Annotated in this window: 52 protein-coding genes and 1 tRNA gene (1 of these 53 only partly in view); 45 read left to right on the forward strand and 8 right to left on the reverse strand. The window is 34.3% G+C overall.

What is annotated here, in order from left to right:
• Nucleotides 1-107 precede the first annotated feature (107 nt).
• The gene (locus RZ74_RS01830; protein WP_053949750.1) at nt 108-1,205 is read left to right on the forward strand and encodes a glycosyltransferase family 4 protein; all 1,098 of its coding nucleotides are present in this window, start codon (nt 108-110) and stop codon (nt 1,203-1,205) included.
• A 19-nt stretch (nt 1,206-1,224) separates the two neighbouring features.
• Here the strand turns inward: RZ74_RS01830 and RZ74_RS01835 are convergent, their stop codons facing one another.
• Nucleotides 1,225-1,875, reverse strand: a complete 651-nt coding sequence (locus RZ74_RS01835; RefSeq protein WP_053949751.1) for a YigZ family protein — start codon at nt 1,873-1,875, stop codon at nt 1,225-1,227.
• A gap of 44 nt (nt 1,876-1,919) precedes the next feature.
• Here RZ74_RS01835 and RZ74_RS01840 point away from each other — a divergent pair, with 44 nt between their 5' ends.
• The 16 genes from RZ74_RS01840 (at nt 1,920) to whiA (ending at nt 21,285) form a co-directional block, all read left to right on the forward strand.
• On the forward strand, nt 1,920-3,251 hold the full coding sequence (locus RZ74_RS01840) for an ATP-dependent helicase ComFA (RefSeq protein ID WP_053949752.1): 1,332 nt from the start codon (nt 1,920-1,922) through the stop codon (nt 3,249-3,251).
• Nucleotides 3,244-3,921 (forward strand): ComF family protein, encoded by a 678-nt coding sequence (locus RZ74_RS01845; RefSeq protein WP_053949753.1) that lies wholly within the window; start codon nt 3,244-3,246, stop codon nt 3,919-3,921. Before RZ74_RS01840 ends, RZ74_RS01845 begins: the two co-directional genes overlap by 8 nt.
• 150 nt (nt 3,922-4,071) lie before the next feature.
• Nucleotides 4,072-6,435: a preprotein translocase subunit SecA gene (secA, locus tag RZ74_RS01850; protein WP_053949754.1), complete on the forward strand. Its 2,364-nt coding sequence runs from the start codon at nt 4,072-4,074 to the stop codon at nt 6,433-6,435.
• Between the two features lie 56 nt (nt 6,436-6,491).
• Nucleotides 6,492-7,608, forward strand: a protein-coding gene (prfB, locus tag RZ74_RS01855; RefSeq protein WP_148562063.1) for a peptide chain release factor 2 whose coding sequence is annotated in 2 segments (ribosomal slippage) — nt 6,492-6,563 and nt 6,565-7,608 — 1,116 coding nt in all. Because the reading frame shifts where the segments join, the coding sequence is not laid out codon by codon here.
• A 14-nt stretch (nt 7,609-7,622) separates the two neighbouring features.
• On the forward strand, nt 7,623-8,777 hold the full coding sequence (locus tag RZ74_RS01860; protein ID WP_053949756.1) for a PDZ domain-containing protein: 1,155 nt from the start codon (nt 7,623-7,625) through the stop codon (nt 8,775-8,777).
• A 64-nt stretch (nt 8,778-8,841) separates the two neighbouring features.
• A complete protein-coding gene (locus tag RZ74_RS01865) occupies nt 8,842-9,090 on the forward strand; it encodes a PspC domain-containing protein (protein WP_053949757.1) in 249 nt (82 codons plus the stop codon).
• Nucleotides 9,091-9,099: 9 nt separating this feature from the next.
• Nucleotides 9,100-9,435: a phage holin family protein gene (locus RZ74_RS01870; protein ID WP_053949758.1), complete on the forward strand. Its 336-nt coding sequence runs from the start codon at nt 9,100-9,102 to the stop codon at nt 9,433-9,435.
• 62 nt (nt 9,436-9,497) lie between these two features.
• Nucleotides 9,498-10,436, forward strand: a complete 939-nt coding sequence (hprK, locus tag RZ74_RS01875; RefSeq protein WP_053949759.1) for an HPr(Ser) kinase/phosphatase — start codon at nt 9,498-9,500, stop codon at nt 10,434-10,436.
• Nucleotides 10,437-10,462: 26 nt separating this feature from the next.
• A complete protein-coding gene (gene lgt / locus RZ74_RS01880; protein WP_053949760.1) occupies nt 10,463-11,287 on the forward strand; it encodes a prolipoprotein diacylglyceryl transferase in 825 nt (274 codons plus the stop codon).
• A gap of 19 nt (nt 11,288-11,306) precedes the next feature.
• Nucleotides 11,307-12,323 carry an NAD(P)H-dependent glycerol-3-phosphate dehydrogenase gene (locus RZ74_RS01885; protein WP_053949761.1) on the forward strand — a complete coding sequence of 339 codons (1,017 nt, stop codon included), beginning with the start codon at nt 11,307-11,309 and terminating at the stop codon, nt 12,321-12,323.
• A 21-nt stretch (nt 12,324-12,344) separates the two neighbouring features.
• Nucleotides 12,345-13,217, forward strand: coding sequence for a UTP--glucose-1-phosphate uridylyltransferase GalU (gene galU / locus RZ74_RS01890; RefSeq protein WP_053949762.1), 873 nt, complete (start codon nt 12,345-12,347; stop codon nt 13,215-13,217).
• A gap of 83 nt (nt 13,218-13,300) precedes the next feature.
• Nucleotides 13,301-14,221 (forward strand): thioredoxin-disulfide reductase, encoded by a 921-nt coding sequence (gene trxB / locus RZ74_RS01895; protein WP_053949763.1) that lies wholly within the window; start codon nt 13,301-13,303, stop codon nt 14,219-14,221.
• 160 nt (nt 14,222-14,381) lie between these two features.
• Nucleotides 14,382-16,385, forward strand: a complete 2,004-nt coding sequence (uvrB, locus tag RZ74_RS01900; RefSeq protein ID WP_083437146.1) for an excinuclease ABC subunit UvrB — start codon at nt 14,382-14,384, stop codon at nt 16,383-16,385.
• Between the two features lie 12 nt (nt 16,386-16,397).
• Nucleotides 16,398-19,259 carry an excinuclease ABC subunit UvrA gene (gene uvrA / locus RZ74_RS01905; RefSeq protein ID WP_053949765.1) on the forward strand — a complete coding sequence of 954 codons (2,862 nt, stop codon included), beginning with the start codon at nt 16,398-16,400 and terminating at the stop codon, nt 19,257-19,259.
• A 104-nt stretch (nt 19,260-19,363) separates the two neighbouring features.
• Nucleotides 19,364-20,338, forward strand: coding sequence for a gluconeogenesis factor YvcK family protein (locus RZ74_RS01910; RefSeq protein WP_053949766.1), 975 nt, complete (start codon nt 19,364-19,366; stop codon nt 20,336-20,338).
• 11 nt (nt 20,339-20,349) lie between these two features.
• Entirely contained in the window at nt 20,350-21,285 is a 936-nt protein-coding gene (gene whiA, locus RZ74_RS01915) for a DNA-binding protein WhiA (protein ID WP_053949767.1), read from the forward strand.
• 37 nt (nt 21,286-21,322) lie between these two features.
• On the opposite strand, the gene clpP is transcribed toward whiA, so the two are convergent.
• Together clpP and RZ74_RS01925 are read right to left on the reverse strand one after the other, a co-directional pair.
• The gene (gene clpP / locus RZ74_RS01920) at nt 21,323-21,916 is read right to left on the reverse strand and encodes an ATP-dependent Clp endopeptidase proteolytic subunit ClpP (protein ID WP_053949768.1); all 594 of its coding nucleotides are present in this window, start codon (nt 21,914-21,916) and stop codon (nt 21,323-21,325) included.
• A 98-nt stretch (nt 21,917-22,014) separates the two neighbouring features.
• Nucleotides 22,015-22,086, reverse strand: a tRNA-Arg gene (locus tag RZ74_RS01925).
• A 249-nt stretch (nt 22,087-22,335) separates the two neighbouring features.
• Here RZ74_RS01925 and gap point away from each other — a divergent pair.
• From gap to RZ74_RS01985, 12 genes are all read left to right on the forward strand, one after another.
• Entirely contained in the window at nt 22,336-23,349 is a 1,014-nt protein-coding gene (gap, locus tag RZ74_RS01930) for a type I glyceraldehyde-3-phosphate dehydrogenase (RefSeq protein WP_053949769.1), read from the forward strand.
• 159 nt (nt 23,350-23,508) lie between these two features.
• Entirely contained in the window at nt 23,509-24,723 is a 1,215-nt protein-coding gene (locus RZ74_RS01935) for a phosphoglycerate kinase (RefSeq protein WP_053949770.1), read from the forward strand.
• Between the two features lie 174 nt (nt 24,724-24,897).
• The gene (gene tpiA / locus RZ74_RS01940) at nt 24,898-25,659 is read left to right on the forward strand and encodes a triose-phosphate isomerase (protein WP_053949771.1); all 762 of its coding nucleotides are present in this window, start codon (nt 24,898-24,900) and stop codon (nt 25,657-25,659) included.
• Between the two features lie 98 nt (nt 25,660-25,757).
• Nucleotides 25,758-27,077 carry a phosphopyruvate hydratase gene (eno, locus tag RZ74_RS01945; protein ID WP_053949772.1) on the forward strand — a complete coding sequence of 440 codons (1,320 nt, stop codon included), beginning with the start codon at nt 25,758-25,760 and terminating at the stop codon, nt 27,075-27,077.
• Nucleotides 27,078-27,171: 94 nt separating this feature from the next.
• On the forward strand, nt 27,172-28,698 hold the full coding sequence (locus tag RZ74_RS01950) for a ClC family H(+)/Cl(-) exchange transporter (RefSeq protein ID WP_237756910.1): 1,527 nt from the start codon (nt 27,172-27,174) through the stop codon (nt 28,696-28,698).
• 102 nt (nt 28,699-28,800) lie between these two features.
• Nucleotides 28,801-29,040 carry a preprotein translocase subunit SecG gene (gene secG / locus RZ74_RS01955; protein WP_053949774.1) on the forward strand — a complete coding sequence of 80 codons (240 nt, stop codon included), beginning with the start codon at nt 28,801-28,803 and terminating at the stop codon, nt 29,038-29,040.
• Between the two features lie 153 nt (nt 29,041-29,193).
• The gene (rnr, locus tag RZ74_RS01960; RefSeq protein ID WP_053949775.1) at nt 29,194-31,542 is read left to right on the forward strand and encodes a ribonuclease R; all 2,349 of its coding nucleotides are present in this window, start codon (nt 29,194-29,196) and stop codon (nt 31,540-31,542) included.
• 21 nt (nt 31,543-31,563) lie between these two features.
• Nucleotides 31,564-32,037: an SsrA-binding protein SmpB gene (gene smpB / locus RZ74_RS01965; protein ID WP_053949776.1), complete on the forward strand. Its 474-nt coding sequence runs from the start codon at nt 31,564-31,566 to the stop codon at nt 32,035-32,037.
• Nucleotides 32,038-32,122: 85 nt separating this feature from the next.
• A complete protein-coding gene (locus tag RZ74_RS01970) occupies nt 32,123-32,812 on the forward strand; it encodes a uracil-DNA glycosylase (RefSeq protein WP_083437129.1) in 690 nt (229 codons plus the stop codon).
• An 11-nt stretch (nt 32,813-32,823) separates the two neighbouring features.
• Nucleotides 32,824-33,789 carry a phosphate acetyltransferase gene (pta, locus tag RZ74_RS01975; protein ID WP_053949778.1) on the forward strand — a complete coding sequence of 322 codons (966 nt, stop codon included), beginning with the start codon at nt 32,824-32,826 and terminating at the stop codon, nt 33,787-33,789.
• 15 nt (nt 33,790-33,804) lie between these two features.
• Complete coding sequence (gene tsaE, locus RZ74_RS01980) at nt 33,805-34,278, forward strand: tRNA (adenosine(37)-N6)-threonylcarbamoyltransferase complex ATPase subunit type 1 TsaE (protein ID WP_053949779.1); 474 nt, start codon at nt 33,805-33,807, stop codon at nt 34,276-34,278.
• A gap of 1 nt (nt 34,279) precedes the next feature.
• Nucleotides 34,280-34,780 (forward strand): GNAT family N-acetyltransferase, encoded by a 501-nt coding sequence (locus tag RZ74_RS01985; RefSeq protein ID WP_053949780.1) that lies wholly within the window; start codon nt 34,280-34,282, stop codon nt 34,778-34,780.
• 16 nt (nt 34,781-34,796) lie between these two features.
• Here RZ74_RS01985 and RZ74_RS01990 read toward each other — a convergent pair whose 3' ends face one another.
• Entirely contained in the window at nt 34,797-35,333 is a 537-nt protein-coding gene (locus RZ74_RS01990) for a 3'-5' exonuclease (RefSeq protein WP_053949781.1), read from the reverse strand.
• 101 nt (nt 35,334-35,434) lie between these two features.
• Between RZ74_RS01990 and murB the strand changes: the two genes are divergently transcribed.
• The gene (murB, locus tag RZ74_RS01995; RefSeq protein ID WP_053949782.1) at nt 35,435-36,319 is read left to right on the forward strand and encodes a UDP-N-acetylmuramate dehydrogenase; all 885 of its coding nucleotides are present in this window, start codon (nt 35,435-35,437) and stop codon (nt 36,317-36,319) included.
• A gap of 11 nt (nt 36,320-36,330) precedes the next feature.
• A complete protein-coding gene (locus RZ74_RS02000; protein ID WP_053949783.1) occupies nt 36,331-38,295 on the forward strand; it encodes a Na+/H+ antiporter in 1,965 nt (654 codons plus the stop codon).
• A 31-nt stretch (nt 38,296-38,326) separates the two neighbouring features.
• On the opposite strand, the gene RZ74_RS02005 is transcribed toward RZ74_RS02000, so the two are convergent.
• Nucleotides 38,327-38,989 carry a DUF1361 domain-containing protein gene (locus tag RZ74_RS02005; protein WP_053949784.1) on the reverse strand — a complete coding sequence of 221 codons (663 nt, stop codon included), beginning with the start codon at nt 38,987-38,989 and terminating at the stop codon, nt 38,327-38,329.
• A 156-nt stretch (nt 38,990-39,145) separates the two neighbouring features.
• Here RZ74_RS02005 and cdaA point away from each other — a divergent pair, with 156 nt between their 5' ends.
• The 10 genes from cdaA (at nt 39,146) to RZ74_RS02050 (ending at nt 49,710) form a co-directional block, all read left to right on the forward strand.
• Complete coding sequence (gene cdaA / locus RZ74_RS02010; protein WP_053949785.1) at nt 39,146-39,991, forward strand: diadenylate cyclase CdaA; 846 nt, start codon at nt 39,146-39,148, stop codon at nt 39,989-39,991.
• On the forward strand, nt 39,991-40,947 hold the full coding sequence (locus RZ74_RS02015) for a CdaR family protein (RefSeq protein ID WP_053949786.1): 957 nt from the start codon (nt 39,991-39,993) through the stop codon (nt 40,945-40,947). Before cdaA ends, RZ74_RS02015 begins: the two co-directional genes overlap by 1 nt.
• 36 nt (nt 40,948-40,983) lie before the next feature.
• The gene (gene glmM / locus RZ74_RS02020) at nt 40,984-42,333 is read left to right on the forward strand and encodes a phosphoglucosamine mutase (RefSeq protein ID WP_053949787.1); all 1,350 of its coding nucleotides are present in this window, start codon (nt 40,984-40,986) and stop codon (nt 42,331-42,333) included.
• A 269-nt stretch (nt 42,334-42,602) separates the two neighbouring features.
• Nucleotides 42,603-44,426, forward strand: coding sequence for a glutamine--fructose-6-phosphate transaminase (isomerizing) (gene glmS, locus RZ74_RS02025; RefSeq protein WP_053949788.1), 1,824 nt, complete (start codon nt 42,603-42,605; stop codon nt 44,424-44,426).
• A 91-nt stretch (nt 44,427-44,517) separates the two neighbouring features.
• Nucleotides 44,518-44,640, forward strand: coding sequence for a hypothetical protein (locus RZ74_RS07025; RefSeq protein ID WP_263505236.1), 123 nt, complete (start codon nt 44,518-44,520; stop codon nt 44,638-44,640).
• Between the two features lie 27 nt (nt 44,641-44,667).
• A complete protein-coding gene (locus RZ74_RS02030) occupies nt 44,668-46,326 on the forward strand; it encodes a glycoside hydrolase family 73 protein (protein WP_053949789.1) in 1,659 nt (552 codons plus the stop codon).
• Between the two features lie 67 nt (nt 46,327-46,393).
• Nucleotides 46,394-47,533, forward strand: coding sequence for an ABC transporter ATP-binding protein (locus RZ74_RS02035; protein WP_083437131.1), 1,140 nt, complete (start codon nt 46,394-46,396; stop codon nt 47,531-47,533).
• Between the two features lie 47 nt (nt 47,534-47,580).
• Nucleotides 47,581-47,901 carry a hypothetical protein gene (locus RZ74_RS02040; RefSeq protein ID WP_053949790.1) on the forward strand — a complete coding sequence of 107 codons (321 nt, stop codon included), beginning with the start codon at nt 47,581-47,583 and terminating at the stop codon, nt 47,899-47,901.
• Between the two features lie 271 nt (nt 47,902-48,172).
• Nucleotides 48,173-48,433: a hypothetical protein gene (locus tag RZ74_RS02045; RefSeq protein WP_053949791.1), complete on the forward strand. Its 261-nt coding sequence runs from the start codon at nt 48,173-48,175 to the stop codon at nt 48,431-48,433.
• A 92-nt stretch (nt 48,434-48,525) separates the two neighbouring features.
• Nucleotides 48,526-49,710 (forward strand): aminotransferase-like domain-containing protein, encoded by a 1,185-nt coding sequence (locus tag RZ74_RS02050; protein ID WP_053949792.1) that lies wholly within the window; start codon nt 48,526-48,528, stop codon nt 49,708-49,710.
• 38 nt (nt 49,711-49,748) lie between these two features.
• Here RZ74_RS02050 and RZ74_RS02055 read toward each other — a convergent pair whose 3' ends face one another.
• On the reverse strand, nt 49,749-51,785 hold the full coding sequence (locus tag RZ74_RS02055; RefSeq protein ID WP_053949793.1) for a KUP/HAK/KT family potassium transporter: 2,037 nt from the start codon (nt 51,783-51,785) through the stop codon (nt 49,749-49,751).
• A 158-nt stretch (nt 51,786-51,943) separates the two neighbouring features.
• Here RZ74_RS02055 and RZ74_RS02060 point away from each other — a divergent pair, with 158 nt between their 5' ends.
• Both RZ74_RS02060 and RZ74_RS02065 read left to right on the forward strand, forming a co-directional pair.
• Nucleotides 51,944-53,044 (forward strand): SLC13 family permease, encoded by a 1,101-nt coding sequence (locus RZ74_RS02060; protein WP_053949794.1) that lies wholly within the window; start codon nt 51,944-51,946, stop codon nt 53,042-53,044.
• A gap of 75 nt (nt 53,045-53,119) precedes the next feature.
• Nucleotides 53,120-53,905 carry a glucose-1-dehydrogenase gene (locus tag RZ74_RS02065; RefSeq protein WP_053949795.1) on the forward strand — a complete coding sequence of 262 codons (786 nt, stop codon included), beginning with the start codon at nt 53,120-53,122 and terminating at the stop codon, nt 53,903-53,905.
• A 42-nt stretch (nt 53,906-53,947) separates the two neighbouring features.
• On the opposite strand, the gene RZ74_RS02070 is transcribed toward RZ74_RS02065, so the two are convergent.
• Nucleotides 53,948-55,279: an MFS transporter gene (locus RZ74_RS02070; protein ID WP_237756911.1), complete on the reverse strand. Its 1,332-nt coding sequence runs from the start codon at nt 55,277-55,279 to the stop codon at nt 53,948-53,950.
• A gap of 147 nt (nt 55,280-55,426) precedes the next feature.
• On the opposite strand from RZ74_RS02070, the gene RZ74_RS02075 reads away from it, so the two are divergent.
• Together RZ74_RS02075 and RZ74_RS02080 are read left to right on the forward strand one after the other, a co-directional pair.
• Nucleotides 55,427-56,317, forward strand: a complete 891-nt coding sequence (locus tag RZ74_RS02075) for a magnesium transporter CorA family protein (RefSeq protein WP_053949797.1) — start codon at nt 55,427-55,429, stop codon at nt 56,315-56,317.
• A 206-nt stretch (nt 56,318-56,523) separates the two neighbouring features.
• Nucleotides 56,524-57,393, forward strand: a complete 870-nt coding sequence (locus RZ74_RS02080) for a GRP family sugar transporter (protein ID WP_053949798.1) — start codon at nt 56,524-56,526, stop codon at nt 57,391-57,393.
• Between the two features lie 41 nt (nt 57,394-57,434).
• On the opposite strand, the gene RZ74_RS02085 is transcribed toward RZ74_RS02080, so the two are convergent.
• Nucleotides 57,435-57,671 carry the end of an HdeD family acid-resistance protein gene (locus tag RZ74_RS02085; RefSeq protein ID WP_053949799.1) on the reverse strand. The gene runs 270 nt beyond the window's last position, so only the last 237 of its 507 coding nucleotides appear in the window; the start codon falls outside the window, past its right edge; its stop codon occupies nt 57,435-57,437.

The raw sequence follows: 57,671 nt of genomic DNA on the forward strand, positions 1-57,671 counted from the left end.
ATTCCGAATGGAATCCTTTTTTTGTATGATTTTTGGTTTTTCTTGTTTTTATTCTGTTACATTTGTATAATTTACTAATAGTAATAAGAAACGAAAGGAAAGCTATTATGCTAAAATTTGAAATCATCGTTTGTCTATTTGCGACAATGTTGATGTCAGCTGTGATTACACCTTTTATCAGAAAACTGGCATTTAGATGGGGCGCAATAGATAGTCCAAATAAGCGAAGAATGAATAAGATTCCGATGCCAACATTAGGAGGATTAGCAATCTTTGCTGCATATACAATTGCAACAATGTTCCTCTTGAGAAGACAGATGCCAACTCAGCAATTGTATGGGATGTTTGCAGGACAACTAATCATTATTATCACTGGTGTTATGGATGATATTATTGTCTTAAAGCCTAGACAAAAAGTGTTAGGAATTAGTTTGGCAGCAGTAGTTGTCTTCTTCTTTGGGAATATTCAAATGAGTAGCGTATCTCTACCATTCATCGGAACATTTGGACTAGGCTGGTTTAGTTTACCCGTCACTTGGATTTGGATTCTAGCAATTACTAATGCTGTGAACTTAATCGATGGTTTAGATGGATTAGCAACCGGAGTAGCGGTTATTGCGCTTACGACAATGGGAATTACTGGTTTCTTTTTCCTAAATGTTGGTAATGTATACGTATCAATCATGATTTTTGCGTTAGTTGCTGCTTGTTTAGGATTTTTACCATATAATTTCTTCCCAGCCCGTATCTATCTTGGTGATACAGGTTCGCTATTTATTGGATTTATGATTTCAATCTTTTCGTTAAACGGATTAAAAAATGCGACTTTCATTACTGTTATCATTCCAGTAATTATTTTAGGGGTACCAATTACTGATACCATATATGCTATTTTACGTCGTATGTTAAACAAACAACCAATTATGCACGCTGATAAAAGACATTTACATCACCGTCTAATGCAAATTGGTTTGACACATCGCCAAACTGTATTGATTATTTATGGAATTGCACTGATCTTTTCATTTATTTCACTATTGTATCCAATTTCAAATATCTTAGGTTCAATTTTATTAACGATTGCTACGTTGATAGGGCTAGAATTGTTTGTCGAATCAATTGGATTAGCTGGACAAGATCGTCAGCCGTTATTGAATTTTATTAAAAAGATAGTTAAAGAAAATACAAGTAAAGATAATCATTAAAAAAAGATTGACCGTTGGGTCAATCTTTTTTGTATGGATCAAAATCAATTTCAAAATATTTTTCATCGCCATCTGTCATTTCAACGCGACCGTTTAATAGTTCAACTACACTCGCTTTGAATGAATCAATACGTTTGTTATCAATTGCAACTACAATGGATACCTTATCTGTATAGATAGTATCAACAATGTTTTCATTATTTTCTTCTAGTTGATAGTTAAGTGAATCAAATGATTTGTAATCCACGGAAATGGTGATTTCTGTCTGAAGTACTTTTTTGACAACACCGACATGCTCAACTGCTTGGGTTGTTGCATTACTATATGCACGAATCAGGCCACCAGCACCTAATTTAATACCACCAAAATATCTGGTTACCACAGCAACAACGTTGTGAACGCCAATATTTTTAAGTGCTTCTAGAATTGGAACTCCAGCGGTTCCGGAAGGTTCTCCATTATCACTAGCACGTTGAATGTAATCATCTAATCCTAAAACGTAGGCATGACAATTATGGGTTGCTTTTTTATGTTCTTCTTTAACTTGATTAATGAATTCAATGGCTTCTTCTTCGGTTTCAACTCGAGCAATTGAACATATAAATTGTGATTTTTTAATATCAATTTCGTTTGTTCCATTTTGTTTAATGGTTAAATAATTGTTTTCCAAGTGGTTTTCACCTCTATTTATCGTATTTAAAATTGGTGATTAATATGATTGAAAATTATAATGAGTTATTCGGCAGATTGGTCGGGGAAAAATCTGTTCCCGATGAAATCAAATCTGCACAACATATCAAAAAAATGGTTCCTATTAAGGTTACCAAGAACGAGATTTATTGTAAACGATGTGGCCATAAAACATCAAAAAACGAAGCAGAATTACCAGATGATAATTTCTATTGTTCAAATTGTATTAATCTAGGCAGGGTGACATTGAAAGAACAACTGTGCTTTATCGAAGAACCGAATTTATTTTCTCATCAAGGAAAAATTTTAACGTGGGATGGAAAACTAACCAAAGAACAAGAAAAATGTTCCAATGAGATTATTGAAGTGATTAACAATAATCAGACCCATCTGTTATGGGCAGTCACGGGAGCGGGGAAAACGGAAATGTTATTCAAAGGAATTGCTAAGGCCATTAAAGATAATAAGCGTGTATGTATTGCCTCTCCGCGTGTCGATGTTTGTGTTGAGTTGTTTCCACGAATCCAAGAAGCGTTTAAAAATATTTCAATGGTGTTATTACATGGAAAAAGTAGTCAAAGTTATTTTTATAGTCAATTGACGATTTGTACAACGCATCAACTGTTACGTTTTTATCATGCCTTTGACGTCATCATTATCGATGAGGTTGATTCTTTTCCATTTGTTAATGATCAATCACTGCATTTTGCAGTTGATAATGCAGTTAAAGATGAAAGCGCCAAACTATACTTAACTGCAACGCCTACTGCAGAAATGATTAAAAAGATAAAAAGAAAACAAATTTCAGCCAGCTATTTACCAATTAGATTCCATCGTCATCTTCTTCCAGAAGCAAAGATTAAATACGTAAATGATTGGCGTAAGCTATTGAGTAAGAATAAACTACCATCGTTTTTATTAACTAAAATTAAGCAAAAAATTAAAGACCAACAACGCTTTTTATTATTTATTCCTAAGATAGATGATTTACCGCTAATTAGTAAGATATTAGTCAATCAATATGATTCCTCCCTCTGGCATACTGTTTACTCCAGCGATGAATTAAGAATGGAAAAGGTAAATGATATGCGATCCGAAAAAGTATTGTTTTTAATCACGACGACCATTTTAGAAAGAGGGGTTACTTTTCCAGGAATTGATGTAATTGTATTAGGAGCTGACGATGAAGTTTTTAGCGTGTCATCTTTAGTACAAATTGCTGGAAGAGTTGGTCGGAAAAAAGATCGACCAACTGGTGAAGTATTATTCATTGTTGATGATAAGACTAAACCAGTAAAGAATGCGATTAAACAAATTAAGTATATGAATAGGTTGGCGAAAAAATTAGATGAATAATTGTATTTTATGTGGTCAAAAAATTGATTTTCCAATATCGATTGCCTTTTTACTGAGTTTTAAACCGATTAAACATAAACCAATGTGTGACAAATGTGAAAATCAATTTGAAAAAATAGATCCAGAGCGAATTTGTCAGCAATGTGGTAGAGAAATGGAAACTACCAGCTTTTGTGGTGATTGTGTTAAGTGGCAAAGCTTGGGCAATTCATTCATTAATCGTGCCGTTTATAAATATAATGATGCGATGAAAGAATACATGCATAGATATAAGTTTACTGGGGATTATAACCTGCGGAAATCTTTTGCAGCTGAATTTTGCAGTCATATCGATACTAAAAAGATAATTGTACCAATTCCGGTTAGTGAAGAAACGATGGCAGAACGCGGGTTTAACCAAGTAATAGGTTTATTAGAAACAATCGAAATAGTTGAGGCGTTAGACATTAATCAAGAAAGTAAAATTAGACAATCATCATTAAATCGAAAACAAAGACTTAAGGCATCGCAAGTATTTAAAATTAATGATAATATGAAAGATGTAATTAAAGATAAGGAAATAATAATCGTTGATGATATTTATACTACTGGAACCACTATGCATCATGCTGCACAGGTGCTTCTAGAAAATGGTGCAAAAAGCGTGCGGGGGCTTACTTTATGTCGATAATGGATAAATATTCATTAAATAGTAAGAAAAAATGTAAAGAATTCACCAATCTAATTTTAAAAATGATAATTAAATGTTAAAATAAAATAGTATATATTTATTAAGACGAATAAAACTTTAAAAACTAATTCATGGAAGGAAAATTGATTAATGGCTAACATTTTAAAAAAATGGGTCGAAAGCGATAAAAGAGAAGTCAAAAGACTTAGCAAACTTGCTGATAAAGTTGAATCATACGCAGATGATTTTAAGAAGCTAAGCGACGACGAACTAAAAGCTAAGACCACTGAATTTCAACAACGTTACCAAGATGGTGAAACTCTTGATGACCTATTACCAGAAGCATTTGCTGCTGTACGTGAAGGAGCAAGTCGTGTTCTTGGTTTAACACCATTCCATGTACAAATTATGGGTGGAATTGTTTTACATGAAGGTAACATCTCAGAAATGAAAACTGGGGAAGGTAAAACACTTACTGCCACAATGCCAGTTTACTTGAACGCTATTTCAGGTAAGGGTGTTCACGTTATCACTGTTAACGAATACCTATCACAACGTGATGCTGAACAAATGGGAGAACTATACAACTGGATGGGACTTTCTGTAGGTGTCAACTTAACAGACAAGAGTCCTGAAGAAAAACGTGAAGCTTACAATGCTGATATCACTTACTCAACTAATAGTGAAATTGGTTTTGATTACTTACGTGACAACATGGTTGTTTACAAAGAAGATATGGTTCAAAGACCATTGAACTTTGCTATCGTCGATGAAGTAGATTCTATTTTAATTGATGAGGCTAGAACACCATTGATTATTTCTGGTCAATCAAAAGGTTCATCAGAACTATACATGCAAGCTGATCAATTTGCTAAGACACTTAAAGAAGACGATGATTTCAAGATTGATTTGGAATCAAAGACAGTTGCTTTAAATGATCAAGGAATTGAAAAAGCTGAAAAGTACTTTAACTTAAAGAACTTATACGATACTGATAACACTGCTTTGACTCACCATTTAGACGAAGCATTACGTGCCAACTACATCATGCTTAAAGATAAGGATTACGTTGTATCTGATGATGAAGTATTAATCGTTGACTCATTTACAGGTCGTATCATGGATGGTCGTCGTTTCTCTGATGGTTTACACCAAGCTATTGAAGCTAAAGAAGGGGTAACCATTCAAGAAGAAAGTAAGACAATGGCCAACATTACTTACCAAAACTTATTCAGAATGTACAGTAAGCTAGCTGGTATGACTGGTACTGCTAAGACTGAAATTGATGAATTTAGAGAAATCTATAACATGGATGTTATCTCAATTCCAACTAACAGACCAGTAGCCAGAGTCGATGAACCTGACTTGCTATACCCAACACTACAATCTAAGTTTGACGCTGTAGTTGATGAAATTAAGAAGTTACATGAAAAGGGTCAACCAATCCTAATTGGTACTGTTGCCGTTGAAACTTCTGAATACATTTCACAACGTCTAAACGATGCTGGAATTCACCATGAAGTGTTAAACGCCAAGAACCATGCTAAAGAAGCTGAAATTGTTGCTAATGCTGGTCAAAAGGGTGCCGTTACTATCGCCACTAATATGGCTGGTCGTGGTACTGATATTAAATTAGGACCGGGTGTTGTTGAATTAGGTGGTTTAGCTGTTATTGGTACTGAAAGACATGAATCTAGACGTATCGATAACCAATTACGTGGACGTTCTGGACGTCAAGGTGACCCAGGTCTATCACAATTCTACTTATCACTTGAAGATGACTTAATGCGTCGTTTCGGTTCTGATAAGATCAAAGGATTCTTAGATAGAATGAAGGTTGATGGTGAATCAGCCGTAATTAAGAGTCGTTTAATTACAAAACAAGTTGAATCAGCTCAAAAACGTGTTGAAGGTAACAACTATGATTCTAGAAAACAAGTTCTTCAATATGATGATGTTATGAGACAACAACGTAATGTTATCTATGATGAAAGAAACAAAGTTATTACTGAAAACACATCACTAGACTGGGTTGTTAAGCCAATGATTAAGAGAACAATTAACAGAATTGTTAACTTACACACTCAAGGCGATCAAAAAGACTGGGATTTAGATACCATTTTAGATTTCGCTGTCAGCGCTTTAGTAAATCCAGATGCAATTTCTAAGTCAGATTTAGAAGGTAAATCAGCTCAAGAAATCAAGAATTTCCTTATCAACCTATCTGAACAAGTATACATTGAAAAGAGAGATCAATTATACGACCCACAACAAATGCTTGAATTTGAAAAGGTTGTTGTATTAAGAGTTGTTGACTCTCATTGGACTGACCATATTGACGAAATGGATCAATTGAGACAATCAATTGGTTTGAGAGGATACGGTCAATTAAATCCACTAGTTGAATATCAACGTGAAGGTTATCAAATGTTTGAAGAAATGATCTCAGATATTGATTACGATACCACTAGATTGTTCATGAAAGCTGAAATCAGACAAAACATCGAAAGATAATAAAAAAGCGAAGATGGACATTAGTTCTCTTCGTTTTTTTAGTAAGGAGCATAAGAATGGAAATCGCAGATGCTAGAAATGAAATAAGCTCAATTCAAGAAGCCATCAAAGGCTTTAGGGGGTCTCTTTGACCTTGACTCATTACAAGCAAGTATTGAGATAAACGAATCAAAAATGGCTGAACCCGGTTTTTGGGATAATCCTGATGAGTCTCAAACATTGATTAATGAAACTAATCGATTAAAGAAAAAATATGATAATTTTAATGATTTAAATTCTGAAGTAGAAGAACTTGAACTAACTTTAGAAATGATTGAAGAAGAACCAGATCAATCACTAATTGAGGAATTTGAATCATCTCTTGAAAGTACTAAAGCACATTTAGAAAAATATCGTTTAGGGATGCTTTTAAATGGTAAATATGATGCAAATAATGCAATTTTGGAAATTCATCCAGGAGCAGGTGGAACAGAATCGCATGATTGGGGCATGATGTTATTTAGAATGTATACCAGATGGGCTGATCAAAATGGCTTTAAATTAGAAACTTTGAACTATCAAGCTGGTGAAGTTGCTGGACTTGATACCGCTACTATTTTGGTGAGCGGTGAAAATGCTTATGGATATTTAAAATCTGAAAAGGGTGTACATCGTTTAGTAAGAATTTCTCCTTTTGATTCTGCTGGAAGAAGACATACTTCCTTTGCTTCAGTTGATGTAATGCCAGAGTTAGATGACTCTGTTGATATTGAAATTAATCCATCAGATTTAAGAGTAGATGTTTATAGAGCCAGTGGTGCTGGTGGACAACATGTTAATAAGACTTCTTCTGCAGTGCGAATTACGCATGAACCAACTGGGATTGTCGTTGCCAGTCAAGCGCAACGTTCACAATTACAAAATAGAGAAACTGCCATGAATATGTTGAAATCAAAGTTATATGAACTGGAAGAAGAAAAGAAAGAACAACAAAAGGCACAATTAGAAGGTGAACAAAAAGAGATTGGATGGGGATCTCAAATTAGATCATATGTATTCCATCCATACTCAATGGTAAAAGATCACCGTACTAATTATGAAACAGCTAAAGCACAGGATGTAATGGACGGGGACTTAAATCCATTTATTAATGCCTTTTTACAATGGAAGTTAAGTAAAAACAATCCAAATTAGACAGGGGAATATACATGAGCGAACTATTGACAGTTTTATTGATACTAATCCAACCAGTTTTGTGGTTAGGAATTTTAAGAAACTATATTATCTATAGAAAACGTTTAACAAAACAAAGACGCGACTTTAACACATCAATTTATGCAAATAACTATGAAATTAAACATTTCTGGCTTAGTTTTGTAGTGTTAGGAATTTTAGGAAGTGCAATCTCAATTGTTTTAGGAGTGTACTTACCTATTACTTGGATCGTAGTATACCAATTACTATTGATTATTAATTTAGTGTTGATTCCAGGACAGTTTTTGAATTTAATAACATTCGGAATCGCAACTGTAATTACATGGTTAATTTATCAAGTTAAGTTTTTTAATGGCATTAATACCCTTGGAATTAATGTTCAACCCACTAACTTTGCGAACGTATTACTGTTACTTACAATCGTAATTTTATTAATGTCACTATACGTTAGATTTGTTTTAGGTAACTATGCTAATCCACAAATTTTAAAGAATCAAAGAGGAAATAAGGTAGCTGGATATTTAACTAAGGAATTTGCAGTTCTTCCATTATTAGTATTGATTCCGGGAGACCAAATTCAACAAGTTATGCACTGGTGGCCAGTATTTGGTTATGGTGACCACAAGTTTAGTTTACTAATTCTGCCAGTGATGTTAGGAATGAGAATCACAATTTTCAAGTCATTGCCAAAAGACTTTTTCAAAAAGCTAGCTAAAAAAATAGCTTGGATAGTTGTTTTAGGTGTTATCTTGTTAGGAGTAACATATTACTTTAAAGATGTTGAAAACATCGCACTTTACTCAATTGCTGGATTAATTGTTTTATACATTATTACTGTTTTAATGGTTAAAAGAAGTGATAGTAAACAAGATACATGGTTCTCTGATGCAGTTAACGGATTAAGAGTTATTTCAATCAGACCTGATACTCCAGCGGAAAAAATGGGAGTACAAATTGGTGATTTAATCGTTGAAGTAAATAACATCAAAATTAATTCAGAAGATGAATTTTATAAAGCGATATTAACATCACCAACATTTTGTCGTTTGAAGGTATTAAATAGAGAAGATAGAATCAAAATTATGGAAAGTGCAATTTATAGCGATTCACCAAATGAATTAGGGGTTGTTTTGATAAAAGAAAAATAGCCTTAAGGTTCATTTAATGAACTTTCGCTAAAATGCCAATTATAGTAACGAAGGGGAATTTAAGATGAATAAAATTTATCGCTCACAAACTAACAAATTATTAACAGGAACATTAGGTGGAATTGCAGAATACTTCCATATTAATGCTCAAATTATTAGAATCTTATTCGTGATTCTTTCAATTTGGCCTGGTCATTTAATTTTCGGACTATTGGCTTACGTTGTTTGTCTAGTCTTTATTCCAAATAAAGATGATGATCACAATAACGGTCGTCGTAATTTAACAGACGTTGATGAATACGATAATAAATAGGAGGATGTAATGAGAATATTAGGAAGAATCTTGATTAATACATTATTGTTTATGGCAATTGCTGGTTTCTTTCAAGGTAGTTTTTATGTCGCAAGTATCACAACAGCATTAATTGCTGCTGTTGTACTAGCCGTACTAAACGCGCTAGTAAAACCAGTACTATTTGTACTATCGTTACCAATTAACATTATTACATTGGGACTATTCAGTATTGTCCTAAATGGAATTATGTTGGAAATAACATCTGCTGTGGTTGGAAATAATTTCCACTTTGCATCATTTGGGATGGCAATAATCGCGGCTTTAATAATGTCTATTTGCAATATAATTTTGTCTGACTATTAATTAATTATGAAAAGAGTCTAATAACATGATAAAATTGACTTATCAGAACTGGAGGTAAAATCATGGCTTATAGTGTAACGGTTGCAGACCTAGTTGAGAATACACATTTAGATATTTTCTATGGAGAAGAATATCTAGATCGTCCAATCACAACAAGTGATATTTCTCGTCCAGGTTTGGAATTAACAGGGTACTTTAATTACTATCCTGCTAAAAGAATTCAATTATTAGGAATTACTGAAACTTCATATGCAAAAGGAATGGATAGTAACGAACTATTCGAGGTCATGAAAAAAATGTGTTTACCAGAAACACCAGCTTTTGTGGTTTCAACTCAATTAGATCCACCAGACGAGTTAATCAGAGCTGCTAAGAATCAACACATCCCAGTATTAGGTTCTAAACTAACGACTTCAAGAGTATTGAGTAATATGACTAACTTCCTTGAAGGTAAGTTAGCTGAAAGAAAGTCTATTCATGGAGTATTAATTGATGTTTATGGATTAGGGGTACTAATGACTGGAGACTCTGGTATTGGTAAGAGTGAAACCGCCTTAGAACTTGTTAAACGTGGACACCGATTGATCGCTGATGACAGAGTTGAAGTTTACCAACAAGATGAACAAACATTAATTGGTCAAGCACCAACTATTTTGCGTCACTTGTTAGAAATTAGAGGAATTGGAATCATCGATGTTATGAACTTATTCGGTGCTGGTGCCGTTCGTTCACAAACTAAAGTTGATTTAATCGTGCACTTAGAAAATTGGTCAGACGATGCGCCATATGACAGATTAGGTAATGGTGACGAAACAAGAAGAATCTTTGATGTTGATGTTCAACGAGTTAGCATCCCTGTTAAGACAGGTCGTAACCTTGCTATCATCATTGAAGCTGCAGCCATGAACTATCGTGCTAAAAAGATGGGATATGACGCAACCAAGGTTTTCGATGATAACTTAAACAATTTAATTAAAGAAAACTCAGGAAACAATAAATAAAAATCTTTCCAGGGAAGTGAAAACTAATGCATTCAATCGCATTAAATCCGATTGCATTTAACTTAGGACCAGTTGCAGTTCATTGGTACGGAATTTTTATTGCCTCTGCTGTTTTAATTGCGGTCTTTTTATCAGTTAAAGAAGGTCGAAAGCGAGGAATTGATCCAGATAATATATATGACATGATTTTATGGGCACTACCAGTGGCCATCATTTGTGCTCGTATTTATTATGTGGTTTTCCAATGGCCATACTATAGCCAACATTTAAATGAAATTATTAAAATATGGGATGGCGGAATTGCTATCTATGGAGCTCTAATTGGAGCTGCTGTGGTAGTTTACCTTTACTGTCGAAGCAAGCTAATTTCTGTATGGGCAATGTTAGATGTAATTGCACCAACAGTTATTATGGGGCAAGGAATCGGTAGATGGGGTAACTTTATGAACCAAGAAGCGTTTGGTAACATTACCAGTTTAACGTTCTTGAAGTCATTACATTTACCATCATTTATAATTAATCAAATGTATATTCAAGGATTTTATCGCCAACCAACATTTTTATATGAATCACTATGGGACTTATTAGGATTTGTATTATTAATGAACCTTCGTCACATTAACAAATTTTTCAAACGTGGTGAAGTGGTCTTATCATACATTATCTGGTACTCATTTGGTCGTTTCTTCGTTGAAGGGATGAGAACTGATAGCTTAATGCTATTTGGTGGAATCAGAGTATCTCAAATGTTATCAATTGTGCTATTCGTTGGGGCAATTGCATTGATGATTTATCGTCGTAAAAAAGAAGCTGACTTACCATATTATTTAGATGGTAGTAAGTTAGTTTAATAATTAAGGAGTAAGTACAATGACAGAAAAAATTGCAGTTTTAGGAGCAGGTTCATGGGGAAGCATGCTTGCAACTATTTTAGTAGAAAATGGTAATGAAGTACGTTTGTGGTCATACAAACAAGCTCAAGTTGATGAATTAAACAATCAACACACAAATGAAAAATACATCAAAGATTTTACATATCCTGAAGAATTAGTTGCTTATGGTGATATGAAAGAAGCCATTAGAGGTGTTGACGATATTTTATTTGTTGTCCCAGCGCAAGTAACTAGAAGTACTGCTAAACAAGTTAATGAAATTCTAGAAGAACTAGATATGTCAGTTAACATTATTCATGGTAGTAAGGGAATTGAACAAAAAACATATAAACGTATGTCTGAAGTACTATCTGAAGAAATTGATCCAAAACACCGTAAATCAATTTCAGTGATTTCAGGACCTAGTCAAGCAGAATCAGTTGCTAAACATGACATTACTTTAGTTACTACTGCTTCAGAAAACATTAAAGATGCTGAACACATCCAATCATTATTCATTAATGAATATTTCAGAGTCTACACCAACGATGATATTATCGGTGTTGAAATTGGAGCAGCATTAAAGAACATTATCGCAATCGGTGCCGGAGCATTATATGGTCTAGGTTATGCTGATAACGCAAAAGCTGCGTTAATGACTCGTGGTCTAGCTGAAATTTCTCGTTTAGGAACTTCATTTGGTGCCAACCCATTAACATTTACCGGTCTTTCTGGATTCGGTGATGTGATTGTTACTGCAACAAGTAGCGATTCAAGAAACTGGCGTGCCGGATACCAATTAGGTAAAGGTGAAACTCTGGATGATATTGTTAAGAACATGGGAATGGTAATCGAAGGAATTGCTACTGCTGAAGCTGCTTATGAATTAGCACAACAACGTGGAATTGATATGCCAATCACATCAGCAATCTACAAAGTATTACACAATCAACTAACAATTGATGACGCAATCAAACAATTAATGAACCGTAGAGGTCGAGCAGAACTAGATTAATTGATATAGGAGTTTATGAAAATGAAAAAAATTAAAAAGGCAATTATTCCAGCTGCTGGATTAGGAACAAGATTCTTACCTGAAACTAAGGCAATGCCAAAAGAAATGCTACCAGTAGTGGATAAACCAGCAATTCAATTAATCGTTGAAGAAGCGATTGAATCAGGAATTACAGATATTCTAATTATTATTGGTAAGGGTAAACGCGCAATCGAAGATCATTTCGATTCAAATACCGAACTTGAATTAAACCTTGAAAGTAAGGGCAAAAAAGAAATGCTAGAAGCTGTTAAGGAAACAAACGGTTTAAACATCTACTTTAAGCGCCAAGAACATCCAAATGGTTTAGGTGATGCGGTTTACACTGCTAAGAGTTTCGTAGGAGATGATCCATTCGTTATCATGTTAGGTGATGACTTAATGGAAGATGAAACTCCATTAACTAAGCAACTAATCGATAGTTACGAAGAAACAGGTGCTTCTACTTTAGCTGTTATGAGAGTTCCTCATGAAGATACTTCAAAATACGGTGTTATTAACCCCGCTAAAGAAGTTAAAGATGGATTATACGATGTAGTTAACTTTGTTGAAAAACCAAATCCTGAAGACGCACCAAGTGATTTAGCTATTATTGGTCGTTACTTACTAACCCCTGATATCTTTGATATCTTGGAAAACACTAAACCAGGCAAGGGTAATGAAGTACAACTTACTGATGCCATTGATACTCTAAACAAAGATGGTAAAGTTTACGCTCATGAATTTAAGGGTGACCGTTTTGATACTGGTAACAAATTCGGTTGGTTACAAACAAACATTGAATTTGGACTAAAACACCCAGAAGTTGCTGGTCAATTGAAAGATTACATTAAAGATTTAGCTAAAAAACTATAAAATTAGTTTGTGTGCTAATTAATGGACAAATCTATCATATGATAGTAAAGTATCATTTATTGAATATATGAAAGGGGAAGTTAATTATGGAAAAATATGACGTAATTGTTATTGGTGCTGGACCTGGTGGAATGACCGCTGCACTATATGCTTCTCGTGCTAATTTATCAGTTTTAATGATTGACCGTGGTATCTACGGTGGTCAAATGAACAACACAGCTGAAATTGAAAACTATCCTGGATTCAAATCCATTTTAGGACCAGATTTAGCTAAGAACATGTACGAAAGCTCAACTAACTTTGGTGCCAAGTATGAATATGGAACTGTTGAATCAATTGAAGACAAAGGTACTTCAAAGATTGTTAACACTGACCAAGGTAGTTACGAAACAAGTTCAGTTATTATTGGAACAGGTTCACAATACCGTAAACTAGGTGTACCTGGTGAAGATGAATACGGTGGAAGAGGAGTTTCATACTGTGCCGTATGTGATGGTGCATTCTTCAAGAACCGTGAAGTCGTAGTTGTTGGTGGTGGAGATTCAGCTATTTCTGAAGCACTTTACCTTGCTGGTTTAGCTTCAAAAGTAACTGTTATTCACCGTCGTGATCAACTTCGTGCACAAAAGGTAATTCAAGACCGTGCATTTGCTAACGATAAAATTGAATTCATTTGGGACACTAACGTAACTGAAGTTATCGGAGATGACATGAAGGTTACTGGTGTAAAAACTGTAAACAACAAGACTAATGAAGAAAGCGTTGTTGACGCTTCTGGTGTATTCATTTATGTTGGTAACAACCCAATGACTGAAGCATTCGCTAACCTAAACATCACTGATGAAAAGGGTTGGATTAAGACTAATGAAAGAATGGAAACTGCCATTGATGGTGTGTTTGCCATTGGAGACGTTCGTCAAAAAGAATTAAGACAAGTAACTACTGCCGTTGGAGACGGTGGAATTGCTGGTCAAAACGCATTCGAATACGTTTCATCACTATAAAGAATTAATCAAAAAGACTGGTTTTAATACCAGTCTTTTTTTACTCTTAAAAAGGAGAACATTAGTTTTAGAAAGTTTGTTCGTATGTTAAAATGTTATTAAATATGAATGAAAAGGGTCAAAAACCCTACGAGTGAACAAAGGAGGACTTTGTTTGGAAATCCAACGCGAAAATAATAATAAATTTGAATTAGTATCAAAATATAAGCCTACTGGGGACCAACCAGAAGCTATTAGTCAGTTAACTAAAGGTATTGAAGATGGACAAAAGCAACAAATCCTATTAGGAGCAACTGGAACAGGTAAGACTTTTACCATTTCTAATGTAATTAAAAACGTTAATAAACCTACTTTGATTTTATCGCATAATAAAACATTGGCTGGTCAATTATATAGTGAATTCAAAGAGTTCTTTCCTAATAACGCGGTTGAATACTTTGTTAGTTATTATGACTACTATCAACCAGAAGCATATGTACCTTCAAGTGATACCTATATTGAAAAGGATTCTTCAATTAATGATGAAATCGATAAACTACGCCATGCTGCAACTAACTCATTACTAACTAGAAATGACGTTATCATTGTTGCATCTGTTTCATCCATTTTTGGATTAGGAAGTCCTAAAGAATACTACAAACATACGATTGCACTAAACGTGGGGCAACAAATTGAACGAGATGAATTACTAAGAAGACTAGTTGAAATTCAATTTGATAGAAATGATATTGATTTTCAACGTGGTCGATTTAGGGTTCATGGGGATGTTGTTGATATTTTCCCAGCTTCAGGGGACCAACATGCGTTTAGAATTGAATTCTTTGGTGATGAAATTGATTCAATTAAGGAAATTGATACTTTAACTGGTGAATTTATCGGTAAAAAAGATAATATTATTATCTTCCCCGCAACCCACTTCTTAACTGATGATCAAAACATGGATCATGCATTAAAGGGGATTAAAGAAGAAATGGTGGAACAAGTTGCCGAGTTTGAAAAAGAGGGTAAACTGCTGGAAGCCCAACGATTAAAGCAGCGTACTACCTATGATATTGAAATGATGGCTGAAATGGGATATACCAACGGTATCGAAAACTATTCAAGATATATGGATAATCGAAAACCAGGTGAAGCACCATATACTTTATTAGATTTCTTCCCAGATGATTACTTATTAGTAGTCGATGAATCACATCAAACATTGCCACAAGTTGGTGGAATGTACAACGGTGATAAAGCCAGAAAAGAACGTCTAATTGAATATGGATTTAGACTACCTAGTGCGCTTGATAATAGACCATTAAAGATGCCTGAATTTAAAGAACGCGTCAACCAAGCGATTTATATGTCTGCTACTCCTGGTCCACGTGAATTGGAAGAAACACCAGAAAAGAACATCGTTCAACAAATTATTCGACCAACTGGTTTATTAGATCCAACGGTTGAAGTGCGTCCAATTATGGGACAAATGGATGACTTAGTTGGTGAAATTAATGAGCGAATTGAAAAGAATGAACGTGTTTTTGTTACAACTTTAACCAAGAAAATGTCTGAAGATTTAACTGATTACTTAAAAGACTTAGGGATTAAAGTGGCATACTTGCATTCTGATGTTAAGACGCTGGAAAGAACTAAAATAATTAGAGATTTACGACTAGGTAAATACGATGTCTTGGTTGGAATTAACTTGTTGAGAGAAGGAATTGATGTTCCTGAAGTTTCATTGGTTGCTATCTTAGATGCCGATAAAGAAGGGTTCCTAAGAAATGAACGTTCATTGATCCAAACAATTGGACGTGCTGCCAGAAATGAAAATGGAGCAGTTATTATGTACGCTGACTATGTAACTGATTCGATGCAAAAGGCAATGGACGAAACTGCCAGAAGACGTAGCATTCAACAAGAATATAATAAAGAACATCACATTACGCCACATACAATTAAGAAACCAATTCGTGACTTAATTAGTTATGGTAACAAGGATGATAACGATAAAGAAGATCATTCATTTATTGAATCTGATTTCCAAAAACTAACCAAGAAAGATCAAAAACAAATGATCGAAACATTAACCAAGGAAATGAAACAAGCAGCAGCAAAACTCGATTTCGAAAAGGCAGCTGCATTGCGTGATACAGTGATGGACTTAAAGAGTCAGATGTAAGGAGGAAGCAAGGTGCAAAACGATAAGATTGTTATTAAAGGTGCCCGTGCACATAATTTAAAAGATATTAGCGTCTCAATTCCTAAAAACAAATTAACAGTAATGACTGGATTGTCAGGTTCTGGAAAGAGTTCTTTGGCTTTTGATACTTTATACGCAGAAGGGCAACGTCGATACGTAGAAAGTCTTTCTTCATATGCTCGTCAATTTTTAGGCCAAATGGATAAACCAGATGTCGATTCGATTGAAGGATTAAGTCCAGCAATTGCGATTGACCAAAAGACCACTTCTAAGAATCCTCGTTCTACCGTTGGAACTGTTACCGAAATCAATGATTACTTTAGATTGCTTTGGGCACGAGTTGGAACTCCAATTTGTCCCAATGACGGAACTAAGATTACGAGACAATCGATTGATCAAATGATGGATGCAGTTTTAGCTTTACCGGAAAGAACTAAAATGCAAATTTTATCACCAGTAGTTAGGGAACAACGCGGTCAGCACAAGAAGATAATTGAAAAAATTAAGCGTGAAGGATTTGTTCGTTACCGTGTTGATGGCGAAGTTCACGAAATCGAAGATGATATTGAATTAGATAAGAATAAGCACCATAACATTGAAATTGTGGTTGATAGAATCATTGTTAAAGATGGTATTAAATCAAGATTATCTGATTCTCTAGAAACTGCATTAAGACTAAGCGAAGGATATGCGATTGCAGATCTAATGGGCGCAGGGGAAAATCTAATTTTTTCTGAACATTATGCTTGTCCACTTTGTGGATTCACGGTTAGTGAATTAGAACCAAGACTATTTTCATTCAATTCACCAATTGGAGCATGTCCTAGTTGTGACGGTTTAGGGATGAAACTAGAAGTTGATGAATCTCTAATCATTCCAAATACCTCTAAAACGCTAAATGAAGGTGCAATTGAGCCTTGGAACCCAATTAGTTCTAAATACTATCCAAGCATGCTAGAACAAGCGTGTGAACAATTTGGTATCGATATGGATACTCCATTTAATAAGTTACCTAAAAAACAACGTGATATAATTATGTACGGTTCAAACGGGAAAAAATTTCATTTTCATTTTGATAGTACTAATGGTTTTGGTGGTATTAAGGATACTGATGCTGAATTTGAAGGGGTCGTCAATAATATTGACCGTCGTTATCACGGTACTAACAGTGACTTTACAAGAGACCAGATGCGTCAATATATGACAGAATTAACATGTCAAACTTGTCATGGTTACAGATTAAATGAAGAAGCATTGAGTGTTAAAGTTAATGACTTGAATATTAGTGAAGCTACTGATTTAGATGTAATCAAAGAATTGAACTTCTTCACTGATTTGCACTTTGGTGAAAAGGATAGCGTTGTTGCTAAACCAATTTTAAAAGAAATCATCGATCGTCTAACTTTCCTAAAGAATGTTGGATTAGATTACTTAACTTTATCCAGAACTGCTGGAACTCTTTCTGGTGGAGAATCACAAAGAATTAGATTAGCAACTCAAATTGGTTCTAATCTTTCCGGGGTTTTATATGTATTAGATGAACCATCAATCGGGTTACATCAAAGAGATAATGACCGACTAATTTCTTCACTAAAGGCCATGCGTGATTTGGGTAATACTTTAGTAGTGGTTGAACACGGTGAAGACACACAAAGATCAGCTGATTATATTGTTGATATTGGACCTGGTGCAGGAACCAACGGTGGTAACGTCATGGCTGCTGGAACACCAGAAGAAGTGGCTCAAAATGATAATTCACTAACTGGCCAATACTTATCTGGTAAAAAATTCGTTCCAGTTCCATTAAAGCGTCGTAAGGGTAATGGTAAAAAGATTAAAGTCACTGGAGCTAGTGAAAATAATCTAAAAGACGTTACTGCTGAAATCCCATTAGGTGAATTCAATGTGGTTACCGGGGTTTCTGGTTCAGGAAAGTCTACTTTAATTAATCGAATTGTGAAGAGAGCAATAGCACAAAAGATTAATCATAATTCAGAAAAACCTGGTAAGTATAAGAGTATTTCTGGTTACAAAAATATTGATAAACTTATTAATATCGACCAAAGCCCAATCGGAAGAACGCCAAGAAGTAATCCGGCCACTTACACGGGTGTCTTTGATGATATCAGAACATTATTTGCTGAAACCAATGAAGCAAAATTAAGAGGATATCAAAAAGGTCGTTTTAGTTTTAACGTTAAAGGTGGAAGATGTGAAACCTGTCATGGGGATGGGATTCTAAAAATTGAAATGAACTTTCTACCAGATGTATACGTACCATGTGAAGTTTGTCATGGTAAACGTTACAATGCGGAAACACTTGAAGTACAATACAAAGGGAAAAACATCTCTGATGTATTGGACATGACAGTCGATCAAGCATTGGAATTCTTCTCTGCAATTCCTAAGATTACTAGAAAATTAGAAACCATTGATGAAGTTGGATTAGGCTATGTCCAATTAGGACAATCAGCAACCACTTTATCTGGTGGGGAAGCACAACGAATGAAGTTGGCTTCTGAACTATATAAAAAATCAGCTGGTAATAATCTATATATATTAGATGAACCAACAATCGGATTGCATACTGATGACATTAACCGTTTACTAGTTGTTTTGCATGAACTAGTGGATCAAGGGAACACCGTTTTAATTATTGAACATAATTTAGACGTAATTAAAACAGCTGACCATATTATTGATTTAGGACCTGAAGGTGGGGATGGTGGTGGAACCATTATCGCTACTGGAACTCCTGAAGAGGTGGTAGAAGTTACCGATAGTTACACTGGTCAATATTTAAAACCAGTCTTAGAACGTGATACTAAGAGAACGAAAGAAAGTCAAAAATAAAAAGGTGCTATTAGCACCTTTTTTATTACTTATTAAATGACACACCCGGGTACGTGTGTTATAATTCTTGGGTTATCTTAAAAAGGAAAGGAGGGACAAATTGCATGAGAAATTTAAAAAATGTTGTCGTTATTGGTGGTGGAACTGGGTTACCAGTTATCTTAAACAATTTAAAAGATAAAGATGTCAACATTACTTCAATTGTGAACGTTTCTGATGATGGTGGCTCTTCTGGAAAATTGAGAAAAGCTGCCAACGTTGTCCCTCCTGGTGATATCAGAAATGTATTGGCATCACTTTCCAATTTACCGCAAACAGAATTAGATTTATTCCAATATCGGTTTAAAGACAATAATGACTTTTTATCAGGACACTCATTAGGGAATTTGATTATTACCGCAATGACTGAAATGAAGGGTGACATTAATGTTGCCGTAAAACTATTAAGTCAGATGATGGACATCACTGGCAGAATATATCCTTCCACAAACCAAAAATTACAGTTATGTGCTGAATTTAAAGACGGTTCTACTATGAAGGGTGAATATGAAATTACCTACGCTGATAATCAAATTAAGCGCGTTTGGGTGGAAACAGATAATCCTGACAATCCGCCAGTTGCTAATCAAGAAGTTATTGATGCGATTTTAGAAGCTGATCAAATTGTGTTAGGACCAGGAAGCTTATTTACAAGCATTTTACCTAATTTAATGATTTCAAATATTGGGGATGCGATTGTAAAATCAAAAGCACAAGTTGTGTATATATGTAATATCATGACTCAATTTGGCGAAACTGATAACTTTACTGATGCCAACCACGTTGAAGTTTTAAATAAGCACATGAACAGTAATTTTATTGATGTTGTGATTGTGAACAAGACACCTGTTTTAGATAGTCAAATCGATCATCAAAGATTTAATGAAATATCTAGTCCAGTAGAACATGATGAAAACAGATTAAAGGAATTGGGATGCGAAGTGATTTACGATGATTTCTTATTATTAACTAATCGTGGAGCGTTTCATAACGGAAAAAAAGTGGCTGATAAGTTAGTTGAATTAGTCACCAAAGAATAGGATGATGCAACATGTCATATGCTAGTGACGTAAAAAAAGAACTAACAACCCTAGAAGTGCATAAAAAGAATGCTAAGGCGGAACTAATGGCATTAATTCGTATGAATGGTTCCATTTCACTTGCTAATCGTAAGATTATTCTAAATATTCAAACTGAAAATCCTGCCATTGCACGTCGAATTTACAAATTAATTTTAGAATTCTATAAGGTTGAAAGTAAGTTAGTTGTTAGAAAGAAAATGAAATTAAATAAAAATAATGTCTATGTTGTACGAATTGCTGATCAAGCACAAGCGATTTTGGATGACTTAGGGATTTTAGAAAATTTCCAAATCGTTGAAAGAGTTCCCGTGGAATTATTAAAGGATGATTCTCAGGTTCGTTCTTATCTAAGAGGGGCGTTTTTAGCCAGTGGATCTGTAAACAATCCGGAAACTTCTAGATATCATTTGGAAATATATTCATTGTATGAGGAACATAATGACATGATTTCTGAAATGATGAATAATTATGATTTGAATTCTCGAACCACTGATAGAAGAAGTGGCTACATCACATACTTGAAGGAAGCTGAAAAAATTGCTAACTTCTTACAATTAATCGGTGCGACAAACGCAATGCTTAAATTTGAAGACGTTCGAATTATGCGAGATATGCGTAATTCAGTTAATAGATTAGTAAATTGCGAAACTGCTAATATGAATAAGGTAGCGAATGCTTCAACTAAGCAATTAGCTAATATTAAGTTCATTGATGATACGGTTGGTTTAGATCATTTACCAGAAAAATTATATGAAGTTGCTATGACTAGAATGCGGATGCCAGAGGTTAGTTTAAAAGAACTTAGCGAATCATTACCTAGTGGAAGTATTTCTAAGTCAGGAATTAACCATCGATTAAGAAAGATTAACGAGTTTGCTGACAAATTAAGAGAAGAAGCGATATAAAAAAAGACTTAGCTGTAATAGCTAAGTCTTTTTTTGATTATTTACGTTCAGAACTGTTAGTCATGATGCTATCAATTAAACCGTAGTCAACAGCTTCTTGAGCGCTTAAGTATTTATCACGTTCAGTATCTAAGTTAACTTTTTCAATTGATTGACCTGAGTTTTGAGCTAAAATTTCGTTAATCATCTTTCTAGTCTTCAAAATTGATTCCGCTGCAATTGCGATTTCAGTTTGTTGACCTTGGGCACCACCAGAAGGTTGGTGAATTAGAACTTCAGAGTGAGGTAAAGCAAAACGCTTACCTTTGGCACCTGAAGATGCTAACACACTGGCCATTGAAGCAGCCATACCCATAACGATGGTTTGAACATCAGCTTTGATGAATTGCATAGTATCGTAAATTGCCATACCTGCAGTTACCACACCACCTGGAGAGTTGATGTATAGGTAGATGTCTTTTTCAGAATCTTGTGCATCAAGGAATAATAGTTGAGCAATAATGGTATTTGCCATGTTGTCTTCGATTGGACCTGATAGCATGATGATTCTGTCTTTTAATAATCTTGAGTAAATGTCATATGCGCGTTCACCGCCTGATGATTGTTCAATGACAGTTGGGACTAAATTCATAGTTTTATCCTCCCTTACAAATAATTCATTTTTGAATTATTATAATTCTATATCAATGGTCAATTAAGGTCAAATGATTTAACTATAATAATTACTAGTGCATCTGGAGGGAATCGAACCCCCATTAAAAGAACCGGAATCTTTGGTGCTATCCATTACACTACAGATGCGTTTGAACAGCTTAAACTATAGCGGAATTGGCGTTAAAATTCAAGATAGTGAATGAGCTAATTGATTTGCAAACATAAAATAGCACTGATATACTAGTGAAGTAGGATTAGACAACTACTTTGATAAAAATAATTATTCGTAATTATTTTTAAAATACTGAGCAAGTATTGTAGACTGATCAGTAAAAAAGTAGTAACATTTAATCCGTACGTAGTACTTAAATTTATTTCTCTAGGAGGAAAACAGTTATGACTGTAAAAATTGGTATTAACGGTTTTGGTCGTATTGGTCGTTTGGCTTTCAAACGTATCCACGAACTAAACTCAGACGAAATTGAAGTTGCTGCTATCAACGATTTAACAACTCCTTCAATGCTTGCATACTTATTAAAATATGATTCAACACATGGTAAATTCCCAGGTGAAGTTACTTCAACTGATAACGGAATCGTTGTTGACGGTAAGGAAGTTCCAGTTTACGCTGAACGTAATGCCGCTGACCTACCATGGGTTAAAAATGATGGTGTTGACTTTGTACTAGAATGTACTGGTTTCTACACTTCAGAAGAAAAATCACAAGCTCACTTAGACGCTGGTGCAAAGCGTGTTCTTATTTCTGCACCTGCAGGTCAAATTAAGACTGTTGTTCCTGGTGTTAACTTGGATACTCTAAACTCAGATGACAAGATTGTTTCAGCTGGTTCATGTACTACAAGTAGTATTGCACCAACTGCTTACTTCTTAAACAAAGACTTTGGTATCAAAGTTGGTACTATGACTACTATTCATGCCTTTACTTCAACTCAAGCTATCTTAGATGGCCCTCGTGGTAAGAAGTTCAGAAACAACCGTACTGCATCAACTAACACTATTCCTCACTCAACTGGTGCTGCTAAGGCCCTAGGTCTTGTTGTTCCAGAACTTGACGGTAAGTTAAATGGTGTTGCTCAACGTGTTGGTATCGTTGACGGTTCATTAACTGAATTAACTGCTATCGTTGAAAAGAAGAACGTAACAGCTGATGAAATTAACGCTAAGATGAAAGAATACACTGAAGGTAACGAAGCATTTGGTTACAATGATGAACCAATCGTTTCAAGTGATATCATTGGTGATACTCACGGATCAGTATTTGATGCTACTCAAACTGATGTTACTACATTCGGTGACGACCAACTTGTTAAGGTTTGGTCATGGTACGATAACGAATGGGGCTTCACTTGTAACATGGTTCGTACTTTACTACACTTTGCTCAACTATAATCTTAATTATAATTTAGCAAGTTTTAAGGTGGAGGAGGCAAATGCCTCCTCCATTTTTTATAATAAATAATTTTAAAAATCTTTGAAATTATACTTTAAATGAAGTATATTGAAATTGTTACATTTATTTATTAAATATTGTTTGGGAGGTAATCTAGATTGGCTAAGACAGTTGTTTCTGATTTAGATTTAAAAGGTAAAAAAGTTTTAATGCGTGTTGACTTCAACGTTCCTATTAAAGATGGCGTTGTTGGTGATACTAGTCGTATCGTTGGTGCTATTCCAACAATCAAATACGTAATCGAACACGGTGGAAAGGCTGTATTATTCTCACATCTTGGTAGAATTAAGAGTGAAGATGATAAGAAAGAACTTTCACTACGTCCAGTTGCTGCAAAGCTATCTGAACTAATCAACAAGCCTGTTACTTTTGTTCCTGAAACAGAAGGTTCACAACTTGAAGATGCAATTAACAACATGAGCGATGGTGACATCGTTGTTGTTGAAAACACTCGTTTTGAAGACGTTGTTAACGGTGAAAATGTTAAACGTGAATCAGGTAATGATCCTAAATTAGGTGAATACTGGGCTTCACTTGGTGACTGCTTCGTAAATGATGCATTTGGTACTGCTCACCGTTCACATGCTTCAAACGTAGGTATTGCAACTGCTATGGAAGCTAACAACAAACCTGTTGCTGCTGGTTTCCTAATGGAAAAAGAAATTAAATTTATCGGTGGTGCCGTAAACGATCCTAAACGTCCATTTGTTGCCATTTTAGGTGGTGCAAAGGTTTCTGATAAGATTGGTGTTATCGACAACCTACTAGATAAAGCTGACAAGATTATCATCGGTGGTGGAATGACTTACACATTCTACGCTGCTAAAGGTTTCTCAATTGGTAACTCACTAGTTGAAAAGGACAAGATTGATACTGCTAAGGAAATCTTAGAAAAGGGTGGCGACAAGATCGTTCTACCTATTGACTCAATCGTTGCTCCAGAATTCAACAACGATGCTCCAATTCAAACTGTTGGTGAAAACATTCCTGATGGTCAAATGGCTCTAGATATCGGTCCTAAGAGTATTGAATTATTCGAAAGCGTTCTAAAAGATGCTAAGACTGTTGTTTGGAACGGACCTATGGGTGTATTTGAAATGAGTAACTTTGCTAACGGTACATTAGCTGTTGGTAAGTTCTTAGGTCAATTAACTGATGCAACTACTGTCGTTGGTGGTGGTGACTCAACTGCCGCATGTAACGAATTAGGTATTGCTGACAAGCTATCACACGTTTCAACTGGTGGTGGAGCTTCTCTAGAATACATGGAAGGTAAGACCTTACCTGGTATTGCTTCAATTACTGATAAATAAGATAAGTTATCTTTTTAAGATTCGATGTATAACATCGGGTCTTTTTTTTGTATAATAAGAGGAGTGGGAATTGCTTAACGAAGTAATTACTAAATGGGATATTCATTGCGAAAAATGATATCATTAAATAGTGGCGTTAAACGATAATTATAATAAGAGTATAGGAGGTATAAAATGAGAACTCCTTTTATTGTTGGAAATTGGAAGATGAACTTAACATTATCTGAAGTAGAAGATTTCCTAAGCACAGTCAAAGGAAGATTGCCAGATCCACATGATGTGGAATGTGCAATTGCTGCATCATCAATTTATATGGATGCTTTGACTAAATTTTGTAAAAAAGAAAAAAATTTAAAAACCGCAGCACAAAATTGTTTTTATAAAGATTCAGGAGCATATACTGGTGAAGTTAGTCCAATGGCGCTAGCTGATATGGGTGTGAAATATGTCATGCTTGGCCATTCTGAACGTCGTAAATACTTTGATGAATCTAACAAGATGATTAATAAAAAAGTAAAAGCGGTCATTAAAAATAATATGACACCAATAATTTGTTGTGATGAAACCATGGCGAAGAGAAAAACAGCAGATGAAATGAACTGGGTAGTGAACCCTGTGATTGAGGCATTAAAGGGAATTTCACCTGAAGATGCCAAACATGTGGTGATTGGATACGAACCTAGTTGGGCAATTGGAACTGGTCGCACTGCTAGTGCTGCAGAAATTCAAGAAGCTTGTTTTTTAATTCGTGAAACTTTAATTGATCTATATGGTCAAGACATTGCTAACGAAATTAGGATTGTTTATGGTGGAAGTGTTAATTCACGTAATGTTGCCGAAATTATGAAGCAAGATGACGTGGATGGAGTTCTTCCTGGAAAGAGCAGTTTGAAGGCCGAAGAATTCATAAAAATCGTTAATTATCAAAATAATTAACAGATTGAACAGTTTTTTATTGAAAGTTAGTCATTAAAATAATAAAATGAAAGTAGCCTTGATTCCGAGGTAACAACTTTCATTAAGGAGAGAATAAAATGTCAATTATTTCAGATATTTATGCTCGAGAAGTACTAGATTCTCGTGGAAATCCTACAGTTGAAGTAGAACTATATACTGAAGCAGGTGCAATGGGACGCGGTATCGTTCCTTCAGGTGCATCTACTGGTGAACACGAAGCCGTTGAATTACGTGACGGTGACAAAAACCGTTTCATGGGTAAAGGTGTTACTAAGGCTGTTAACAACGTTAATAACATCATCGCAAAAGAAATCGTAGGTTACGATGTAACTGATCAAGTTGCTATCGATGAAGCTATGATTAAGCTAGATGGTACTCCTAACAAAGGTAAGTTAGGTGCTAACGCTATTCTAGGTGTTTCTTTAGCTGCTGCACGTGCTGCTGCTGATGAACTAGGTGTTCCTTTATACAACTACTTAGGTGGTTTCAATGGACACGTATTACCAACACCAATGATGAACGTTATCAATGGTGGTAAACATGCCAACAACAAGGTTGACTTCCAAGAATTCATGATTATGCCTGTTGGTGCGGAAACTGTTAAGGAAGCTATCCGTATGGGTGCTGAAACTTTCCACAACCTAAAAGCTATCTTGAACGAAAAGGGTTACTCAACTGCCGTAGGTGACGAAGGTGGTTTCGCCCCTGACTTGAAGAACAACGAAGAACCATTCGAAATTTTAGTAGAAGCAATTCAACGTGCTGGTTACAAACCAGGTAAAGACGTTTCAATCGCCTTTGACTGTGCTGCTTCAGAATTCTACGATGCAGAAACTAAGAAGTACAACTTAGTAGGTGATGGTAAGTCATACTCTGCTGATGAATTTGTTACATTACTAGAACAATTAGTTGACAAGTACCCAATTATCTCAATCGAAGATCCTTTGGATGAAAACGAATGGGAAGACTGGCAAATGGCTACTGAACGCCTAGGTAAGAAAGTTCAAATCGTTGGTGATGATTTATTCGTAACTAACACTGATTACCTACAAAAAGGTATTAAGAGTGGCGTTGCTAACGCTATCCTAATCAAGCTTAACCAAATTGGTACTTTAACAGAAACTGTTAACGCTGTTGAAATGGCTAAAGAAGCTAACTACACAGCTATCATCTCTCACCGTTCAGGTGAAACTGAAGATACTACAATTTCTGACTTAGTTGTTGCTCTAAACGCTGGTCAAATTAAGACTGGTTCAATGAGTCGTGGCGAACGTATCGCTAAGTACAACCAACTAATGAGAATTGAAGATCAATTAGCTTCAGTTGCAGAATACAAGGGTATTAACTCATTCTACAACCTAACTGAAGAAGCTCGTAACAATGTTATTAACAAATAATAACTTGTTATAAATAAAAAAGCATTGAATGTTTCAATGCTTTTTTTGTACATATTTTTGAATGCTATTTCATGTGGATAAAGAGGCGGAAAATTTGCAAGTTGATAATATCAAAAGATTCAAATCAGTTTTATATGGGGTAATGATTGGAATCGCAGCGGGATTAATAGTTAGTTTATTTAGATTAGGAATCGAGAACTTATCAAAAGGTTTTCTATTACTAGCGAAACTGGCTAAACATAATTTAGGCTTTTTAGTGCTATTAATATTGATTAACGGCTTAATTGCTTTAATCGGTTATACTTTGATTCAAAAAGATAAAAACATTAAGGGTTCTGGAATTCCTCAAGTAGAAGGATTACTGAACGGCGAATTAACCTATTCATGGTGGTCAGTGCTATCAAAAAAATTCGTTGGAGGAATTTTAGCGATTTCTAGTGGATTATTCTTAGGTAGGGAAGGACCTTCGATTCAATTAGGGGCAACTACTGCACAAGGATTATCAAAACTATTTAAGCAAAATAGTGATGATGAAAAAGTGTTAGTTTCCGGAGGGGCAGCAGCAGGACTATCTGCTGCATTTAATGCACCAATTGCTAGTACTTTATTTGTACTAGAAGAAATCTATCATAACTTTTCCACATCAGTGTGGATAGTTTCATTATCAGCAGCTGTAAGTGCTAACTTTGTTTCTAGTGCAATCTTTGGTAAGGTTCCTGTTTTACACATGCAATATTCACATGTGATACCGTTACACATTTATCCTTATTTAATCGGATTAGGGATTATCTTAGGATTATGTGGAATGATTTATGAATTTGCCACATTGCATATTAATGATCTTTATGAAAAATTGAGCTGGGTTCCAAACATAGTGTGGATAACTATTCCATTTATGTTAGTAATTCCCTTTGAAATGTATTTACCCACAATTGTTGGTGGTGGAAGCACAATGGTTTTATTAATTGCCAAAGTAACACCAACACTAACCATCTTGATATGGTTTTTAATTATTAGATTTTTCATGTCTATTTTGTCATATTCAACTGGTTTACCGGGTGGCATATTTTTACCAATGCTATCATTAGGAGCTCTAATCGGGGCCATTTATGCCCAAATATTGATATCATATGGAGTATTACCACAAATCTATTTTGTTAACTTCATTATCATATCTATGAGTGGATTTTTCGCATGTGTGGGGAAAGCACCATTTACAGCCATCTTATTAATTACTGAAATGGTTGGCTCACTACAAAACTTGATGTCACTAGCTTTTGTAACTTTAGTGGCTTATGAAGTAACTGACTTATTGGGTGGAAGTCCAATTTATAACGAAATGCTACAAAAGATGTTAAGTCCGCAAAAGTTATTAACAAGTGGAAAACTAACAAACCTATATTTCTCTATTCAAGTAGGGTCTGTAATGGATCAATCTGCGGTAAAAGATATCAATTGGCCTGATGGTTGTATCATTAGAGCAATTAAGAGAAACGAACAGTATATTATTCCAGATGGGGATACTGTTTTAAAAGCTGGGGATAACATTGAGTTATCAACAAACTATGATAATCGTGGATATGTTTATTCGCATGTGGAAAAATTAACGCTGGACGATTAAAAAATCTGGTTTAATTGGCATGTTTATCATTTCTATGATAAACTAGCTGTAAAGATAAAGTTAAAGATGAAACCTATTTACATTTAGGTAGGAGGCAACGAATTGTATAATTTCTTAATGGATATAATTTGGATTGACAGTGTATTAATTATTATTGCTGTCTTAATGCAACCAGCAAAGACTAATAATGACGCAATGTCTTCTTTAACCGGTGGTGCAGATGATTTATTTGCTAACGCTAAACCACGTGGTTTTGAAGCATTTATGCAAAAAGTAACAGTTGTGCTATTAATTATTTTCTTTGCAGCTGCACTTGGACTAGTTTGGTTCTCATCACACTAGTTAATTAACTCCTGTACGAATATGTTACAGGAGCTTTTTTTATGCAAAAAAAGAAACAATCATATACTTATTGTAGTTATAAAAATGTTAAAATATAAATTAATAAATAACGAATTTGATTAAGGTCAAAAATATAGATTTAAGGAGTAAATTTTGGAAGATAATAGTTTAAAACAAGAAATTCATGATGTGTTAAAGAAGTTTTCCGGAAAAGAATTCTCTGTAGAACAACTTGCAGATGAATTAGGATATCACGGAGCGAACGCATTTAAATTAATCGTACAATCTCTTGCTGTATTAGAACGTGAAAAAACTGTTGTTGTCACAGAAAGCGGCAATTTCAAGTTAAACGCTCAAGGAGAAAAAATCGAGGGAACATTCCATGCTAATCCAAAAGGATTTGGATTTGTGAACTATGATGAAAACTTGGAAGATGCATTTATTGCACCTGACAATACCCTTCAAGCCATGAACGGTGATACTGTTGAAATTGAAATCGTTAAAAAGGCTGAACAAAACGCTGGTAAAGGACCAGAAGGAAAAGTTGTTAACATCGTTGAAAGACATTACGAACAAGTTGTTGGTGAATTCTTCAAGTCTGATGATGATAATGGATACTATGGTCAAATTAAGCTTAAAGAAAAGAAATTAATGAACTACAAGTTCTACATTACTGGAGTTGGATTAAAGCCAACAGCTGGGGAAGTAATTACTGCTGAAATTACAGAATACCCAAGTCCAGATCATCCTGATTACATGGTCGGAATTGCCAAAGAAGTAATTGGTAGTGTTGATGACCCAGGAATTGATATTTTACAAATCGTGTACGCACATGAAATTCCTGCACAATTCCCAGAAGATGTTTTACAAGAAGCCGATGCAATTCCTGAAGAAATTTCTGAAGAAGAAAAAGAGGGAAGAGAAGACATTACTGACCAAACATTGGTTACTATTGATGGGGAATCATCAAAGGATTTAGATGACGCGGTTACTGTATGGAAATTACCAAATGGAAACTATCATCTAGGTGTTCACATTGCTGATGTTTCTCACTATGTAAAACCTGGTAGTCTTTTGGATGAAGAAGCTTACAAACGTGGAACTTCTGTTTACCTAACAGATAGAGTTATTCCAATGTTACCAAGAAGATTATCAAACGGAATTTGTTCATTGAATGAAGGTCAACTTCGTCTATGTATGAGTTGTGATATGGAAATTAACCCTGCTGGTCAAGTTGTTAACCACAGCATTCACCCAAGTGTTATGAAGTCTAAAGCTCGTATGACTTACAAGGCTGTAAATGATATTTTAGAAGCTCATGATGAAAGCACTATGGATCGTTACAAAGACTTAGTTCCAATGTTTGAAGAAATGGGCGAATTACACAAAATCTTGTACAAACAACGTCGTCGTCGTGGAGCAATTGATTTTGATGATAATGAAGCAGAAATCATTGTTGATGAAAATGGTCATCCAATTGACATTAAGTTAAGAGTTCGTGGAACTGCTGAAAGAATGATTGAATCATTCATGTTAGCAGCTAACGAAACTGTTGCTGAACACTATTGTAAAGCACATGCACCATTTATTTATCGTGTGCATGAAACTCCAGATGGAGAAAGAGTTAAGACTTTCTTCGAATTCCTAACTGCTTTTGGGGTAGAAGTTAAGGGTGATCCAGATCACTTAAAACCTAAGGTACTACAAAACGTTCTTCGTAAGGTTGCTGGTAAGCCAGAAGAACCAGCTGTATCAGTTATGATGCTTAGAAGTTTAAAACAAGCTAGATATACTGACCAACCACTTGGTCACTTTGGTTTAGGAGCTGAGTTCTACACTCATTTCACTTCTCCAATTCGTAGATATCCAGATACTACTGTTCACCGTTTAATTCACCATTACGATGAAAATGGTATTAACAAGGAATCTAAAGCTAAATATGCTGGATTACTTGAAGAAATTTCTGACCATTCTTCAAAGGCAGAACGTCGCTCAATTGATGCTGAACGTGATACTGATGCAATGAAGAAAGCTGAATTTATGGCTGATCACATCGGTGAAGAATTCGAAGCAACAGTTAGCTCAGTATTGAAGTTTGGTATGTTTATCGAACTTCCAAATACGGTTGAAGGTTTAGTTCATATTAGTAGAATGAAAGATGACTACTACGAATATATTGAACAATACCTAGCACTTGTAGGTAGAAACACTCATAGAACTTACAAGATTGGACAACCAATTAAAGTTAAAGTTGTAAATGTTGATGTTGATCAAAGTGCAGTTGACTTTGATATTGTTAATCCTGAAGAAACACCAATGTCTAACATCAAGGCACCAAGTAGTTCGAATGGTGCACACGGTAGAAATAACCGTAATGGTGGTGGCCGTCGTAACAATAATCGTCGCAATGACAACAAAAATGGTAAGTTCAATCATAACCGTTCAAGAAACAATAACCGCAACGGTAGAAATAACAGAAACAACTCTAATTCAAGACATTAATTGCTTGAGAGGTGATTGATAATGGTTAAAAAGAAATCAACTAATAAAGATGATAACTTAATGGCTCAAAACCGAAAGGCACGACATGATTATCGAATTACCCAAACTTATGAAGCTGGAATTGCTTTAACTGGGACTGAAATCAAGTCTGTCCGAGCACGCCGAGTTAATTTAAAAGATGGCTTTGCTCAAATAAGGGATGGTCAAGCTACTTTGATGAATATTCATATTAGTGAATATGAACAAGGTAATCAATTTAACCATGATCCACTAAGAAATCGAAAGTTGTTACTTCACAAACAAGAAATTAAAAGATTAGCGAAAGAAACAGATAAAAAGGGTGTGACAATTGTCCCTCTTAAGATGTACCTAAAAAAAGGTTTTGCTAAGGTTTTAATTGGTGTGGCTGAAGGTAAACATGAGTATGATAAGCGTGAGACAATGAAGAAACGTGATCAAGAACGTGAAATTTCTCGTGTGTTAAAACATTATTAAAAGCGTCCTGCTATTGCAGAGACGCTTTTTTTTTGCAATGTTAAATTATCTTGAATATGATAAAATTGATATAGAGGTGGTTATCGTGAAACCGTTTATTCATAATGACTGGTGGGAAGTATTACAACCAGAATTTGAAAAAGAATATTATCAAGACTTACGTAAATTTCTATTAAATGAATATGAACACGAAACAATTCATCCTAATGCGACGCAAATTTTTGAAGCATTTGAATGGACACCTTTTTCGAAGGTGAAAGTAGTGATATTAGGTCAAGATCCTTATCATGAACCCCATCAAGCACATGGATTGAGTTTTTCAGTCTTGCCAGGGGTGAAGATTCCGCCTTCACTAAGAAACATATATAAAGAATTACAATCAGATTTAGGGGTAACACCAGTTAATCATGGTTATTTAGAAAAGTGGGCAAAACAAGGCGTATTATTGTTGAACTCTGTTTTAACTGTGAGGGATGGTGTCGCATACTCACATAAATCCAAGGGGTGGGAACGATTGACAGATACAGCGATTGCTAAGTTATCTGAAAGACCTGAACCAGTTGTATTTATATTATGGGGACGAGCTGCACGAGATAAGATTAAGCTGATCGATACGGATACCAATATTGTAATTGAATCAGCTCATCCAAGTCCTTTATCAGCACATCGCGGATTTTTTGGTTCAAAGCCATTTTCCAAGACAAATAAAGCACTAGAAGCCATGGGAGAACAACCAATTGATTGGCAATTACCAGAACATGTTAACAACCAATAGGAGGAAGTAAGATGAGTTTATTAGATGAATTAAAAGCAAAAATTAGTGGATTAGACAAACGTATTGTCTTTCCAGAAGGTGAAGACATTAGAATTATTGAAGCAGCAAGTCGATTAGCCAATGAAGGAATTATCAAACCAGTTCTTTTGGGTAATCCACAAGCAATTCAAAATAATGCGGATAACTTTGATATTTCCAAAATCGAAATTATCGATATTGAAAATTATCCACAAGCAGATTTCGAAGAAATGTTGGATTCGTTAGAAGAACGCCGTAATGGTAAAAATACGCGAGAAGATTTAGCTGGATGGTTAAAGGACCCTAACTACTTCGGTACTATGTTAGTTTACATGGATAAAGCAGATGGAATGGTCTCAGGGGCTGCTCATGCTACTGGAGATACAGTTAGACCAGCATTACAAATTATTAAAACTCAAGAAGGAATGCGTCGTATTTCAGGTTCATTCTTAATGCAAAAGGGTGATACTAGATACATTTTTGCTGATTGTGCTATTAACATCGAGTTAGATGCACAAGGTATGCTTGAAGTAGCTAAACAAAGTGTAATTACTGCTAAACAATTTAACATTGATCCAAAAGTGGCATTCTTAAGTTTCTCAACTAAGGGATCTGCTAAGGGTGAAATGGTATCTAAAGTGCAAGAAGCTGCTGAAATGGCTAAAACTGAATTAGATGTTCCATCTGATGGTGAACTTCAATTTGATGCTGCATTAGTGCAAGAAGTTGCTGATAAAAAAGCACCAGGATCAGATGTTGCTGGTCAAGCAAACGTCTTTGTATTCCCTGAATTACAATCTGGAAACATTGGATACAAAATTGCTCAACGTCTAGGTGGTTTTGAAGCCTTTGGACCATTATTACAAGGTTTGGCTAAACCAGTTTCTGATTTATCACGTGGTTGTGTTGCAGAAGATGTATACAACGTTGCTATTATTAATGCAATTCAATCTCTATAATTGGAGGTGTCTTCTTTGATTACAATTAATGTTGAATCACCAGAAGAAACTCAATCTTACGGTGAAAAAATTGCTGAATTTTTAGAACCAAAAGATGTAATCTTGTTGGATGGGGACTTAGGTGCAGGTAAAACTACTTTCACCAAGGGTCTCGCAAAGGGATTAGGCATCAAGAGAAACATTAAAAGCCCAACTTTTACGATTATTCGTGAATATCAAGGTGGTCGTCTACCGCTATATCATATGGACATTTACCGTTTAGATGATGGTAGTGGGGATGAATTAGGATTAGAAGAATATTTCAATGGTGATGGTGTAAACGTAATTGAATGGTCCGAATTTATTTCTGATCAATTGCCAAGCGATTACTTAAAAATTATCTTTAGAAGAGACGATGAGAAAGGAACAGACTTTAGAACTATTCAGTTTGAACCTAAAGGAACCCGTTTCAAAAAAATTGTGGATAAAGTTTTTCCACAAGGGGATTAATATGACCAATTTAGTCGTTAGAAGGGCAATGCCTGAGGATGCGCAAAAGTTTATTGACTTATTAACAGCTTTAAAACAAGAATCTGATTCATTCACGATTGATCCGGATTTAGGTACATTACCATTAGATGAACAAGCTAGAGAGATTATGTTAGTAAATCAGACTAGAAGTTTTTTAATCGGTTTAGCAGAGTTAGATGACCAAGTAGTGGGGATGGTTCAAGTTCAAGAAATCAATGATTCAGGAATTGGCGAACTAGGAATTGCTGTGATAAATAAATACAGTCATAATGGTATCGGCACCCAATTAATGGATTTTATGATTGATTGGGCAACATACGAAAGTAACTTATCCACATTATCCTTGGTTGTTAAAAAAACTAACCAACATGCAATTAATCTTTATCAACATTGTGGATTTGAAATCACAAAGAAAAGAATATTGAACGCACGTGGTGGATTTAATTCTACTTTTGAATTTAAATACACCATAAAAAAATAAGTATCCGATGGGATACTTATTTTTTTAGTCTGATATAGCTTTTAATTTGTTCATCGTCAAAATGTTCTTGTTGATAAATCAAGATATTAGCACAAGCTAAACTGTCATCTAATGCATTATGATGGTGATCTAAAGTAATTCCTAAGTAATCACAAACTGTGTTTAGTTTGTGGTTAGGAAATTCTGGGAAAAAGTACTTACAAGTTTTGACGGTGTCTAAAGTCTGATAAATAGGGATGGTTAAATCATATCTTAGAAGACTTTTAGAAAGCACCGAGTTATCAAAGGCGTTATTGTGAGCAATTACTAGTTGATCCTTGGTAAAAAATTGCTTAATGATTTTCCATACCTCTGGAAAAGTGGGGGCATCAATTACGTCTTCTTCACTAATTCCATGAATTTGTGTGTTTCGGTAGTTAAATTCTACCTCAGGGTTGATTAGTGTATAGAACTCATCAACAATTTGGTTGTCTCTTACGACAGTTAGAGCAAGTGAGCAGGCGCTATCTCGTTGATTATTGGCTGTTTCAAAGTCGATTGCTACAAAGTTCATTATTAGTATCCTTTCGTTGTTTCTGTTACGATTATAACATGGTATAAGTATGGGCTCTCGTGGTAAAATTATATTATCAGATAAATTATGAATTAAGGGAAATGACAAATATGGAAAAAATCAAAATCGTAAAAAACGAATCACTATCTAAATATACATTCACTAAAACTGGTGGTCCTGCAGATTTAATTGCATTTCCAAAGGATATTAAAGAAGTTCAATCACTATTAATAATGGCAAAAGAACAACAATTGCCCATCACAGTATTAGGTAACGCTAGTAACCTAATTATAAAAGATGGAGGAATTCGCGGTTTAGTAATTATTTTAACCGATATGAACAAGATTATTTCAAATGGTGAATATATAATTGCCCAAGCGGGAGCTCGTTACATTGACACTACCATCGTTGCTCAACAAAACGGGTTGAGTGGATTAGAATTCGCCGCAGGAATTCCTGGAAGTGTTGGTGGAGCGGTATATATGAATGCCGGTGCTTATGGCGGCGAAACTGCTGAAGTAATTGATACTGTAACGGTATTAACACCAGAAAATGAAATCAAAATTTTTAATAATGATGAATTAGAATTTGGATACAGACACAGTTTAATTCAAGAACAAAACGATATTGTTTTAGAAGCTAGTTTTAAATTAGTTCCTGGTGATAAAGAAAAAATCCAAGCTAAGATGGATGAATTAAACGAATTAAGAGCTTCAAAGCAACCGTTAGAATTACCATCATGTGGAAGTGTGTTTAAACGCCCAGAGGGATACTTCGCAGGGAAGTTAATCCACGACGCTGGATTACAAGGATATCAATCGGGAGGAGCACAAGTATCAACTAAACATGCAGGATTTATTGTAAACGTTGATCATGCAACTGCAACTGATTACTTAAATGTAATTAAACATGTTCAAGAAACAGTTTATAAACAAAATCAAGTTCATTTGGAAACAGAAGTGAGAATTATAGGACAAGACAAATAGGGGGATTATGAATGCAGCTCATTGAAATTATTCTAATATTAACAGGATTACTACTACTATCAACAGCGGTTAATCATTATATTAAAGCAATTCCAGTTAGTTTAATTCAAGTCGTTTTTGGAATTGGATTGGCATTAATTGGTAACTTTAGTATTAATTTAAGTACTGATTGGTTTTTACTCTTATTCATTGCACCGTTATTATTCAATGACGGAAGACGTTTTCCAAAAGGAGAACTATGGGAATTAAGATGGCCAATCTTTGCTAACGCCATTATTTTAGTATTTATCACAATGACATTAGGTGGGATTTTAATTTATAAATTAATTCCATCGATGCCATTACCTGTTGCATTTTCATTAGCTGCAATTTTATCACCAACAGATCCGATTGCCGTTGAATCAATTGCAAAGAAGGTTAGACTACCTAAAAACATTTTGCATTTGGTTAATGGTGAAAGTTTAATCAATGATGCAAGTGGATTGATTGGTTTTAAATATGCTGTAGCTGCTACAGTATATGGAACTTTCTCAATTAAAAATGCGGTCGGAGACTTTTTCTACATTAGTTTGATTGGAGCAATCGTTGGGATTGTGACAATGTTAGTAATTTCATTAGTCAGAAAATGGTTGTATAAAAACGGGTTAACAAACATTGTGTTTAACGTTGTGCTACAAGTATTATCACCATTTGCTATCTACTTATTGGCAGAAGATTACTTCCATTCATCAGGTGTAATCGCTGTTGTAACAGCCGGAATTGTTTATCATGTATACAACGATTCAACTCTTGCTTCATCAGCAGAATTACAACTAATTAGTGAACAATCTTGGAACCTAATTGTTTACCTGCTAAATGGAATCGTATTTTTAATCTTAGGAATTGAGCTACCATTCGCAATGGAAGCCGTTATCAATGAAATTAAGTTTAATACTTTCCAATCCATTGCATATGCAGTTGTGACTTGGTTAATAATTTTAATAATTAGAATTGTTTGGATTTTATTATATGAAATTTGTCATAACTTAATTACGACCAAAAAAGTGGGCCCAGTTGACATTCGAACAGCTAACATTGTTGGTTTTTCAGGTGTTAGAGGGGCAATTACAATGGCTGGGATTTTATCGATTCCATTGATTACAGCTCAAAATGAAGCTTTCCCAGACCGTGAATTAGTTCTATTCATAGCATCAATTGTAATTGTATTAAGTTTATTAGCAGCAGTAATTGTCTTACCAATTTTGGCAAAAAACGATCATGTTGTTGAATACAATAATGATAACCATTGGAACGAAGAAAAAGCTCGTATCTATGTTTTAAATTATGTAATCGATGAAATTAAAAAGATGGACCACACAGATAAACATATTGGAAACATCTTGATTGACCAATGTGAATTGATGATTAAACAATTATCATCAATTAAGCCTGATGAGGTTGAAAAAAGTATTCGTGCATTAGCAGTTGGATATGAACATCAAGCTGTTAGAAAGCTTGTTGCACAGGGCATATTAACTAAAAAAGAAGCGAACGCGGTTAACTATCAAATTAACCATCGTGAATTAAAAACACTGGTTGCATTTAACCAATATAATATTCGTTTAGAAATTATTTCAGCTATTCAAACAACCAAACTATGGCTATTTAGACAACGTTCTGATAAGGAACAAAAGCTAAAAATGCAAAAAGCATTAATCTTGGTTAATGAATATACTGTTAAGATGTTGAAACAGTTAGGTGATTCAGAAGTAGTAAATGCGATTGTAGATGAGTATACTAACTTTGATATGGCCTTAAGAACCAGATCACTAGACTACAATAAATACTACCGAATCGCTAAAGAACGAGAATTAGAAGCACAAAGAAAAGCGATTCATGAATTATTGATAAACGATAAAATTAGCATTGAGTTAGCCTCTAAGTTACGTCAAGAAGTTAACTATGTTGAAAATCAAGAATTAAGTTCAGATGAATAATAAAAAGAGCATCCATTTACGGATGCTCTTTTTATTTATGTTCTTCATCTTTTGCGTCTTTAATGATTAGGTATAAAATCCAATATACGAATGATTGAACAATCGTTAAGATGACAACGAATACAAGCATTTTAGGTGTCCACATTTCACTTAGTTGTTTAATGACTAAGCGGGGAGAAAGTAGTAAGTATACGGTATGGAAACGAAGGAAGCGACCAACATAGATACCGATAGATGCAATGACATTTAAGATTAAAATGATAAATACTTTGAAAGGTTTAGATTTAATTGAGAAGAATGCGCAACTACGGTTAACAATTTGAAATTGTCCATAAAACCCAATTAATGAGCAACCCAGTGCACTAATTAGTAGGTAAGCATAATTAATCCACATCGTAGTAGATAATCGTAATAGACCGTTAGGAGCGTATGGTTGTAGTAGCGTTAAATGAAATAAGTCGGTTAGTAGGTATGGCGCATTTGGGTAAAATACTAGCCAAAGAACTAGTATAGGCCAGAATATCCATGACTTTTCAACGTACTTATTAGTAAGCTCTAAACTTAGCTCAATTGGAATATATCCTAAAATTGTATTTAATACTAAGAATGTAAATGGTGGTTTGACCATTACAAAAAGAAAAATAATCCATAAAATAAATATTAGGCGTACTTGCCAACGAACGTTTTTAAACATACTTATGCTCCTCAAGTTTATATATATTCATTTTAACGCTTAAAACTTAATTATTGAACAATTATTGCTTAAAAAATATAATCAATATTATATACCTAAAAATATGACATAATCAGTGATATAATGAATAGTATGAATTATATTGGAGGAATAGATATGGGGATAAATTGGAGCAATATATTAACGCTAAGTAATCTATTAGATATCTTAGTTGTATGGTTCATAATTTATGAAGTAATTATCCTATTGAAGGGCACTAAGGCGGTCCAATTATTCCGTGGGGTTTTAGTAATTGCTATCGTTAAGATTATTAGTGTCGTCTTTGGATTTACGACAGTATCTTATTTAACTGACCAAGTTATTAACTGGGGAGTTATTGCAATTATTGTTATTTTTCAACCTGAAATTAGACGCGGTCTAGAACACTTGGGTCGTGGATCAATTATTAAACACGCACAAAATCAAAATGTTGAAAATGAAAAGATGATTGTCGAATTAGATAAAGCAATTCAATACATGTCCAAGCGTAGAATTGGTGCTTTGATGACTATTCAAATGGATACTGGATTGGAAGATTACATCGAAACTGGAATTAAGCTAGATGCTGATGTTACCGGTGAACTATTGATAAACACATTCATTCCAAATACACCATTGCATGATGGTGCAGTTATCATTAGTAATAATCGTGTAGCGGTTGCTGCAGCATACCTACCATTATCACAAAGTAATCTTATCCCTAAGGAATTAGGAACAAGGCATCGTGCTGCAGTTGGTATTTCAGAAGTTACTGATGCATTAACTATCGTTATCTCAGAAGAAACTGGTGAAGTTTCTATTACTAAGAACAACGAGTTACTTCGCGGGATGAATACAGACGATTATATTAAATTCTTAAAGGATCAATTAATCACAAAACAAGATCCAATGAATAAAACTGTTTTCACAACTATCTACAATTGGGTAGACAAGATTAAGCAAAGTGTAAGGGGGCAAAAATAATGAAAAAGTTAAATAGCCCATGGTCATTGAGACTACTTTCACTATTGTTTGCAATCTTGTTATTTGCATACGTTAATCAAGCTAAATTATTTGGTGCGGGAACTAGTGGTAATAATGCTGATGAAACTCAGCTTACTTCCAATAAAACAGCTCGTATTTCTGTACCACTTCAATTAAATGTTAATAACACAAAGTATTTTGTAACAGGCTATCCAGAAAAGGTTAATGTAAAAATTACAGGACCTACTGCATTAGTCACTACTACTGTGAATACACAAAACTTTAAAGTATACGCTGACTTGACTAAATTAGGCGTTGGTTACCATAAGGTACGTTTATACGAAGACGGATTGAATAATGAATTAAGATATTACATTAATCCAGCTTATATTTATGTGAATATCCAACCTCGTAAGACAGTGGAATTCCCTGTTAAAGCACAATATACATCATCAAATATCGCTGATGGATATTATGCCGGTAAACCTGTCTTGGGAACCGACAAGGTAAAAGTTACAGGAGCTCAAAATGAAATCGCTAAGATTAAAAGCGTTGTGGCTCAGTTGAGTATCCCTCAAGACACAAAGAAAACAATTAGTTCTTCAGCTGTTTTAGAAGCACTTGATAAAAAAGGTAGAATTGTTAATGTTATAGTGACACCATCAACTACCTCTGTTAATTTGCCAATCAGCAGTGGAAATAATAAGAACGTTCCACTTAAGTTTAAAGCAGAAAATGGTGCTTCCAATCAAAGTTACTCATTTTCTTCTAGCGTAGATACAGTCAAAGTTTTTGGAACTAAAAAACAATTAAAAGCAATTAAGCATGTGACTGCTTATGTTGATGTCTCTGGAATTACATCTAAAAAGGTAGTCACGGTAGCATTGGATAAAAATTTAAATGAGGTCAGCGGTTTTGATCCTGATAATATTAAGGTTACCGTCAAACCCGAATAGATTGATGAAATCTAAGGATGAAATGGAGATTAAATTATGAAATATTTTGGAACCGATGGAGTAAGAGGAATAGCTAATAAAGACTTAAGCCCAGAACTTGCTTTCAAGTGTGGTAGAGCTGGTGGATACATTTTAACCAAGCACAGCCAATCAGAAGGACAACCTCAAGTACTAGTTGCTAGAGATACAAGAATTTCTGGTCAAATGTTAGAAAACGCTTTAATCGCAGGGTTATTATCTGTTGGAATTGAAGTTTTACAATTAGGGGTAGTTACTACTCCAGGTGTAGCCTACTTAGTAAGAACTCAAGGCGCATCTGCTGGTGTAATGATTACTGCTTCACATAACCCAGCTGAATATAATGGAATTAAGTTCTTTGGTTCAGATGGATACAAATTATCAGATGAACTGGAAGAAGAAATCGAAGAAATTTTAGAACAATCAGAAGATGATTTACCAAGACCTTCATCAGATGGATTGGGTACTGTTGATGATTATTCTGAAGGTAGTCAAAAATATATTCGTTTCCTAGAACAAACTGTTCCTGATGATTTATCTGGAATGAAGATTTGTGTTGATTCAGCAAATGGTGCAACTAGTAATCTAGTTTCTAGATTATATGCTGATTTAGGCATCGATTTTGAAACTATGGCAACAATGCCTAATGGAGTAAATATCAATGATCAAGTTGGATCTACTCATCCAGAACAATTACAAAAGATGGTCGTAGAAAATGAAGCTGAAATTGGTTTAGCTTTTGACGGAGACGGTGACCGCTGTCTTGCAGTTGATGAAAATGGTGAACTAGTTGATGGTGATAAGATTATGTATATTTGTGGAAAATATATGTCAGATCACGGTCGTCTAAAACAAGACACTGTTGTAACAACTGTTATGAGTAACCTAGGCATGTACAAAGCGATGGAAGCTAATGGAATGCACAATGTGCAAACTAAGGTTGGAGATCGCTATGTCGTTGAAGAAATGAATAAATCTGGTTATAACCTTGGTGGTGAACAATCAGGTCATATCGTCTTCTTAGACTTTAACACTACAGGTGACGGATTATTAACCAGTTTACAATTACTTCATGTTATGAAAGACACTGGTAAGAAACTATCAGAATTAGCTGCTGAAGTAACTAAATACCCACAACAACTAATCAACGTTAAAGTTAGTGATAAAGATGCTGCGCAAGAAGATGCAGATGTCTTAAACGTGATTGCTGAAGTTGAAAAAGAAATGAATGGTGACGGAAGAGTACTAGTGAGACCTAGTGGAACTGAACCATTACTTAGAGTGATGGCCGAAGCACCAACGCAAGAACTAGTTGATGGCTATACAAAACGTATTGCAGATGTTGTTGCAGATAAATACGGAATTTAAGAAAAAAAGACCTTTTGGGTCTTTTTTTTGTGCCTTTATCACGCTTAAATTGTCCATACCAATTCATGATATCTTTCGGATTAATATATTGCATAATGCTTTGTAATATCGATGTGATGGTATAAAATGGTGGTTGTTAATAAACTATACCAATTTGATATTTATCAATTGACAACTGAACATAAAACTTGTAATCTAGAATATGTCGAAAAAAATGATAATAAAATGAAAAATAATATAACTTAATTAAATTCGAAAGGAAAATTAATATGTGTGGAATTGTTGGGGTTACAGGGAATCAAAAAGCTGTTGATATTTTAGTTAACGGTTTACAAAAGCTAGAATATCGTGGATATGATTCAGCTGGACTTTATGTAAATGATGAAGGAAAGAAAGACTACCTTGTTAAGAGAACAGGGGCTATCAGCAACCTAAGAGATGCTGTTAACGATATGGATATTAGTGGAAGTGCCGGAATTGCTCATACTAGATGGGCAACTCATGGTGGAGTAACTGTTGAAAATGCGCATCCTCACTTCTCACAAGACAAGCGTTTCTACCTTGTTCACAACGGTGTTATCGAAAACTACCGTGAATTAAAGGAAGAATACTTAAGTGATGTAGAATTTACATCACAAACTGATACAGAAGTAGTTGTACAATTAGTAGATTACTTTGCTGTTAAAGAAAATCTAGATGCAAAGCATGCATTTAAGAAGGCATTATCACTACTTAAGGGTGCCTCATATGCTTTCCAATTAATGGATCGTGAAGAACCAGATACTATCTATGTAGCAAAGAACAAGAGTCCTTTATTGATTGGTTTAGGAGAAGACTGTAACGTTGTATGTTCTGATTCTCTAGCAATGTTAAACATTACTCATGACTTCTTAGAACTAGATGATGGTGACTTTGTTACAGTTAAACCTGAGTCAGTTTTAATCGAAGACAAGAATGGCGATGTTGTAAATGACAGAAAACCATTCCATGTAGATATTGATGCCAGCGATACTGACAAGGGAACTTACCCATACTACATGCTAAAAGAAATTGATGAACAACCAAACGTAATGAGAAAACTTTCTGCTGAATACCTAAACGAAGATGGAACCCCAGTAGTTCAAGATGAATTATTAGATGCAATGAAACAATCAGATCGTCTATACATCATTGCTGCTGGAACTAGTTACCATGCTGGTTTAGTTGGTAAGGAATTATTCGAAAAACTTTCTGAAGTACCTACTGAAGTACATGTTTCTTCTGAATTTGCTTACAACATGCCATTACTATCAAAGAATCCATTCTTCATTTTCTTAAGTCAAAGTGGAGAAACTGCTGATAGTCGTGAAGTATTAGTTAACTTAAACCGTTTGAACTACAAGAGTTTAACAATTACTAACGTTGCTAACTCAACACTATCACGTGAATCTAACTACACATTGTTATTACATGCTGGTCCCGAAATTTCAGTTGCTTCTACTAAAGCATACACAGCTCAAATTACTGTTGAAGCAATTTTAGCTAAGGCTTTAGGTGAATCCGAAGGAATTGCTAAAGCAAAGGACTTTAACCTAAAACAACAATTAGGTTTTGTAGCAACCGGTATGCAATCAATTGTTGATGAAAAAGAAACAATTAACGAAATTTCAAAGAAATATTTTGCAGATGCTAACCGTGCTTTCTACATTGGTAGAGGTATCGATTACTTCGTATCATTAGAATCATCACTAAAATTAAAAGAAATTTCATACATTTTAGCTGAAGGTTTTGCTTCTGGAGAATTGAAGCACGGAACTATTGCTTTAATTGAAGAAGACACACCAGTTGTTGGAATTATCACGCAATCTAATACTGCTGGTTTAACTAGAAGTAATCTTGAAGAAACAATGGCCCGTGGTGCTAAGGCTATCACTATTGCAACTGAATCATTATCAAAAGAAAATGATGATATTGTTGTTCCAGATGTTGATGAACTATTAACTCCACTACTAAGTGTTATTCCTGCACAATTGCTTGCATACTACACTAGCTTAAACAAGGGACTTGATGTTGATCATCCAAGAAACCTTGCTAAGAGTGTTACAGTTCAATAATAAAAAAGATGCTATTAATAGCATCTTTTTTGTTTGGACTTTATTAATTTAACTACTAACATGTTATAATTGCTAATTGGGAGTGTTTTTTATGAAATATACTAAGAAAACAAAAGATAATTCAAAAAAACAAGCTAAAGCTGATAAAACTTTTGATAAGTTTAAAGAACAGCATAATCGTTTAAACGCAAGTAAACGGGGAATTAAACGATAATAGAGTAAAAATGGAGAGATATTAATTATGAGAAAGAAACTAATGGCCAAGTCAATACTTTATGCGCTGACAGCGGGATTGGTTCTATCAACTGGACACATGTATAAGGCTTATGCTGATGATGGAAGCTCTGTTGTTCCATTAATTAGTGGAGGAAGCAACGTTAACTCACAAGCTGCAAGTACTAATAATAGCAGTAATAGTACTTCTATTGCACAAGCAAGCAGTATCTTAAACAATACTAACGTCTTGGGAAATCAATTAACATATGATAATTTCATCTCAACGATTTCACCAATTGCTCAACAAATTGCCAATAGCAATAATCTATACCCATCACTAATGGTCGCTCAAGCAGCATTAGAAAGTGGATATGGTCAAAGTACTTTAACACAACAATCAAATAACTTATTTGGAATTAAATCTACTAACGGTCAAGGTTACAATACGACTACAGGGGAATATGGTTCTAATGGATACTATGTTACTAACTCCACATTTGCTTCTTATCCAACACTAATGGATAGTTTGCAAGGATATGCAACATTTTTAATTCAAAACAGTAGATATGCCAATGTATTTAGATCACAAGCTCCTGATGGTATTCAAGCAGCTAAAAATATTCAAGCTGATGGATATGCAACTGACCCATCTTATGCCACTAAATTGATTAATGTTATTAACCAATACAATCTGTTGGCATTAGATGGTAATGGAACTGGTACTACAACTAATACAAACACAAACACTAATAATACTGCTGCTAAAAAGCCAGCGTCGAAAGTGTTAGCAACTGCTAATTACACGGGTGGTAATACAAACGAAACGGTTCAATTATCATCTAACTTTAGTAAGTACAAACTATATACTCATGTAAAAGATACAAGAAAGAAAAATACTACAGTTGCGTGGAGTAATAGTGCTTATTCAGGTGCGACAGTCTATGTTGATTGTTTAGCGGTTCGTACTTATAAAGGTGCAGCAACAACATGGTATCGTATTAGTTTTAGCAAGAATGGGAATAAGTATTGGGTATACTCATCTGCACTTAACTTCCCATTAGTTAACTATTCAAACGATAGCAACAAAGTTAAGATTAAGGGTGATTATCGTCAACTCTACAGCAATGTATTCGGAACACCTCAATTATCTAAACGAGTAGCAAAAACTACTGGAATGAAAGGAATGGAATATTCCATTCAAGAAGTTGCTACTACAACTGTAAATGGTCCAACTACTACTTGGTATCAAATTTCTGTTGGTCAACTTGGTAACGTTTGGATTAACCAAGCCGATGTAACTTATGTATCAGCTTATCAAAAGAATCCAGTTACTACTAAGAAAGAAACAAGCAAAACAACTAACAAGACAACTGTAAAGAAAACTTCAACAAAGACTACTGCTCAAAAAGCGGCTATTAAAAAAACAAATAAACCAGCTCAATACTTTAAGTATTCTGGATATGGATACCTAAATCACTATGGTAAGTATGATTTAAATAATCACATTCCAGGTTCATACAAGAATGTTAAAAAGATCAACTGGTCTCAAGTAAAGGTTCCAAAGGACTTTAAAGTTGAAATTAACTGTAAGGGAATTAGAACTAAATACAACACAACTTGGTACAGAATTGTACTTAACAACAAGAGTTACTGGATTTCAGGAAAAGCACTACTATTTTATTAATTTGATATAATTAGTAGTTAGTTTTATAATGATTAAATCGAAATAAATTAATTAGGAAGTATTAAAAATGTCTGAAGATTACAAGATTAAGGTACAAAACGTAACCAAAGAATACGATTTGTTTAAGACACAAACCGACAAACTAAAATCATTTTTCTCAATTAAGACTGATGTTCCTCATTTCTGGTCTTTAATGGGGGTTTCATTTGAAGTTAAATCAGGAGAAGCACTAGGTTTAATTGGTGTTAATGGTTCAGGTAAATCAACTATCTCTAACATCATTTCAGGAATTATTCCTCAAACTACCGGTTGGGTTGATGTTAAAGGTGATACATCAATCGTTGCGATTAGTGCTGGTTTAAGAAAGAACCTTACTGGTCGTGAAAACATCCGTTTGAAGTCATTAATGCAAGGTTTAACTAATGAACAAATTGATGATTTAATGGATGATATCGTATCATTTGCTGATATTGGTGATTTCGTAGATCAACCAGTTAAGAGTTATTCAAGTGGTATGAAATCTCGTTTAGGATTCTCAATCGCTGTTCACATTAATCCTGATATTTTAATCATTGATGAAGCATTATCTGTTGGGGATGATACTTTCTATCAAAAGTGTGTGGACAAGATTGCTGACTTTAAAGCACAAGGTAAAACTATTATTTTCGTTTCTCATTCATTAAAACAAATTGAATTCCTATGTGACCGTGTTGCATGGATCAATTATGGTAAGTTAAAAATGATTGGTGAAACTCAAGAAGTAACTACTAAGTATCGTGAATTTATTGAATGGTTTAAGAAGCTTTCAAAGAAAGACAAAGCTAAGTTTGAAGCTGAACAAAAACAAATTCAAAAAGACTTTGATATTGATGAATATCAAAGACAAGTTACTGATGAAGAACGTGCTGAACATCCAGAAGATAAGCATGTTGCAACAACTGTAAAGAAACGTTTTTACGGTTCAGTTATTAGTGAAAAGATGCCAAAAACAGCGGTGCTATTCACATGGTTAGTAACTATTGCTACACTATTCTTCTCATTAGTGAATGTATCTGGACATCCATTACATCACATTATTGATCACCCATCTTCAATCGTAAAACCAACTAAGAAGTTAGTTTTACCTAAGGGTGTTGCTAAGGATAATGCTAAGAAAAAGACAGTTAAAAAGCATAAAAAAACTGAAATTAAATCAGTGATTAGATAAAAAAATCCGCGTAGTCGGATTTTTTTTGCGAAGGGAGATTAAATTAGATGGCAACAGAATATAAGAGTCATGAAACATTAGATTTAATTGAACAAATAACCCGTTTGGATGGAACCAAGTATATGGAAATCAGTAACATGGTGCAAAACGGGAGAGCGGAATTAGCAGCTGAAAGAGGATTTATTAAAGAAGTCCGCATTCTTCAGTTAAACATTCCACATTCTGAACATGTGATTAATTATGAAGATTATATCAACCAAACTTATACAATGCCTGATGAAAGTATGGATCACTTTGAAGAGTGGGAAAGAACTGAAGACATTGAAAAAGAGTTTCAATTGATTTTGAAAGAAAATCATATCGGATAATAAAAAAGGACGTCATCGGTAGGTTGATGACGTCCTTTTATAATATGTGTCCACATCGTCTGTTGCGAAAAAATAATAGCAAAATAACAAGCAACATTAGTGGGATGACTTGAATATGTATCTCATATTATAAATGATGAAATAGTCGATGACAATAAAAATCTGGCAAAAAGATTAAAAAAATAAACGCTTTAATATGTTATTATTATAACGATTTGAAAGTGCTTATAGCTGATTTTATAAATCAAAAAATTAGGGAGATTTTAATATTATGAAACCAATTGTTAAAGAATTATTATTAAATATCGGAATTTATATTTTTCCACTTATTTTTATTTTGAGTGGATTAAGTGGTAATTTTGTAATGATGGAGGTGGGGTTCTTTTTAAGTGCATTTATTGGCTTTTTGATGACGATTATTTATGTTCTATACATATTTACCCACAAGAAAGAAGAAAGAGCGTTATATCGTCAAATTTTGCTTTTAATTCATGTGTTGATTTTCATCGGAAGTATTTTAGTATTAATTTAACAAAATAGATGATTGTAAAATGGATTGATAAGGTCTATATTATTCTTAACTTATTTAAAAGTTAAAAATAATAAAAAAGGAGGGAATTGATTATGAATTTTAAATTCTCGAAAAGAGTACCAAATCTAGATGATGATGTGGTTGGCGAAATCTTAAAAGTAGCAGGTGACCCTGAGATTATTTCATTTGCTGGTGGATTGCCGGCGCCAGAATTATTCCCAGTTGAAGCTATGCATCAAGCTGCCGATAAAGTTTTTGAAAAATATGGTAAAGATGCATTACAATATACCGCTACAATTGGAAACGTTAAGTTAAGAGAATCAATCGCTCATCGAATGCAAACTAACAAGTTTGTACATACTTCCATCGACAATATTTGTATTACTACTGGATCAGAACAATCAATTGATTTAGTAGCAAAGATGATGGTAAACGAGGGCGATGTCATTTTAGTGGAAAAGCCCACATACTTATGTGCTTTAGACGTATTTAAAAGTTATGGCGCTAAAGTGGTTGGTATTGATATGGATGAAGATGGGATGCTAATGGATGCGTTAGAAGCCAAATTAACTGAATATTCAGAAGCCAAATTAATTTATACAATTCCCAATTTCCAAAATCCAACCGGTCGAACTATGACCGCAGATAGACGTCAAAAAATGGTTGAAATTGCTGAAAAACACAACGTCGTTATTTTAGAAGACGACCCATACGGAGAAATTAGATACTCTGGTGAAGTTGTTCCACCAATTAAGCATTACGATGAAAATGGAACAGTGGTTTACATGAATACTTTTTCTAAGATTCTAGCTCCTGGAATGCGATTAGGATGGATTGTAGCTGATAAAGACTTCATCGATGCTTTTGTTGTCATGAAACAATCAGCAGATTTACATTCAGACAATCTATCTCAATATATTGTTGCTCAATATATGGAAGATAATGATTTGGATAAACACATTCAATCAATCTCAGACGAATACAAAAAACGTGCAACAATGATGTTAAAAGAAATTGATGAACAATTTCCTAAAGGGGTTAAACACAGTAATCCAGAAGGTGGGATGTTTATCTGGGTTGAAGTACCAGGAAACGTTAACACAATGGATTTATTCTATAACTGCGTAAAGCATAATGTTGCCTTTGTTCCAGGTGAACCATTCTATCCTGATGAAGTGATTCCAGGAACATTTAGAATGAATTTCTCAAACATGAAAGATGATCAAATTCATGAAGGGGTTCGTCGAATGGCGGTTGCCATTAATGAAATGATGTAAAAAAAAACACTTATCAAAATTGATAAGTGTTTTTTATTTTATAGATTATGTCTGGAATGAATTGAGTGATAAATCTTTCTTTGAACTAAATATTGGTCATGTTGCATAGTAATAAATAGTGGAGAAGATTCTTCAATTACATTACTAAATTCCAATCCGTACCATGAGATAGGGGAGGCAGTAATGTTTTGTAAGAAGATACGACCAGAGATAAGTTGTCTATCAAATGCGTTAATTTCTGAGTTTAATGCTAAATCAGAAGGACGTTCATTGATGATTACGAACTTAAAGTCTCCAACGTTACCACGTTTTCCAGTTGAACTATATGTTTGCTTTTGTGGATCAATAACACCTTGTTTGATTAGGTAGTTAACAATTTGGTGTAGGTAGATACTTACACTTTGTTGTTTTCTAAATCCAAGGTATAGTTGCACGTCAACAATATTCTTAGTATCGATAAGGTCAACAGTGTAGTTACTTTCGTATGGGTTACTTGTTTCATTAACAGTAACGAACCAGTAAACCTTAGCACGTTTTGGTTCCTTATCTAAAATAGAATACATTGTACTACGTTTGATTTGGTAATCATTCTTAATCTTAGTCATGTAAACCAAATTAGAAGTGTACAAAGGAATTGATTCATCTTCACTTAATTGTGTCAATTGATCACGATATTCAAGAAGGGAAACATATTCGCTTTCACGTTCGTAATGATCACGACGTTTGTTACCAAAGTACCATAGAATCATGATGATTAAGATAGCACCCATAATGATTAGGGTAACGAATCCACCATGAACGAATTTAACGATACTTGCAATGAAGAATGTAAATTCAATTACAGCAAAGAATGCAGCAATTAGTAATGCCCATAGGCGTCTCATCTTACCTGATAGGTATTCGAACAATAGAACGGTAGTCATCAACATAGTAACTGTGATAGCTAAACCATAAGCTGATTCCATTCTTTCTGAACTACCGAATGCCCAAACAACAATGAAGGTAACGATACATAAGAACCAGTTAACGGTTGAAATGTAAATTTGACTTCTGATATTGCTTGGATGTCTAACAATCATTCTAGGCAAGAACTTCAAACCAATCGCTTCATCAACTAGAGTGAATGAACCAGTAATCAATGCTTGTGATGCGATGATAGCAGCTAAAGCAGCAATTACAATGGCAAAACCACGAAGTGATTCAGGAAGCATTTCGTAGAATGGGTTCAAACTTGATAGATTAGCAAATTGTGGGTTATGTGCATTGTTGATAACCCAAGCACCTTGACCTAAGTAATTCATTACTAAGGCAAAGTAAACAAATGGCCAAGTACCATAGATGTTTTTCTTACCAACGTGTCCCATATCTGAATAAAGTGCTTCAGCACCGGTTGTAGCAAGGAAAACACTACCTAAAATGAATAATCCCACTTTATTAACGGGACTGAATAGAATTTCAATCGCGTAAATTGGGTTAAATGCGCTTAAGATAATAGGGTATTTTAATAAATTAACAATCCCCATAATTGCTAGGAAGGAGAACCAGATTAACATAACTGGTCCAAATGAGTTCCCAATAATTCCAGTTCCAAATCGTTGAATTAAGAATAATACCAATAATACTAATGATGTAATGATTAGAACAGTTTCTTGAGAGTTACTGAACGAGATAGGACCAAAGTGTTGTCCTTTCAAACCTTCCAAAGCAGAAGTTACTGAAACGGCAGGAGTTAGAGTCCCATCAGCTAATAGTGCAGCCCCACCAATTAAGGCAGGCCATACTAACCATTTGGCCTTTTTTCTAACTAATGCGAATAAGGCGAAAATTCCACCTTCACCGTTGTTATCAGCACGCATGGTAATTAATACGTATTTGATTGTGGTAATCACCATAAGAGTCCAAATAATTAATGAAATGGATCCAATTATATAAAAAGGTTTAATGTCAGACATTTTGCCGGCATTACCAATAATGGAATTCATTACATATAGTGGTGAAGTACCAATATCACCATAGACAATTCCCAAAGTGATTAGCATTCCCATAAAGGAAATCTTATCAAATTTAGCTTTCATGACTAAATCCTCCAAAAATAATTATGTAAAAATTCACACATTAATAAAGTACAATTTACCACTATTTTAAGCTAGTTTAAAGAAAAAAATGAAAAAGGTTCTATTAAATGTTAAATTTAATGGTATAAAAGTTTTAATAACAGGGGGCCTTAACCAACATGATAACTACTTTATTTAAAAATATAGTTAAAGATAATGTCGTTAAAATAGTTTTAACAATCTTTATTGTATTACTATTTTTCAGGCAACCTAATTTGCGTGATATTGATGTTAACACAATCTTGATTTTATTCAATTTAATGCTAATTATTGAAATAGTTAAAGAAACTAACATATTGAATTATTTTAGTGCCTTGATTATAAATCATGTTTCCAATTCTCGCCAAATAACTGCTTGGTTAGTATTGCTTTCTTTTGTGGGATCAATGATAGTCACTAATGACGTAGCAATTATTACATTAGTGCCCTTGTACATATTAATTGCTAAACAGTATCAGTTAAAAATCGCTTATCCAGTATCATTAATAACAATTGCAGCTAACTTAGGTAGTGCAGTAACACCGATTGGTAATCCGCAAAATGTTTTTTTAGTCGAATATTATCGAATTGGGTTTATACAATTCATGTCACAATCAATCCAGCTATTGTTGATTGGCATCATTATCATGATGATTTTAGTGAATTTGAGTCATAAAAAATATATTAGTGCGCAATCCACCAAACCAATTCTTATAAAAATAAGTGATGTAATATGGGTGTACGGATTATTTATCCTTGTTTTATTATCGCAATTTAAAGTGATTAGCATTTTAGTCCCACTAATCTTAGTAATATGGAAGTCAGCTAAAGTAAATGTGCAAATGATTAAAAAAATTGATTATTCATTATTAGTTACGTTTGTTTTCTTCTTTTTAATTGTGGGAATGATTGGAAGAATGCCGATTGTATCAGAAGCTATTTATCATTTAATTAAAACACCGCAAAGCACGTTTTTAACCTCTATTGGTATTAGTCAGATTATCAGTAATGTTCCATGCGCTGTCCTAATTGCTAAATTTTATAGTCATTTTAGTGCAATTTATTGGGGAGTTTCCATTGGCGGTTTAGGAACATTAGTCGCTTCTCTAGCTAATTTATTAGCATTTAAACAAGTTTCAATCTATGCTAAAGATGAAAAATCCAGTTTTATTAAAATATTTACGGGATTAAACATCGTTTTATTAATATTCTTAATAATTATAAAGATTATATTAATATAATAGAAATTCAGTAAACTTTCTCATTTTTTGTGTAATAATTATGTTATTGACTTAAATTTGAAGGGAATGATTGATATGTACACAGATTTAAATGGAAAAGTAGCAGTAGTTACTGGTGCTTCCAAGGGGATTGGAAAGGCAATTGCTTTACGTTTAGCTCAAGAACACATGAAATTAGTTTTTAACTATCATTCTGATCAAAACGGTGCGCAAGTAGCCGTTGATCAAATTAAGCAAAACGGTGGGGATGCAGTCGCAGTTCAAGCCGATGTTTCAAAAGAAGAAGATGTAAATAAGTTAGTTAAGACTGCCGAAGAAGAATTTGGTGGCTTAGACTTATTTATTAACAACGCAGGGATGGAAAAAGAAGTTCCTACGCATAAACTAGAATTAAAAGATTGGCAACGAGTAATCGATGTTAACTTAACTGGAACCTTCTTAGGTACCAAAGCAGCATTAAATTACTTCTTAGATCACAATCAAGCAGGAAACATTATCAACATGTCTTCTGTTCATCAAACTATTTCTTGGCCTCATTTTGCTGATTACTCAGCATCAAAGGGTGGAAGTAAGCTATTTACAGAAACTGTTGCTAAAGAATATGCTCCTAATAACATTAGAGTTAATTCCATCGCACCTGGTGCAATTAACACACCAATTAATGCAAAGAAATTTGCTGATCCTAAAGCTTATGCTGATACAGCTGAATTAGTACCAATGAATAGAATTGGTAAACCAGAAGAAGTTGCCGCAGCTGCAGCTTGGTTAGCTTCTAGTGAATCATCATATGTAACTGGGGAAACAATTTACGTTGATGGTGGAATGAAACTTTATCCAGAGTTTAAAGAAGGCCGTGGATAAATAAAAAAGATGGCATCAATATTAGATACCATCTTTTTGTTTTTATAAAGCGCTGCTACCAAAGTTTTTGGGTTGAATAGCAACTTCAATAATTGGATATAACATTAAAATTCCAAGAAAGACGAAACCAATTTCGTATGATTGATTTTCTGGGAAGAAACTTGATAACGCAGATACGACAACGGTAATTAGAGAAACTCCTAAACCTTGTGCCATAGTTTGTAAAACAGAACTAAGCGTATTTGCTGAATTTCTTTCTTCAATTGGAATTTCAGAGAATGTGACGGCATTATAGCAGGTCAATGCTAAAGATCGTCCACATCCTGAAATAAATGCAAGACCGGCAATGATGACACCGAATGTTGTTGGTCTAATCATTGCTAAAGCAGCAGTACTAATTGCAACTGTAAATAAAGCAATTAATAATGAAGCTTTATACTTGATGTTTCTGATTATCGCGTTGGTAAAAGGTTTAATACCGATATTTCCAATGAAAACGAAAATAACGTAGTAACCAGCTACTAAAGCTGACCAATGGAAAACAGTTTGTAGATAAACGGTTAGCAAGTAAGGAAGTGCTCCTACTGATAGCCACAAGAATGTTCCACCAGTTTGATAGATTCTAAAAGAACTAACTTTTAAAGCTTTAATATCAAATAAAGGTGTTTCAACGTGTGAAAGGTGATAACCGACTACTAAGATCATTAACAAACCAAGTAGTACCAATAATCCAGCTACTGGCCAGAAATGACGACCATATGTGGCGATTTCTGCACCAATTAAAATGAATCCGGATGAAATTGCGATTTCTAGAAAACCGATAAAATCAAACTTATCTTTGCTTTTCTTGGAATCTTTTTCTACCAATTTAATTCCAATTAGAATAGCTAATAATCCAATTGGGACATTGATTAAGAAGATCCATTGCCAAGTTAGATATTTAACGAAGAATCCACCGATAATTGGGGCAATTGCTGGCGCAATTAGAGCTGGCCAAACTAGATAGTTAGCCATTCTTAATAGTTGGTTGGAAGGGGTTCTTTCCAGCATGATTAGTCTGGCAGTTGGTGTCATTAATGATCCAGCAAAACCTTGTATAAAACGGCTAACTAAAAGAACTGCAAAACTAGGGGCTAACGCGTCACCTAATGAGCTTAATACAAATAGTAAAGTCGCAAGTAACCAAGCATTTTTCTTACCAATTCGTTTAGCAATCCAGCCACTTAGTGGAATAAAAATTGCCATGGTGATAAAGTAAATGCTGACAGTTAATGAAAGAGAAGAAGTTGGTACATTGAGACTTCTTCCTATATATGGAAGTGCGGTAGTTACAATCGTTGCATCTAAAAATTGCATGAATAAACTTGACGCCATTAATAGTGCAACCTTAATATAATTGCTAATAATAAATCATGTCCTTTCAAAAGATGTCATAAAAAAGTATATCATAATAATTAAAAAGGCCATGAATCATAAATAAGGAAACTAAAACGATTAATTACTAAGAAAGGGGCAATTGATTTGATTAAAATACATCAATTAACTGATTCCAAATGGGTGGAAATGGTTGATGCAAATACCAAAGAAGTTGTAGAAACAATTGACGAATACAAATTACCTAATATCTTAAAAGGGTACATGTTGGATGCTCATGAACATTCACGTTTTGAATATAATACAGTTAAGAAGTACTCTGTTATGATTATGCGTGCGTTAATTTCTGGTCAAGATGAAAACGTACAAACAGCACCAGTGATTATCGCCTTCACCAATGATTTAATTATCACCAAGAGTGATTCTAGATATCGTATTAAACAAGAAACTAGATGTAACAAATTCGATATGATCTTTAATATGCTTCAACGAATCAATAAACCATATATGAACAAGTTGGATCAAATTAATGAATCAGTTGAAAATCTACAAAATAGTCGTAATAAGAGCCGTGTTAATAATCGTCATCTAAACGAAATTGCGATTTTGAAGAATGACTTGGTATACTTAAAAACAGCCACTGCTGCAAACATTATGGCGATTAATCAACTACAAAAATCTAGTGATAACTTTGAAATTCCAATTTCATTTAACAATCGTCAAGATCAACACATTGATGATGTTGCGGTTGAATATGATGAAAGCAAATACATGTTTGATGTGCTAGATGAAATTGTTAGTCAAATTGAAGATACTTACAGTAACATTATTAATAACAATTTAAATGACGTCATGAAAGTTTTGACCGTCTGGTCATTGATTTTAGCAATTCCACCAATTATCAGTGGATTCTACGGTATGAACGTTGGGGTATTACCATTTGCCAACAGTAGTTGGTCATGGTTCTTTACTTTGGTAATTACGGTAGCCATTATTTACTGGATGCTATACTACTTGAAAAAACATCATGATTTGTAAAAAAGGTACGACTTTCAGTCGTGCCTTTTTTTACTATTTGTTATAAATTATTAAGAATTAGTTAATTATTGGAAAATTTAAATGTAAGCGCTTTACTATAAAATGACATGATTGTATAATAATCATTGTTAGTTGGGGACAGCCCCAATTATTAATCGAAAAAAATGACAATAAAATCATAATAAGTTTAAAAAGGAAGTGTTAAGATGGACATCTTAATCGGAATATTACCTGCACTACTTTGGGGTGTAGGACCTCTAATTGCTACCAAATTTGGTGGTAAACCAATTGAACAACTATTAGGAACAGGTTACGGACAATTAGTTGTTGGAATTGTAATCTACATATTTACAAGACCTGCAATTTCATTTAATGAATTTTTATGGCCATTCTTAGGAGGGGTTGCATGGGCAGTTGCTCAATACATGCAATTCAGTTCATTTACTAAGATGAATGTCTCATCAGCAATGCCAATTTCAACTGGATTACAATTAATTGAAATTCCACTTTGTGGGGTAATCTTCTTTGGTGAATGGGGCAGCCCACTAGCTAAACTAATTGGATTCTTAAGTATCGCACTTCTAATTCTAGGAACTACTTGTACCAGCTATGTTGATAAAAAAGTGGTTAGAAAGAAGATGGACTACAAAGCCGGAATTCCATTACTAGTAATTGGTTCATTTGGATACACAGCATGTTCTGTATTCCCAAGAATCACTAATGCTTCTGGTTTAGTTGGATTACTACCACAAACATTTGGAATGATGTTAGGTGCTTTAATTGTTGCCTTTATTCTAAATGGATCAGAAACATTCGGTTACTTGAAGTCAAAAGTAACTATGAAGAGTGGAATTATTGGAATCTTAGGTGGATTAGGGACATTAGCTTACCTAACATCATTAAAACTAAATGGTGTTGCTAATGCCTTCCCATTAACTCAAATGAACGTGGTTGTTTCAACTATCGGTGGTTTGATTATTCTAAAAGAACACAAGAACAAGAAAGAAATTACATTTACAGTAGTTGGTCTATTGATGATTGTTATTTCAGCAATCTTAATCGGACATCTTGAATAATAAAAAAAGGACCTACCAAATGGTAGGTCCTTTTTTGTCTGTTAGATTGAATGAACGATTCGTAAAATTCCATTTACTAAGAAGAACAATCCAACTAGGAATGCTACTGATAAAGCTGAAGCTACTGGGGAAGCAAGAAGTAAAATTCCTACAATAATTCCAATAACTGCAAAAGTTATATCCATAACATACCATCCATGACTAATATCTTTAATGTATTTTGCTAGTGATAATGCTGTTAGAGAGTCTAAAATAAACATGATTGCAAAGAAAATAGC

Source organism: Apilactobacillus apinorum, assembly GCF_001281175.1.
Taxonomy (GTDB): Bacteria; Bacillota; Bacilli; order Lactobacillales; family Lactobacillaceae; genus Apilactobacillus; species Apilactobacillus apinorum.

Bases quoted from the DNA above. Each gene is read 5' to 3' on its own strand.
- RZ74_RS01830 (WP_053949750.1), top strand. From the start codon at position 108: ATGCTAAAATTTGAAATCATCGTTTGTCTATTTGCGACAATGTTGATG.
- RZ74_RS01840 (WP_053949752.1), top strand. From the start codon at position 1,920: ATGATTGAAAATTATAATGAGTTATTCGGCAGATTGGTCGGGGAAAAA.
- RZ74_RS01845 (WP_053949753.1), top strand. From the start codon at position 3,244: ATGAATAATTGTATTTTATGTGGTCAAAAAATTGATTTTCCAATATCG.
- secA (WP_053949754.1), top strand. From the start codon at position 4,072: ATGGCTAACATTTTAAAAAAATGGGTCGAAAGCGATAAAAGAGAAGTC.
- RZ74_RS01860 (WP_053949756.1), top strand. From the start codon at position 7,623: ATGAGCGAACTATTGACAGTTTTATTGATACTAATCCAACCAGTTTTG.
- RZ74_RS01865 (WP_053949757.1), top strand. From the start codon at position 8,842: ATGAATAAAATTTATCGCTCACAAACTAACAAATTATTAACAGGAACA.
- RZ74_RS01870 (WP_053949758.1), top strand. From the start codon at position 9,100: ATGAGAATATTAGGAAGAATCTTGATTAATACATTATTGTTTATGGCA.
- hprK (WP_053949759.1), top strand. From the start codon at position 9,498: ATGGCTTATAGTGTAACGGTTGCAGACCTAGTTGAGAATACACATTTA.
- lgt (WP_053949760.1), top strand. From the start codon at position 10,463: ATGCATTCAATCGCATTAAATCCGATTGCATTTAACTTAGGACCAGTT.
- RZ74_RS01885 (WP_053949761.1), top strand. From the start codon at position 11,307: ATGACAGAAAAAATTGCAGTTTTAGGAGCAGGTTCATGGGGAAGCATG.
- galU (WP_053949762.1), top strand. From the start codon at position 12,345: ATGAAAAAAATTAAAAAGGCAATTATTCCAGCTGCTGGATTAGGAACA.
- RZ74_RS01910 (WP_053949766.1), top strand. From the start codon at position 19,364: ATGAGAAATTTAAAAAATGTTGTCGTTATTGGTGGTGGAACTGGGTTA.
- whiA (WP_053949767.1), top strand. From the start codon at position 20,350: ATGTCATATGCTAGTGACGTAAAAAAAGAACTAACAACCCTAGAAGTG.
- clpP (WP_053949768.1), bottom strand. From the start codon at position 21,916: ATGAATTTAGTCCCAACTGTCATTGAACAATCATCAGGCGGTGAACGC.
- gap (WP_053949769.1), top strand. From the start codon at position 22,336: ATGACTGTAAAAATTGGTATTAACGGTTTTGGTCGTATTGGTCGTTTG.
- tpiA (WP_053949771.1), top strand. From the start codon at position 24,898: ATGAGAACTCCTTTTATTGTTGGAAATTGGAAGATGAACTTAACATTA.
- eno (WP_053949772.1), top strand. From the start codon at position 25,758: ATGTCAATTATTTCAGATATTTATGCTCGAGAAGTACTAGATTCTCGT.
- smpB (WP_053949776.1), top strand. From the start codon at position 31,564: ATGGTTAAAAAGAAATCAACTAATAAAGATGATAACTTAATGGCTCAA.
- pta (WP_053949778.1), top strand. From the start codon at position 32,824: ATGAGTTTATTAGATGAATTAAAAGCAAAAATTAGTGGATTAGACAAA.
- RZ74_RS01985 (WP_053949780.1), top strand. From the start codon at position 34,280: ATGACCAATTTAGTCGTTAGAAGGGCAATGCCTGAGGATGCGCAAAAG.
- RZ74_RS01990 (WP_053949781.1), bottom strand. From the start codon at position 35,333: ATGAACTTTGTAGCAATCGACTTTGAAACAGCCAATAATCAACGAGAT.
- murB (WP_053949782.1), top strand. From the start codon at position 35,435: ATGACAAATATGGAAAAAATCAAAATCGTAAAAAACGAATCACTATCT.
- RZ74_RS02000 (WP_053949783.1), top strand. From the start codon at position 36,331: ATGCAGCTCATTGAAATTATTCTAATATTAACAGGATTACTACTACTA.
- RZ74_RS02005 (WP_053949784.1), bottom strand. From the start codon at position 38,989: ATGTTTAAAAACGTTCGTTGGCAAGTACGCCTAATATTTATTTTATGG.
- cdaA (WP_053949785.1), top strand. From the start codon at position 39,146: ATGGGGATAAATTGGAGCAATATATTAACGCTAAGTAATCTATTAGAT.
- RZ74_RS02015 (WP_053949786.1), top strand. From the start codon at position 39,991: ATGAAAAAGTTAAATAGCCCATGGTCATTGAGACTACTTTCACTATTG.
- glmM (WP_053949787.1), top strand. From the start codon at position 40,984: ATGAAATATTTTGGAACCGATGGAGTAAGAGGAATAGCTAATAAAGAC.
- glmS (WP_053949788.1), top strand. From the start codon at position 42,603: ATGTGTGGAATTGTTGGGGTTACAGGGAATCAAAAAGCTGTTGATATT.
- RZ74_RS07025 (WP_263505236.1), top strand. From the start codon at position 44,518: ATGAAATATACTAAGAAAACAAAAGATAATTCAAAAAAACAAGCTAAA.
- RZ74_RS02030 (WP_053949789.1), top strand. From the start codon at position 44,668: ATGAGAAAGAAACTAATGGCCAAGTCAATACTTTATGCGCTGACAGCG.
- RZ74_RS02035 (WP_083437131.1), top strand. From the start codon at position 46,394: ATGTCTGAAGATTACAAGATTAAGGTACAAAACGTAACCAAAGAATAC.
- RZ74_RS02040 (WP_053949790.1), top strand. From the start codon at position 47,581: ATGGCAACAGAATATAAGAGTCATGAAACATTAGATTTAATTGAACAA.
- RZ74_RS02045 (WP_053949791.1), top strand. From the start codon at position 48,173: ATGAAACCAATTGTTAAAGAATTATTATTAAATATCGGAATTTATATT.
- RZ74_RS02050 (WP_053949792.1), top strand. From the start codon at position 48,526: ATGAATTTTAAATTCTCGAAAAGAGTACCAAATCTAGATGATGATGTG.
- RZ74_RS02055 (WP_053949793.1), bottom strand. From the start codon at position 51,785: ATGAAAGCTAAATTTGATAAGATTTCCTTTATGGGAATGCTAATCACT.
- RZ74_RS02060 (WP_053949794.1), top strand. From the start codon at position 51,944: ATGATAACTACTTTATTTAAAAATATAGTTAAAGATAATGTCGTTAAA.
- RZ74_RS02065 (WP_053949795.1), top strand. From the start codon at position 53,120: ATGTACACAGATTTAAATGGAAAAGTAGCAGTAGTTACTGGTGCTTCC.
- RZ74_RS02070 (WP_237756911.1), bottom strand. From the start codon at position 55,279: ATGGCGTCAAGTTTATTCATGCAATTTTTAGATGCAACGATTGTAACT.
- RZ74_RS02080 (WP_053949798.1), top strand. From the start codon at position 56,524: ATGGACATCTTAATCGGAATATTACCTGCACTACTTTGGGGTGTAGGA.